Below are 57671 nucleotides of genomic sequence, written 5' to 3'. Positions count from 1 at the left end.
TGTAGCATCCATCTTCTTTTATCTGGTATATGTAGACATATTCTATTCCGGGAACAGTATCCCTGATTGAAGAAAGAAGCTTATTCGTCTTATTATATTCTGAATTATTATATTCTATAGGTTTTTTACCACTGTTCAGATACCAGTTTATAGAATCGGCATTTACCACCTCTGATGCGAGTTTTGCGGCATTTTTAACATTGGTTCTGTACTCGCTTTTAAGATTTGAATAATAGAGTCTTAAGCCTGTGATCCCCATGATGACAGCAATAGCAAATGAATCTACTACAAGCATGGTGGTTATTTTTCTCTGGAGGGATTTTCTGTTTCGAATATTTTCTCTCTTTATTTTTTCTCTTTCTTCAACAGAAAGCGGCTTTTGTCTCCATCCACCTTCAAACGCTGCCTCTCTGTAACTTTCAGGAATTATTTTCACAATAGACAGCGCAATAAAAATAGTTACGGATTTATCCAATATATTAAGCAGCAAATTTATGACAAAGGTGCAAAAAACATAATTGATTCCAAGCTGCTCATTGATAAACGCAGCCATCTCGACAACTTCCACAAACTGAGGCTCACCAAGAAGAATCCACTGTAATGCCATTCCGACGATACCGGCGGCAAACGATACAGCGAATACAAATACGAAGAAATTCATTTTTTTCTGTTGCCTCATTTTATATGAATATAATGAGGCAATCTGCGCTATCATTACGTTTATTATCATGTAGTAGATTGCCGTGGGATTAAACAGCATACACACCACATTCGTAAGTACTGCAGTAACAATTCCCGGATAAATTCCGCAAAGAACAGACACTGCCACAGTACCTATGGTATCAAAATAAAGCGGCAGCTTAAAAACATTCATTATAAAGGCAATGATGATATTGAGCAGAGCGCCGGCTATAACATATACCGGAATGCCAATTTTTTCAAAACACATTGTCCTGATATCAGATAGTTTTATCCTAGTCAATTTAAACTTCAATACCAGTTACCTCCGAATAGCGCAAAATGTCCAAGGCTGTTCTGAATTAACCGAACCCCTTGGACATTATAATACATTTTCGCATATATGTTGTCTATTTAATGTCAAAATAGGCTTTCCTTTTTATTTTTATTTTCTATCTTTTACAATAGGCTCAATCTGAGATACCAGATTATCGATGTGCTCGAAAACACTACTCTTTGTCGTACCGAGCGAATTAACTCTTTCAAGCTGGTTAACGAGTGCATCATATTTATTATTGATATCAGTGAAGCTGTTGCCGATTCTTCCAAGTTCATCAGAAGCCGCATCTGCAGTATCAGCAATTTCCTGCTGAACTACATTCGCTCCGTTAGCACTTTCTATGATCTCATCAAATGTTGCATTTGTCTCATCAACCTCCTGGATGCTTCGATCCATTGCTGCTATGGAATTCTGCATGCTCAGAGATAATTTCTCACTCTCCTGCCCTGCTGCGTCAATAGAAGCATTTACCTGGCTGATCATCACCTTGATTTCATCTGCCAGTTCTCTTACCTCTGTAGCAACAACCGCAAAACCTTTTCCCGCAGCACCTGCTCTTGCAGCTTCGATTGATGCGTTAAGTGCAAGGAGGTTTGTCTGGGTAGCGATACCGATGATTTTTTTCATGTAATCGGATATCTGATCAACTGCACTCTTAAAGTTCTCAAACCCTTGGGTCATCTCATCAAAGCTTGCACGGACTTCATTTGAAGAATCCTTAAGCTCTGACACTTTATTCTGGGCATTCTGAACACTGTTGAGGATATTCACCTTAACATCCTGGAATTTTCCAGCGCTTTCGTTTACAGCCGCAAACATTTCATTAAAAGCATCCATTTCATTTCTAAGCTGTGTATTACTGCTGATAACATTTTCCACTGCCTCGCCCATATCATGGATTTCTGTAAGCGAGGATACCTCATTTCTTACCAGCTCCTTCTGAAATGTCTTCACAGAATCAGCAATATAAATAAGGGCTTCCCTTTTTTCTGCATCAAAAGCTTCTTTAGAAGGCTCATTGCTCTGAGCTTCAGCCGGTTCCGTCTTTTTCTTAAAAATATCTGTAAGCATTGCTATCTCCCTCTCATCTTTAAACAAATGTTTATCTGGCTAAGACCACTGTTATTCAAAAACAACACATGTCATCGTCTGATTAACAAATTGAGTGTTATAATGCTCTCCAAATCCGATAAGTCCGCAGGATGTTCCAAGCTGAGCTATTTTACCAAGATATGTATCCATTTCTCCTCTTCCTGAGAGTACCAGATATCTGAATATACAATTGACAGAATAAATGCCGGAAATCCTTGAAAAATCATTCCTGATCTTATCTATAGTATGCTGCGCAACTTCCATCGGATCGCGCATTTCGAGAAGTGTGAGAATATCTGAGTCATTAATCTGTCTGTAAAGAATAAGTCCGCTTCCTGACACATCCTTTACTGAGCAGATACAAACATCATTACCTACCATCTTTCCAAGAGGATTCTGGAAAGTCTGGTCCATTATTTCCTTGTCAGTTCTTGCACCGGTGAGATCCATATAAACCTGCTTAGCAGATCTGCCGTTCAGCTCACCCAGAAAATATTTAGCCTTATCAGTCTTGGATGCTATAAGCTGTCTATTATCTTTGGGTTCGTAAATATTTTCTTTATAAGTCTTAACGCGGCCGCCCTCATTTTTAATGACAGCGTAAACCATAGCATCCTCATAGATTTTACCATTTACAGAGGCTTTTCCTGCATCACCTGTAGCCCCCATTACCTGGAGGTTAAACTTATCTACAAGTCTTCTTAATGTTGTAAGTACCGCTGCATCATTTCCTGTACAAAAATCAATGATTGCGGTATTCTCTTTTCCGGGCTTGATATCCTCAATATCCTGCTCGATTCTTTTAATATGACGTGCAGGCATGGAAGAAACAGTCTCAAGAACACCTGTCTTTACCTTAACTCCTTCAGTGAATGCAGTAATGTTAACTCCTTTTTCCTGGATCGTAGAATCATACCCCATACCTATACAACCAATACTGGGCACTCCGGGAAAACGCTTTTCAATCTCTGCAACATTTGCATCGAAGTGATCAGCATCACTTGTGAAAATTATGAGTTGGGGATTTGAAAGACCTTTAATTGCATCAGCTACATTTGCCGATGAATTTTTTCCTTTATACATTTTCATAATGCATTTCTCCTACTTTTTTAGAAAAAATCAGTTAAACTCTGTATTAATCATGATACCATTCAATCATGAGGGTATACAATTATGTAAAAACTATATTTAATTAAAAAATCTCTTAAAATTTCATAAATTACTATTTCCAAATATGATAAAATTAATCTGATTTATAGAACATTGAATTTCTTGAACGCTTTTTTCCTCAATATGTTCGGAAAGTCATTGAAAACTATCTGACCGGGAGGATAATCTGACAGTTACCATGAATAATCGAAGTGAAAATGCATTTGGATTTCTTAGATATTATGCTGCTTTCTGTGTGATGTATCTTCATTTTACAGGTCACGTACAGGGCAATCTTCCTGAATATGCAGGTGAACTTGGTATCCTGAGATCAATAGTGGATTTTTTTCAGCCCACAGTTATAATGTTCGCCATAAGTGGTTTTCTTATTTCTGCATCTTTAGAACGTTCCGGATATGACGCTAAAACATTTATCAAAAAGCGTTTTTTCAGACTTTATCCCGACCTTTGGCTTAGCATGCTAATCTATCTGGGTGTGTTCTATTTGATAATTCCCAAAAAATTTGACAGTTCAATCTTCAAATGGCTGCTTACACAAGGGGTAGGCTTTGCAAGTACCCCATCCTGCTTTAAGAAATTCGGTACAGGAAGCATCAACGGTCCGCTATGGTATATAACGGTACTGTTACAGCTCTATATTATTGTTTTTCTCTTTAAAAAGCTGACCAGAGAAAAGCGGAATTTTTATTTGTATGCAGCATTATCCTGCGTTCTTGCTGCTTCAAATATATTTTTTTACTTTATTCAGAGCAGCGCAGGGGATACTATTGCAAAACTGATCGAACGCTTTTTCCTTCCTTATGCTATCTGGTTCTTTGTAGGAGTTTTCTTTCAGACCTTCAAATTACATGAAAAAGAATGGAGAACAAAAGCATTTATCGCCCTCCTGATACTTCACTGCTTTTTTAGAATAAGCGGTATTTTGAATATAGGCTACTACACAGGAATCATCACGGGGATAAGTACCGCGTGCCTTACAATCCTTGCAGCCTTTATCATTAAACCAATAAAAAATGATTCTACTCTCAAAGGCTATACAAGAAAGAATGTCGCTTGCGACATTCTCGCGCCGAGCGCGGTTGCTGAAGGCAACATATTCCTATCACGCGAGTGCGCATCCATAGCGGAGCGCTTTTTATCATATAGGAAATCCAACGGAATTTCCTATATGATAAAAAAGACAGACCTGTCCTATGGAATGTACCTCTATCACTGGCTTTTTCTGAATATTATTATTCATTACAAGCTATATCTGAGATTCCACTGGATAGTCTGCCTTATTATGTTCACAGTCGGAACTATTCTGTTTTCTTTTGTTTTCAGGTACTCATTACTGAAGCAAATACCTGTATTTCGGAAAAACTAAGGTTTTAGTTTTATTCAGGCAAAATGCATCTGAATCTGTTATTTATGATCTCGCCTACAGGGCTGTTTCTTCTTACAAAATCAATGACAAGGTCGGGCATTTCCTCAGGATAAGTGCGAATTGTCCTGCAGGCTCCTATACATTCATATCCGCCTGTTCCCGTTGCTCTGTAGTTACTGGTAACAAGAGTATACTTTTCGTCATCAATGATGTCGGTTCCATCAAGCTTTTTCAAAGTAACAACTCTTTCTCCCACAGGCTTTGTCAGGTCAAATTCATACCACAAGCCTGCATAGAAGTCATAGTTGTAATGCTCAACCTTGGGTTTTAAAAATACATCGGAGATTCTTACTTCATTTGTATTTTCGTCAATCTCAAAATATTCAGCACATCTCTCAAGCGCCATCCTTAAGACAGCTCCCGTAACCTCTTTGACCTCCTCAGTATTTGCAAACTGATATATACCAAGGACATCTCTAACCGTGATCTCTTTATGTAGACCAAGCGGATCATTTGCAAGACTTGTACAGGAAAAATCTGCTCCTGTAAGCTCCAATTGCACCTGATTGAAAATCGAAGCCACTTTACTTCCGTATAATGCTGCCTGAAGTTTATCCTCCGGAGCAATCTCACTTTCAAGACATCCTATGGGCTCATCAAGCCAGGTCTGAAGCTGCAGATTCATTGATTCCATAAATGAATGAGCCTTAAGTATCTCATCATATGCTTCACCCGCCTTCTCTACAGGTATAAGCTTTGATTCAACCTGCCAGCCCTTATGGGTTGAATTCTTAGACTCTGACATTTGAGCTGTAGGATTTTCCATTTGCAGGCTGCCTTCTGCCTGATTACCTGCTGCCTTCTTATCCTCTGCATCGTTATACTTTTGTATATCCAGCACACAGTACTTCATACCATTTGCCGGAGGCTGAACACCATAGGATTTATTAACCATAGTTCCTTCAACAGCCATGTGCTGATGTCCTGTCAGTAGAATATCAAAGTCAAGCTCTCTGGCTATTTTGCATGCCTGATTTTCCTCTGTCTCAGAAAGCTTATTGCCTGTATTTAAGTCCTCTTCAAAGCCGCCATGATATATGCAGACTGTTATATCTGATTTATCCCTTATGATATCAAGCTCGGCTTTTAGAGCTTCCACAGGATCTGTAATCTTTAACTCTGTCAGGTTTTTCTCCTGCTCCCAGACATTTACATAACCTGTAACTGCACCTGTTATTCCTACTCTCGTTCCATCCTCAAGTACATGAATAGCATGCTTTTTAATTCCAAGCTCTCCGCGCAGGTCCTCGACATTCGCACAGATAAGCTCCGCTTTCATAGCTTTGGTATAATCCAGAATCGCATCATAGCCAAAATTAAAATCATGATTGCCCAAGGTGTAGTACTGTAATCCCATGGCGTTAAAACCCTCTGCCATAGGATTAAAATCATAGCTGTCGCGGTTACTAAGATAATACGATAACAGCGGTGTTCCCTGAAGGCTGTCACCTCCGTCAATTAAAAGAGTATTGCCATCCACCTTATCTTTTATCTGAGCTGCAATATAAAACAGACCAGAATTTTCTTCTTTATTTGTCGAATAGTTTATTGGGAATACATGACCGTGCGTGTCTGATGTGAAAACAATTTTCATTTCTAAATCCTCAAATCCCCCACTGCAAGCAGCGGGGGAGTCATATCTGAATATTTTTAACCTCTTGTAAGTTTTAATCTGATTCTTGTAGAAATATACTCGATTATCAGAATAAGTATGATAAGTCCTGCAAGTATTGCTCCTGCTTCATTCCAGCGATAAGCGTTCATAGCAAAGATAAGAGGCGCACCAAAGCCTCCGGCACCAACCATACCAAGGATGGTAGCATCTCTCATATTTATATCAAATCTGTAAATTGCTGTTGATGCAAAGTTAGGAAGCAGCTGAGGAAGTATTCCAAAGCGGATCTTCTGCCACATATTAAAGCCTGATGCGTCAAGTGCCTCGATAACATGCGTATCAATATCCTCTATAGCTTCGATGTACATCTTACTTATCATTCCCACAGAACATACACCCATTGTCAAAAGACCTGCAAAAGCTCCGGGTCCTGTAACTCTTATGAACATAAGACCATATACAAAAGCAGGCACAGTTCTCACTGCCATGATAATCATTCTTCCTGCAAAGGCAATTGGCTTAGGTGTAAGGTTTGATGCTGAAATAAACGCAAGAGGAATTGAAAGGATAGCACCTACAATTGTTCCCAGAAAAGCTATACATATTGTTTCAAGCATCAGATACGGAACGCCCTGAGTGGTGAAGTCAAAAAGAAATGACAGGTCAGGTTGAAAAATTCCCAGAAGTACGTTAAGGGCTATCTGTCCACCATCCTGTGTAGTACCTGCTGTTTCAACAGCACTTCCGCTCCATACCATGAGTCCCACAAAGATAATTCCGATGGCAAGATTATACATCCAATCCTTGGGGCGTTTTTCATATGCTTCTAAAATTCTATTGTTCATAATCCCATCCCCTTTATACAAGCTTCTTACGAAGCATTCTGCTGATTGACTCGATAACAAATACTGCCACAAAGAGAGCTATAAGCATCATTCCAACACTTGAGTACTCTCTCCATGATATCTTCTCGTTAAGGATAAGTCCGATACCACCTGCTCCTACGTAACCAAGAACAGCTGCATATCTCACATTACCCTCAAAGTTGAAAAGGCAGTTTGAGAGGAAAAAGGGAAGAACCTGAGGAACTATGGCAGAGATAAATGCTCTTGCCTTGGTAGCTCCCATAGCTTCCATAGCTTCGAAAGCTCCCATGTCTACAGTCTCAATCTCTTCATATGTAAGTTTTCCGATATATGCAAATGAAAAAACTGCAATCGCAAATGTACCTGCAAGTGTACCAAGTCCAAATACAAGAGTTGCCACAAGTGCAGTTACCAGTGTAGGCAGAGTTCTAATAAGCGAAAACATAACTCTGACAATTGATACAATCACCTTATTAGGGCAGACATTTGTACTTGCCAGCATTGCAAACGGAACTGAGAGAAGTGCTCCTACTACTGAACCCAAAAGTGACATTTTAATAGTATCAAATAAGGGCCCCCAGACTTTTCCCATAAAGTCTGCATTTGGAGGAAACATCTCACCGACTATAACAAAAAACTGCCCGATACGCTGGGTTAATACTTTCATATCAAAACCGGTGATTTTTACTGACAGCGCACTCATCAGTATAATAAAAATAAAATAGATAGGCGCACGTGATGCCTTTTTCTCTACTGAGTTGCCGTTAGGCAGTGTATATACTTTTGGTTTAAAAATCTTATCGTATACGCTCACTTCAGATCACCTCATTTCATTATGATCATTTGCATCAAGAACATTTCCTTCATCATCCACTTTGCCGTTATAAATCGTAGCAAGCACGTCCTTATCCACATTTTCAGCAGGGCCGTCATAGACGATTTTTCCTTCTCTTATTCCAACGACTCTTGTGGCATATTTAAGAGCAAGATCCACGTGATGTATATTGATAAGAATTGAAATATTCATCTCCTCGTTGATTCTCTTAAAGTCATCCATTACCTGCTTGGCAGTTACAGGGTCAAGCGCGGCAACAGGCTCATCTGCAAGGATAATCTGAGGATTCTGGGCGAGAGTTCTTGCAAGAGCTACTCTCTGCTGCTGTCCACCTGAGAGCTGATCTGCACGAACAAATGCCTTTCTTAAAATTCCCACTTTATCAAGGCATTCAAGCGCCTTCATCTTTTCTTCCCTGGTATAGATTCCAAACAATGCTCTAAACCAGGGCATATCAGGAACAAAAGAAGTCAGAACATTGTTAATTACTGTTGTTCTGGTGATCAGATTGAATGACTGGAAGATCATTCCGATTTTTCTGCGAAATCTTCTGAGCTGTTTTCCGGACAAGCTCATCACATCAACACCATCCACCGTGAGTTTACCGCTTGTCACATCGTGCATCCTGTTGATGGTACGAATGAGTGTGGATTTACCTGCACCTGAAAGTCCGATAATTGCTACAAATTCTCCCTGTTCAATAGTAAGATCAATATGTTTTAATCCTTCAAAACCATTGGGATATTTTTTTCCTACATCTTCAAACTTGATCATTATTCCTCTCCTGAATCTAAAACACTGTCCATTAATAATTTCAATATCCTAAAATAAGAATTTCTTAAATCAGAACAAAGAGTCGCTCGCGACTCTTTGCGCGCTGGTGCGCGCAAGCTTTAGCTTGCAAAATTCATCTGCGCACCAGTCGCATCCTTAGCGGAGCGCTTTTTATTCAATAGGAAATCCGAAGGAATTTCCTATTGAAAAAATAGGGGAGGTTAATAACCTCCCCATATAAAACCATTATCACAACAAATTCGTGATTCCCCAAAACAAATCCTGCTCTCATGATCATGAATCAGAACAAGATCCTCCGTACGCGAAATCATCGCACTAAGTGATAACTTTAGTTCATTGATTTGATGAGCTCCTGAGCAGCTCTCTCTGAATCATAATCAGCAGCATTAGCTTCTACATAACCATTGTGGTTGTAGATTGAAATAACTTCCTTACCTGCATCTGAATTACCAATGTTAATGAATGCCTTGGAAAGAGCAGCCTTGAAAGCATCGTCCATAACAGGAGATGTCTTGCTTACACTGATTGTATCATTATAAATACCATCTGTAACACCGATTACTGATGTCTCATCCCAGATGCTGGCTTCTCTGCCATATTCTGTTGTCCACTTCTCCTCATTGTCACGTCTTGCATCTGCATAGCAGCAAAGAACGTCGATCTGGCCTGAAGCAAGTCTTGCGAAAGCATTACCATATGAGTCAGACTGTACAGCGTGTGAAAGGTCTGTTACATGCTTCTCATAGTTTGCCTGAAGCCAAAGTGAAGGATAAATATATCCAGCTGAAGATGAAGAGTTCATTACGCTCCAGTTAAGTCCGTCAAGATCTTCCCATGTAAGCTCTTCGCCGGCATCAACCTTAGCTGCAACTGCCTTACCAGCCTCTGAAGGTCCTGTAATAATAAGTGCACGATAGAATGTTACCTGATCCTCTGTAGGCTCTGTGGGCTTGTTGTCATTCCAGTCCTTTGCATTAGGGCTCTCGATTGAAAGGCCATCCCTTGTAGCTGTAAGAAGAACATCACAACCATCATCGTAAAGTACATAAGTACCACCGGGGATAAGACCTATATCAATTGTTCCTGCTGAAAGGCCTTCACCAACTGCTTCATAGCTTGTACCAACTGTGATGTCAACTTCGCCAACCTCATAGCCAAGAGTAGCGAGCTCATCTGTAAGAAGCTGCTTAAGAGGTTCTGTAGCAGTAACAATCTCATCGGGCTCACGTGAAGGTACAAAACCGATTGTAAGCTTATCAATCTTTACTGTCTCAGCAGCGTCTGCGCTCTCTTCTGTTGCATCAGCAGCGTCTGCGCTCTCTTCTGTTGCATCAGCAGACTCTGTTGCCTCTGTTGCCTCTGTTGTTGTCTCAGCTGCAGTTTCTGCAGTCTTGCTTCCGCAGCCTGCAAGCATTGATACTACAGATGCTCCGGCGATCATCATTGCAAATAATCTCTTCATAATTCCTCCTAAAATTAAAAGTTTTTTGAGCATTTACGTACTCTACTCAAAAAAAAGCCCATGTAGAAAACTACGCTACATGAGCTCCTTACAATAACACTCAAATTATATTTAAGTTGATTGCGGTTGTCAATGAACTGAAGTAATAATAATTTTAAGATTTTCTTAAGTTTCCATTTTACATAATAAAGTTCTGCTCTCGTTTCACATAGCAAAACTAAGTAGTACTTATTATTTTTCTGAAACTTCCCGCGTTGCAACCACATCCACTCCTGTTCCGGCTACATTTTTCACAATAACATCACCTATATGTACCGGTGCCTTTACACATGCATTATCTATTTCCTTCATGCATTCGAATATTTTATCCTTTGGTATATTGGATTTGGTTTTCACTGATACCCGGGGCTTATCTCCCCCCAGTATTACAGCAGTACTTGTCACCGTGCGCTCAGGATGAGTCACTTCATTTCTTGCATATTTATCTCCGATGGCACAGGTGTTTCCTTTTACGGAAATTACCTGTCCCTCATCAAGTTCTACTGTTATCTGGCATCCCATAGGACAGCCGATACATGTAAGTTCTCTCTTCTCCATGGCTTCTCCTTTTTCTTACTCTGCTTCTATCTTTATAGTAACCTTCTTAGGATTGGCTTCCTTTAGCTTAGTCTTTTGGAGGATTACCTGCTCCATTTCACCGGGAGCCATGATACGCTTTTTATTGTGCATCACTCTCTCATCATCGAAGTAGACACTTACATAAGAGTTCTTATAGACAGCTCCCACTCGGAATCTCACTGTCAGAAGATCGTCCATCCTGTCAGGATTGATTGTTGAGGGAACCGTATATCTTGCGCCCTCTGTAGCGAAAAGCTCAATGATGCTTCCGCCCTCCTTCTCTCCCTCTTTTACAAACTTCGCAGCATTTTCGCCTGCTCTTGTTGCCTCCTCGGAAACATAATCCACAAGATCATGAACGTGAAGCACATTACCACAGGCAAATACTCCGGGAATATTGGTCTCAAGAGATTCATTTACCACAGGTCCGCTTGTTACCGGATTCATCTCTACGCCTGCATTTCTCGAAAGCTCATTCTCCGGAATAAGTCCGCAGGAAAGAAGTAATGTATCGCAGGTGTAACGCTCTTCTGTTCCCGGTATGGGCTTCATGTTTTTATCTACCTCAGCAATCGTAACTGCCGTAAGATGCTCTTTTCCTTCAATATCAACAACGGTATGAGAAAGCTTAAGCGGAATTCCAAAATCATCCAGGCACTGAACGATATTTCTCTTAAGTCCGCCTGAATAAGGCATGAGCTCGGCCACAACCTTAACCTTTGCTCCTTCTAGTGTCATACGCCTTGCCATTATAAGTCCGATGTCACCTGATCCCAGAATCACTACTTCACGCCCGGGCATATAACCTTCCATATTAACAAGACGCTGTGCCGTTCCTGCTGAGAAAATCCCCGCAGGCCTGTATCCCGGAATGTTGAGAGCTCCCCTTGGACGCTCCCTGCAGCCCATGGCAAGAATTACTGCCCCGGCTTTTATCTGATACATCCCATCTTCGCGACTCATGGCTGTAACTATGCGATCTGATGATATATCCATAACCATTGTATTTAGCTTATATTCTATTTTTTCATTGAGTACCTGGTCTATAAAACGCTGTGCATATTCAGGACCTGTGAGTTCTTCCTTAAAGGTATGAAGTCCAAATCCGTTGTGAATACACTGATTCAGAATTCCGCCAAGTTCTTTATCTCTTTCAAGAATTAGTATTTTTTCTACTCCGGCTTTTCTGGCAGAGATAGCTGCCGCAAGACCTGCAGGGCCTCCGCCCACGATCACAATATCATATGATGTCATCACTGCTCTCCTCCCTTCTGGTGTTTGGTACGCTCCACGACTATGTTGGAATGGCCGCCGCTCTTTGTTATCTCCTCATAGGAAAGTCCAAGCTCCCTATGAAGTATCTCCATGGTACGGGGAGAACAAAAGCCTGCCTGACATCTTCCCATTCCCGCTCTGGTTCGTCTCTTAACACCATCGAGAGATCTTGCTCCGAGAGGTCTGTGAATGGCATCGAGGATCTCGCCCTCAGAAATTGATTCGCAGCGGCAGATGATATTGCCGTATGCGGGATTTTTTTTAATAAGTTCATTCCTTTCTTCTATAGAAAGTCCTGATGGATCCACAACATCTTTTCTTGTAGCTATCCAGTTCTCTTTAGCTTTAAGCTGCATCATGTCCCTTAACATATTTCCAACCATTTCGCCGATTGCAGGGCTGGCTGTAAGCCCGGGGGATTCTATACCTGCTACATCTATAAAGTGATCTGCGCCTTTTACCTCTTTGATTATAAAATCATGACACACTTCATGAGCTCTAAGTCCCGCAAAGGATGTAATAACCTTTTTAATAGGGAGATTCTTTACATGATCGCTGGCCTTGGTAATAAGGTCATTTATCCCCTCAGCAGTTGTATTGGTTCCTTCGGGATCATCGATATCCACAGCAGTAGGTCCCACAATAAGATTTCCATGGACTGTAGGAGAAACCAATACGCCTTTTCCAAACTTTGAGGGCTGCGGGAAAACTGTGTGAGTTACATGATTTCCAACCTCTTTATCCAAAAGACAGTATTCACCGCGGCGTGGAATGATCTTTATCTTATCATCATCCATACTTACCATATTGTGTATGGTATCCGCATATACTCCTGCCGCATTAACCACGTATTTTGTAATGTATTCACCGTTATTGGTGCGAATATGCCATAAGCCATCTTCATGCTTTTTAATATTCTCAACCTTTGTATTGAATCTGAAATCAACGCCGTTCTCATTGGCATTTTCCGCCATTGCTATGCAAAGTCTGAAGGGGCAGATAATTCCTCCGGTAGGTGCATAGAGCGCTCCCTCTGTACTGTCTGATAGATTAGGTTCCATTTCAAGAGCTTCACTGCGGCTAAGTATTCTCATATCCTTTACTCCGTTAGCCACACCTCTGTCATAGAGCTTTTGAAGCTCCGGCAATGTTTCTTTATAAATGCAAACGACCATAGAACCGTTTCTTTTAAAAGGTATATCAAGGTCCCTGCATAGTTCATCCATCATCTCATTGCCGCGGACGTTTAATTTCGCCATCAGTGTATCTGTATGTGCATCAAAACCTGCATGCACTATAGCTGAATTAGCCTTTGATGTTCCTTCGCAAACATCCTCACATTTTTCAAGTACACAAAAGTTTCCTTCATAGCGCGAAAGCTCTCTGGCAACCGCACTACCCGACACTCCTGCGCCTATGACTATGACATCATATACCATATCTTTTTCACCTCTGTCCTTTTTATTGTTATCCTGAAACAAACGATTATATATTTAGCAACTATATTCCTCTCGCGCGAGTGCGCATCCATAGCGGAGCGTTTTTTATGATATAGGAATTTCGGAGAAATTTCCTCGTATCATAAAAAAGGAGTAGTCTAATAAACGCATCTCATCATGCGTTACTATACATACTCCCATTCTCAGCGTATCAATTATTAAGTTAAACGGTGGTTCTTGCCCATCCTCTGGTAGCCGCTACAGCCTGATTCCAGCCCTTCAGCGCCTTTGTTCTTTCAGTATCCGGCATCTGAGGTTTAAATTCTCTGTCTACAGCCCAGTTCTTAATCACATCTTCCTTACTTGTCCAATACCCCACCGCAAGGCCTGCCAGATATGCGGCACCTATAGCTGTAGTCTCAACACAGCTCGGACGAAGTACATTGGTATCGATGATATCTGACTGGAACTGCATCAGGAAATTATTCATCGATGCTCCGCCATCAACCTTCAGTGCTGTAAGATGCTTACCCGAATCAAGTTCCATACAGTGAAGTACGTCATAGCTCTGGTAAGCCAGTGATTCAAGCGTTGCGCGAATAATATGATATTTATTGACACCTCGTGTAAGTCCTGTGATGGCTCCTCTTGCATATGGATCCCAATATGGAGCTCCAAGTCCTGTAAATGCCGGGACTACATAGCATCCATTTGTATCCTTTACTCTTGTGGCAAAATATTCTGAATCCGGTGATGAATCAACAATTTTCAGTTCATCCCTAAGCCACTGGATAGCTGCACCTGCTACAAAAACCGAGCCTTCAAGGGCGTATGTAACTTTATCATCAATGCCCCACGCAATTGTGGTTATAAGATCATTCTTAGAATATATCGGCTTATCTCCTGTATTCATAAGGATAAATGAGCCTGTTCCGTAAGTATTTTTAGCTTCTCCCTCCTTAAAACAGGTCTGTCCGAATAGTGCAGCCTGCTGATCACCTGCTGCTCCTGCTATTCTTATAGGGCCTCCAAAGAACTCCGGATCTGACTCGCCATATATACAGCTTGATGGCTTAACTTCAGGAAGCATACTCTTTGGAACTTCAAGTATCTGACAAAGCTCGTCGTCCCATTCGAGAGTATTGATATTGTAAAGAAGTGTCCTGGATGCGTTTGAATAATCTGTTACATGAACCTTCCCCTTTGTCAGCTTATAGATAAGCCAGGTATCAACAGTTCCGAAGCAAAGCTCTCCTTTCTCTGCTCTCTCTCTTACTCCCTCAACATTTTCAAGAATCCATCTAATCTTGGTTCCTGAAAAATAGGGATCGAATTTAAGTCCTGTCTTTTGCTGGAACTTCTCAACTATTCCCGGAATCTTGCCCTTCATCTGCTCCGCGTAATCCGCAGTACGGCGGCACTGCCATACAATTGCAGGATATACAGGCTGTCCTGTTGCTCTGTCCCAGACAATTACAGTCTCGCGCTGATTGGTTATTCCAATTGCAGCGATATCATCTGAAGTTGCTCCTATCTTTTTCATAGCTTCACGAGCTACAGAAAGCTGTGTCTGCCAGATTTCATTAGCATCATGCTCAACCCAGCCAGGCTGCGGAAAAAACTGTGTAAATTCCTTCTGCGCCACTGAACACATCTCACCTTTCTCGTTAAACAGGATGCATCTGTTACTGGTTGTTCCTGCATCCAAAGCCATTACATACTTTGCCATTACATTGTTCTCCTTAAAACTTTTTATAAGCTCTGCATTACTATTCTTTGTACAGGTCCGTCCTGATTCTGAAGCTGTCTGTTCGTTACAGTTCCCACACATCCCTGTTGGTTGAGGAAACTGCCATAGCTCCACTCTGCAAAGCATTCATAACATCATCCCGATCTGAAATAAGTCCTCCTGCAATCACAGGAACCCTGCTTATTGCATTTACCTTTTTAATAATCTTCGATACTACAACTCCCGGCAAAATCTCGATTACATCCGGAAGTGTCATACCATATCCCGCCTGTTTTTCTATATTCACAAGCGCCATGCTGTCTATTACAAAATATCTAAGTACTGTGTATAATCCAAGCTCTTTTGCATGCTGGATAAGATTCCCCTTGGTGGTTATGATTCCGTCTGCCCTGGTGTTATTTTTAATAAAATCAAGGCACACCTCTCTGGTATTGTTAAGGCCTGTCACAAGATCCACATGGACCACTGCCATCCGCCCTGCCTCCTTAACCCTTTTTACGATATCACCAATCGTGCAAATATCACCATACAGAATAAAGATAATCCCCACCTCTGTTTTTAGCGCCGCAGACAGTCCATTATCGTCCTTAACCGCTGCTATTATCGGGTTTTCTTCGATTTTATCTATAAAATCTCTATGCATCAAAAATCATCCTTGCAATAATAATTAAACTAAATATAGTCAATATCCAGGCATAAAAAAAGAACATGTCTAACAAACAGGCGTCAACCTGATAATTTGATAAGCCACATTCTCTAATCTCACTGGCATTCATTAACTTTACTAAACTACTTTAACGCATTTTGACTATTTTTTCAATATTTTTTACAAAAAAGGTGGCGAATTTAATGCCTTTTTGAAAAAAACATCCAAAAAACACTTTTTAAAATTCCCCATTTATTTTCAAATATCATCCCGGGGAGAAATGCCTGCTTTACAAACATTAGCCAAAACAAACATTTTCTCCCTGGGATAATAAAAGCTTTTATATTATTTACTGTTTGCCATCATTGCAAGGCTTCTTGCAATAGAATCGAAGGTATCAGACTGATTGGATGACTGTCCGTCTGCTATCATTGCCAATGTATGGGAAATATCATTAAGCGACATTACTATATTTTCCATAGTAGCCTTTGTGATCTCAGCCTCATTTCCTTTTTTTACAATCTGGTCAAACTTTAATGATCTTTGCTGCTGTAATCCGGTTACTTCAGATAATCTGCTCATAATTGTACCCCTTTCAAAAGAAATAATATGTTACTTATTACTATAATCTAATACCCTGTTAAAAATCTCTTAAATATCTATTACCATTTGTTTATAAAGCCCTCAAATGCCTTATTCTACTATCTGTCCATAGAATAAGATTTCTTTATTTTTTCCTGATGTGGTTATCAGATATTTGAAAGGTTCGTTAGCTATGAATTCCTTAGGTATTACCTCATCCTCCAAAGGCGCAGCACCTAATACTGCCATTGCAGTTGCAGCTGCTGCCTCCAGACCATTCTCGTCTGTTGTAATCTTGGTTTTCTGGATCACATCTGAAATGTAAAATCCCTTATCCATAGTCATTGCAGTAAAGTCGGCATTCTTTGAAAATGCACTGACCACGCCTCTTTTCTTCAGGAACTTTATAAGCTCGCCCTGATTCAATGAGGTCTCGGTGTCAAATTTAGGAAGCTTAATATGTACGTGCTCAGTAGAAGCCTGCTCCAGCTTATCCTGAATACCTGTTATATCTCCTATTGCAAAAATAGCTTCTACCCTGCCGTTCATAGGAAGCACTACAAGTTTTACAGAATCATCCTCATAGAACTTGAAGGTATCCGTCTTTTCCATAAATACCTTTTTAATGTTGCATTCATCAAATGCCTTGAAGTCCCCTTCCTCGGTATGATATTCATCAAAGGTCTTCACCCAGGTCGCCTTAAGATAAAGCGTATTAATAAGCATTATGTCCTTATCTGACAGATCGTTACTGATCTTGGGGATAAGACCATTTGTTCCTTCTTTAACCCAGCTGTTTACTTCACCGGTGATTTTGTCCGGGACAACATCCTTTGCCTCGGCACCAAAGAAAGCCTTAACATACTTCTTATATTTTCCGGATATGTTTCCAGGCATTTTTCTGTTATGCCACACTGAATTCAAGAGCTTAAAGGTCAAAAGCCCACTTGTCGTATCCGGTGCATTTATAAGACCTTTATACCAGAGATTCATTTGCTTCTCATCTTCAAAGCCTGCTGCCGCAAGAAGTTCCTTCCTGGTACTTGAACCGGCGCCTGCTACTGCCATGGCGATGACTGCCCTTAAGGATGCCGGTGATACCATATAATTCTCAATATCATATCCAGAGGATTCCAGGAACTGAATAAGTGACTTGTCAAACTCACTCATGGCTTTGACCTTCGAGTTATCTGTGTCGTCATCATCATAATCCTCTGCATCAGATTCCGTATCTTCATCGTCAGCAGCTTCTTCATCATCTGCTTCCAATGCAGCAGCTTTTGCCTCAGTCACACTCTCTGCTTTATCTTCAGAAGTCACTTCATTATCCACTTCACCTGAATCCGTTGAGTCCAAAGCCGCTTCTTCCGATTCATCCTCTCTCTCCGGTATTTCTTCCTGTTCATCAGAAGATTCTGAAGCTTCCTCGATATACTCTATATTATCATTTCTGGATTTTATAACCATAAACGATATCAGAAGCAAAAGACACGCAACTGCAATTATAATTATCAGTATCATATCTCCCATCCTCTATCCTCTCATATTAACTGCTTTTCCTCATACACTCCTTTGCGAGAAGCCATGCCATAACATGAACACTCTGCTGAAATCCGCCTTTTTCTATGAGTTTTTCTATGTAATCCGGGGTGTTTATCTCAATATTTAAAAACTCAGTTTCATCAAGATTTTGTCCTGTCACTTTTCTGCAGTCAGTAGCCAGAAAAACATATGCATAATTATCGGCAATTGTAGCGTTTGACGGAATTTTGATAAGATATGTCCATTTTCCTGCCTCATATCCTGTCTCCTCTGAAAGTTCCCTTTTTGCGGCTTTCAGGGCTTCCTCGGCATTCTCTTTTCCGTCACCGTATTCCTTTCCATCACTTCTCTCTATTCCGCCTGCGGGAAATTCCGTTGTAACTTCGCGGATTCCCTGTCTGTACTGGCGAACACAGATAAGATTGCCATTTTCATCAAAGGGAACTATTACCACATAATCGCGTCTGCTGTAACTGTAATAGGGTTCAAAGATCGTACCGTCCGGAAATCTGAAAGCAGACTTTCGAAAATCAATCCATTCATCTTGTACTAAATGCTCTGTTGAAACCTCCTCCCAGGCTAAATCGTCTCTATTTTTCTCCAGGTTACTTTTATTCTGATCCATAATGTTCCTTTTCTTATATGTTATTTTGATGAAAAGCCGGTTTTCCTAAGAAGGAAACAAAATCTGACTTTACCGAGGTGATAAAAACCACACCTCCTTACAATATTCTCTGAGGTTTAAAATCCAGGTAATCACCGGAAACCAGGCTGTAATTTATGCCATCCACTTTTCCAAGAAGGCTGTCATGAAATCTCTCTTTTCCGTGACAGTGGGCATACACAACCTGGGTGACACCATACGCCTTGGCAATAAGTGTAAATCTGCTGCTTCTCTCACCTATCTCCGTTGGAGGGTAATGTAAAAACATTACATATTTCTCAAAGCCCTCTGCTCTTGCTGCTTCAAAGGAAGCCTTGAGTCTCTTCGCCTCCCTCTCTATTAGCATATCGGCATGTTCTCTGGTATCATAGCCCTCATAGCAATATCCCTTGGTTCCAACTATTGCCACATCCCCATAGGGATAGAAATTGTTTTGCAGAAAAAAGAGTCTGTCCTTATATAAATCGTTAAGTCTCTGAGTCTTCTTGGCACTCCAGAAATTATCGTGATTGCCTCTTATCAAAACCTTTTTACCGGGAAGCCCCTCGATGAATCTGAGATCCATCTCACAGTTTTCAAGGCCTTTTCCCCAGCTGTGATCTCCAACAAGTACAAGGGTATCCTCATCGGTCATTATTTTATTGCAGTTTTTCTCAATCTTCTTTTCATGATTTTTCCATACCTTGCCAAAAATATCCATTGTCTTCTCAGACTGAAAGGCAAGGTGAAGATCCCCCAATGCGTATAACGCCATCTGATTCGCTCCTCCAAAAATATCATTTATCAGGCTTACTCCTGTCGTATATAGATCCCGCAGGTGTCACAAAACGCATTCTCATACAAGCCTGCTCTATATATGATTAGAAGCCCGGATAGCACCTAAACTACCCGGGCTCATATTTTTACATATTTAATTTATTGATGCAATAAATGTTCCTTCATTGCAGGCAGGAAGATAAACTGAATTAAACATCCTCTTATGCATATAATTATCAGCATCGGAAAGATTGAAATAATCATATACCGTAGGATTCTGATCATCCCAGGTGCAGTCGACATTGTAGTAATTATCTCCCAGTTTAATTATGTTCCATGCGTGCATTTCCCCTGCGGATCCAACACAGAGATATGTAGGGACTCCGAGCCTTTGCATCAGATACTGAAATGCCTTGGCATATCCGGCACAAACGGTATTATCACCCACGATTGCACTGTAAGCACTCTGATCAAGGGGATTATGCTTGTATGTCAGCTTGTCCGCCAGATAATTGTGTATATAAAGTTCCTTCTCATAATTATCGCTTAGACCTGATGCTCCTGCAACTATTGCATTAGCATTTGCCAAAAACTTCTGATTAGCCGTAGGTATATCCGGTATTCTGTCATAATAGCGGAGTCTTAATTTAAGTGCCACGCCGTTATAATCATACTCCTGATAAAAAGTAGTATCCAGCCAGAACAGTTCAGGATGATCAAATACTACGCTAAGAAGCACCATCTGCATCGTGTCCATCGATACCTGTTCAATGGGTCTGAAGGTAGTATTAAGCGCCAGGGTATTTGCATATATCTGTCTGTACAGAGCTTTCCCGGTATCATTTAACATATGATAATAGGGATAAAACTGTGTATCAAAAGTAAGCCCGTCTCCAAGTTGTCCATAATCCGCACTATTAATAGCCTGTTTTGCAAGACCAGGATCCGTAAGCTCAATTATTTCAGGATCAAAGGCTGCATAACTGCTTCTTCCAGCCGGAATCCCGGGTGTATAAGCAGGTGTTTGTTCCTGATTGTCCTGAGCTTTACTAAGCTCCTCAGCCTCTGAGTCTTCGTCCTCATCCTTAACTATAACCTTGATGCCTTTATCGCCGTTTCCTGTAACAGCATTTACAATAGCATTGGCAGTATTTGCCACATCCTCTACCGTGACATCCTGCTCAGCAGGGTTACTGACTTCTGTAGCTTCAAGCTCATTTATGGCATCTGACAGTCCGTTGACCGCGCTCGTTATCATGTCTCCCAGCGCTGTAGACGCATTGCTGCTTCCATCGACATCCACATCTTCAGAATTCTGTTTTCTTCCGTAAATGTAATCCCAATCCGGCACCTCGACATAATACTTTTTTGAATCGTCCTGTACCGGTGCTTCAACCTTATCCTCCGGTCTTATTAATTCATTAATCCACACGCCAATATCGGGATTGATGATACATGCAAGTATCGCAACAACCCCGGCAAAAATAAGCCCCAATATTCCGGATGCAATATTCTGTAATATTTTCATAATCACGTCCCTGTCCCCTCATCACTGAGGTATAACTGTTGTTCTTCCGTTAACAACAAAAGGGAGCACTAAGCCCCCTTCATAATTATTATAAAAAACTATTCTGTTTTTTGATATTAAATTATTCTAAAAAAAATCAAAATTCCGATAAAACATATGGGAATCGGATTCTTCTATACCAGGAAACAGCTTGGAATCAGATTCTGTTCTGTCATCACTTTACCTTCTTATAAAGATAGTACTTAAACTCTGCACCATCCCAGCCATAATCTTCTTTATCTATAAGTTCATAATGCTCGTTTATTGAATCCGGAATGTGATCTCGGGCGATGACATAGTCGATAAGCCCCTCTCTTATGTATCGCTCCTGCTCAAGATATGGATTATTCTCCGGTTCCGTGATATTAAGAGTTTGGGTCTGAAACCATCTGCAGTTTGGTACAATATCACAGAGTGTATAAAGCCCCGCATCAAGGCATCCCACATTTAAAAGTGTAGGATTCTCAGTTTCAAGGACCTTATCCCGAAATCTGTACATAAAATAGTCGTCTCTTTCAACCTTCATAAAAGGTATGTTCATCGAATTGGAATAAATAAACACCACTGAAACAATCATGCTCACTACTAAAAGCCCCGGACCTGCGAGACCTTTGGCAGATTTTTCCTGCTCATCCATCCTGCATAGCTTCACCAAAAGACTCCCTACAAGTGAAAAACCAAGGACCGCGAACACCGAAAGAGGGAGCGAATAGTAAGGAAGCTCTCTTCCTCCTCCAAAAAATCCTAAAAACATAAATACAAAGAGTACCGGAATATTGATTCGCGCCATCAGCATTTGCCCTTTTTCAGCCAGGGTATACAGAATTCCTACTATAATAAATAAAAAGTACTGCCAGTTATCACGGATGAGCCAGTACAGTATTTTTGCCATCTGATATACTCTGCCGGTGACTCCCGGATTTGCACTCTCAACATCTGTGTATACAAATACATTTACATAGACATATCCCCAATACCATTCCTGAAGGCCCCCCTGAACTCCAAAGTAAACAATCCAGGGAACAAATGGCAAAAACATGCCAAGAAGAAATACAAAACAAGCATTTATTCCTCTAATAAGCTCTTTATGTGCAAGGAATGAAAAGAACACCATCATCATCCATGCAAAGAAAAAGCCAAGACCTGTAAATTTGATATTTGCAATCAGTCCCGCAAGCATTCCTCCCAAGAATACATCCTTAAAGGACATGTTTTTTTCCGGATATTCATGCTTAAAATACCGAACAGAAAGGTACAATCCCCACACATAGCAGGGCAGAGATATTTCCTCAGCTGCTCCTCCCCACCAAAAGCTACGGGAGCAGACTATTACAGCAAAAATCATAACAGCCAGGGAAGACGGGATTATTTCACTATTTTTATTTATAAAAAGCTTTATGATTTTATAAAAACCGATTACATCAAGTATCCCCAGAATAATCTCCAGAACAAACACTCCCGCAAAGGTTGTGTGAGACAAAAGGTATGCTAGTCCATACAGAAAATACAGGTACATCCCTTTCTGATCAAAGACATCCCTGTAGGGCATTTTTCCGTTAAAAATAGCCTTACCCATAGAGAAATAGCTGTTTGCATCATCCCAGTTATTCAATGGATATAAGAAAGATGATCTGCTAGCCAGCATAAGACAAAGCAGAACTGATATTGACATATATATATATAATAAAAGCTTTCCTTTTTTTGACATTCTTCTTCTCCGCCAGGTATTTTTTCGCTTCAATTATAAAATATCCACACTAAAGCAACAACCCTGACGGGAGCCAGGTTTTAAACAACCTCCGGTAAAGCAGAATAGAGCCCCGATAAATACTGTGAGAAAGCCTTTTTTATATAAAGATTCCCTTCAAAACAGAAACATCCCGCACTGCGATGAGAAACACAAAACCACTTTGTGATGTTGTGGTCCCAAAGCCGTGCGGGATGCTCGTTACATTTACAGTCTTCCGTCCCTTGAGTCCAAATAAGTTTCCAAAAGATCGCGTTCTGCTAAAAACGAATAGACAATCAGCAGCTCATCTCTGAGTAAGTTTCTGGCCTTTTTCATATTAACCAGTTCATCCCTGATAAGCTTACAGCGCTCAGTTGTATGCATTGCCAATATAACAGCAGTGCTCTGACCTCCCCGCTTGTAGCATAAATCTTTGATTTTGTTGTACTCCATAAATATATATCCTTTCACACAAAACGGTTTATTGTTATATATTGATTTAACATACAATTTTGTGTAATAAAATTAACTATATATTTAATATTTATATATGCATAATAAACAAAAACTTAACAAAGCCTTAAAGCCGCTTATTTACTGATGTTTTGACAATTGTATATGCGTATCTTACTTTCGCGTATGCGCTATGGACAAGCCATTATTTTACGATCATAGCGGTTTCTCTGTCAGCAAATGCCTTTTCATCCTTTGCATGGAGGATATGCTTTCTTTTTATATTTTCCAGAGAAGGAAGGCAAATATTATCCTGAATAGTATCGTTTATTACCAGGCGCGAAAAACCCGCCAGATGGAGCTTGTTGTTAAAGAAAATTTTACCATATTTTTATTTTGTATTGTGCTACCGAGTCCACGCCCTCAATCCTGCAGGCAGCGGCTTTTCCGTCAGACTCTTCACTTAAGTCCGGCCACTCCTGAAGATAAATCTTCTGGTCCTCAAATAGCGGATAAATAACAGCTTTTGCTTCAAAGCTCTCCTCAAGAGATTCTGATGTCTCTGAACCGATAAATCTCTTTAATCCGATTTCCCAATCCTGTCCTGTGTAGAAACTATCTGCAATCAGTTCTCCATCATGTAAAGCATCCAGATCACCGCAGGATAGAAGTTCTCCCCTGTCTCCAGCATAATGAACATGAAGATATACTTCGTCGATGTCTTCATCAATATTTGTCACACTGATCTGATACTCACCTGCTGCCACACCTTCCGTGAGCTTTGTTTCAACAGGGTTGGTTAATTCATCCACATATCTGTAGTCTGCAAAATCCATACTGTCCACCATATAGGTGTCGCTTACATTCTCAGCATCGGCATGAATAAACCCTATCGGAGTCTCGTCAAGATCAGGCCAGACACGGAATGAAACCGTATGACCTGCACCATCCGACGGAATCTCTGCATAAATCTCATAACCATTGGGATTGCCGTTTTCAAGCACTCCTGATCTTCTTCTGTTCGTGGGTACTATCCTGTCAACTACAGCGTGCTCACATATAACAAGATGCTCCGCACCTCTGTCATCCTTGATCTTTACAGCATTTTCAGCTTCATAATCTGAAAGTATCACTATACTGATAAGTCCAAGATCCCCTTCAATCTCAAATGCAGCTGAATCTCTGTCATCAGTATAAAATACGTAAGCATTTTCTCTTCCCTTTTCATCATGAAGTATGCACAGAGGTGTCATATTAGCTCTTTTTAAAACAGCATCCTCACCTATCTGCATATTGAAAGGATAGAAGAAATAATCTCCGTTTTTGATATTTCTCTCTTCATATTCGGCAACAATATTTCCATCAGGATCATATGCCTTGAGGATTTCTTTATCGTGATCAGCCATGTTGCAGCGTCTTACGTAATTATTTACAAAAAGATATCCGCTGAACATCTCTTTACCGTTCACATCTTTTATCGCGCCTCTGACAGCTGTTCTAAGGTCAGTCATATCGTCAGGCTTATCGGGATTTCCCGGCTGTGGTATATATGGCATCTCACAGAGTCCTTCACCAAAATCCCTTGTAAACATCGCAAGTCTTCTGATTCTTCTGTAGGTCTCAGACATCTGGCCGTATTCTTTCAAAGGAGCATTAAAGTCATATGATAAAACCGGAAGGTCATTGGGATAGCCTGTTTCCCTGCTCTCCTGCAAAGTAGTCAGTTTACCCTCCGGATTTGTTCCGCCATGGTACATATAATATCCCAGGAGGTTGGCTCCGCTTCCCATTTTCACAAGGCTCATAGCCTCAGTATCCCTACCGGTGGCAATGCATCTTCTGTGATGTGTAACCTGTAGTCCTCCGCCAAGTTCAGCAGTAAGATATGGGAATTTGTCCATGTCAAAGGTAATGCCAGCGCCGATTCCGTGGTCAGAGCCTATGTTGTGATCATTTCTCTCTCTTGTGAAAATATAATTTCCGCTGGGCTCTATCTCAGTAGTTCTCTGATCCCAGGGTGCTTCACAATATCCCCCCATGACAGGAAGCATTCCGCCGGTAACTGCTCCTCCCCAGCCTGTAGCTGTGTAGATTGGAACATCAAAGCCTATCTCTTTTGCCATGTCACAGAGAGTCCTCATGTGAGCTTCTCCCTCTTCACCGCCAAAACCGCCACAATGTCCATACTCATTTTCAATCTGAACACCGATTATCGGTCCGCCATCTTTCAGAAAAAGCCCCTCTGCCTGCTCATAAATATGCTCATAAAAAATTCTGGCATGCTGAAGATACTCAGGTGCATTACTTCTCACTTCATACCCTTTCTCTTTTGCATCCTTCAAAAGCCAGTCAGGGAATCCTCCATTTCTAGCTTCACCATGAGCCCAGGGCCCAATTCTTAAGATACAGTTAAGGCCTACTCTTTTAACTGTCTGAAGAAATTTTCTTAAATTTCTGTCACCGCTAAAATCAAATTCACCACGAATTTCCTCATGATGAATCCATATTGTATACAGGGATACTATTGATACTCCGCCACTTTTCATCTTGCAAAGCTCTTCTTCCCAGTATCTGTTCCTATATCTTGAAAAGTGCATTTCACCCATAACCGGATAGAAAGGTGTTCCATCCACTGTAAGCGACATAGGTGTATAGGATAGTATATTTTTATTTGTCAGCATAAATGATTGCTCCTTATCAATCACATCTTGTAGAAAATCAAACCGACTCTCCTACAAGACAAGAAGTCATGATGCGATTTATGTAAACATAATCGCTTTATGACCTTTCCCCTGTCATCATATTAAAACTACGAAAGGGGAGCACTTACTTAGTGCTCTCCTTCATAATAACTTCGTAATCTTTAAGTTTTTGCTTCTCAACCTTTTCACCATCGATAAGACTCATAAGCATTCTTGTAGCAACCGCTCCAAGCTTTCTGTCATCAAAGTTCAGAGATGTGACTGGCACAATAGCATTTTCTATCATATGGCTGTTGTAAAACGAAGCCAGCCTTATATCCTCCGGAATACGTATTTTTAAAGTTCTGCAAATACTCATAATATATCCTGCAAGCTGATCGTCCATGCATATCACTCCATCGACCTTCTTGGCAGCAAGATGTTTTACTATTTCCGTAAGCTTCTGCTCATTGCCCTGATTAAGGAAAACCAGAGATTCGTCAACTTTTTTCCCTGCCTGCGCAAAAGCGCTCACAAAACCTTCATACCTTATTCTGGTAATCATATGATTTTGTGAACCGCCTATTAAAGCAAGCTTTGTCTGGCCCTTACCAATAAGAATTGAAGTAAGCTCTCTGCAGGCATCAAAGTGATCATTATCCACAGTGATAATATCATCGTCAAGAGATGCCCCTATAGCCACAAAAGGAATCTGACTCTTCTTAAGGTACTCTGCCGACTTGTCATCAATGAGCGTCCTGGTAAGGATTACTCCGTCAACCTTATGATTTTCGATGATTCTTTTCAGGTTTGTAATCTCATCTCCTGTTACCAGAGTTATAACAATATCATAATTGTAACCGCTTGTTACTTCACTCATACCAACGAGGCATCTTTGAAAGAACGGAAGATCCACAAGTGTGGTATCCCCGGGCCACACTACGCCTATATTGTAGGTCCGTCTTTGTGCAAGGCCCTTAGCGACTACATTAGGTCTGTAATTATTCTGTTCAATGTACTCAAGGACACGGCTTCTTGTGGCTTCTCCAATTCTTCCTTTCCCTGATATTGCACGGGATACGGTAGTCTTGGATACACCAAGAGCCGCCGCGACATCCTCGATAGTTATCTTTTCACCCATAATACCTCTCTGCGTGTTACTATGAGATTTTTGTAAAGTGCTCTGCTCTGGGATTCTCACTAGACTCGTTAATACCTCGTCAAGTGTTCACCCATGGCTCGCACTAAGCTCGTTAAATACCTCGCTAAGTGATCTGCTCTGGGATTCTCACTAGACTCGTTAATACCTCGTCAAGTGTTCACCCATGGCTCGCACTAAGCTCGAAAATACCTCGCTAAGTGCTCTGCTCAACCTTTAACCGCGCCGCCGGTTACACCTTCAACATAATATTTCTGAAGGAACATAAACAATAGTGTTACAGGGATTGCAATAAGTACTCCGCCTGCGCAGAATCGTGTAAAGTATCCCTGATAGTCATTGGTCTTAACCCATCTGAACATAGCAACCGCAACGTTATAGCTCTTGTCATGTCCAAATGCTACGTATGAAGCAAAAATGTAATCATTCCATGGTGCCATGAAAGCAACAAGTGCAGTGTAGATAATAATAGGCTTACTCATAGGAATGGTCATTGTGAAGAATATTCTTGCTCTTGAAGCACCGTCTATTCTTGCAGCTTCATCAAGGGCCTTGGGAATAGTGTCAAAATAACCCTTGCATACATAATATCCCATACCAGAACTTGCAACAGATACAAGGATCAATCCAGGAATAGCACCGGCCTGTGTAAGTCCAAACTGTTTAAGCAAAAAGTAAAGGCAGATCATTGTAAGGAATCCCGGGAACAGTCCAAGTATCAACCAGGATTTCATAAGCAGTGTTCTTCCTGCAAATCTCATTCTTGAAAGTGCATAGCTGACACACAAAATAACTATTGTCTGCAGCGCTGCTACAAAGAAGGCAATTATAACTGTATTTTTGTACCAAAGCAAGAAGTTTGTCTCGCCTGAAAACAAAAATTTATAGTTATCTAATGAAAACTGGTGGGGGATTATGTAACTCTCCATTCCTCCGGATTCAGTTGCAAAAGATCTAAAGCTCTGCAGCACAATTCCTACAAACGGGAACAGCCAGATTATGCTGATCAGTATAAGAAAAATATAAGCAAAGAAATTACCAATTCTCTGTTTGGATTTATATCCGGTTTTAATCATTGGAAGCCCTCCTCATCCTTAACTGACGGAAGTAATCCATATACTCCCAGTGCGAATATAGCAGTAACAATAAATACCATGATACCAATGACTGCTGCCATTCTATAGTTGGAATCATTTACAGTCATTTTATAAAGCCATGTAACCAGAAGGTCGGTTGTACCTGCATTACCGGCATAGCTCATGGTTCCGGGGCCACCTCCTGACAACAGATATATAACGCCGAAGTTATTCAGGTTACCTGTAAACTGAGTGAGAAGGAAAGGTCCTGTTACAAACAGCATGTATGGAAGCGTTATGCTCTTGAACATCTGCCATGCGCTTGCACCGTCTATTCTTGCACTCTCATACAAATCTTCAGGTATATTCATCAAAAGACCTGTAGCAATAAGCATCAGATAGGGAATACCGATCCAAATGTTTACCACTACGATCGTAACTCTCGCAAGCATAGGATTTGACCAAAACGGTATTGCACTTTGAATAAGTCCTACACGTTTAAGAAATCCGTTGATAATTCCATCATTAGCAAACATTTTAGCTACATACAAAAGTGATACAAACTGCGGAACAGCTATTGTCATAACAAGAATTGTTCTCCACAGCTTTTTAAATCTTATTCCCTTTTTATTAATAAGAATCGCTACTGCAAGTCCAAGAAAATAATCTATAAAGGTTGCCAGAAATGCCCAAACAAGCGTCCATGCCAAAACCTTGAAGAATGTGGGTCCAAGTCCCTCGCTTCCAAATGAAACAAGTTCTTTAAAGTTCTGAAGTCCTACCCATGTAAAAAGATTTGCCGGAGCCTGATGGTTATAATCGTAATTCGTGAACGCAATAAAGATCATGAATACGATGGGAAGCAATGTAAAAAGGAATATTCCGGTTACAGGAAGGAAAAGTAATGTTTTATCAAAATTCTTATCAAATAATGATCCAAATGTTTCCAGATTAGTGGGAAGCTTTTTGCCTGCTTTAAGTGTGAGCTCTTCCCTTCTGTTCTCCTCAACATTCAGCCTCCATAATGCAATAATTGCTATCACTGCAAAAATCGAAAGCACACCAAACAGAAGGATAAGGAAACTGTTGTCACCATAAACTGTTTTTCTTTTTACCTTATGTGTTGCTACCGTACCAAGTGTGGTGATTTTTGAAAGATATGTCCAACCAAAGCCTGTCATATACCAGATAAAAATTACCTCTGACAGCATCAAAGCCAGACCTACAAGAATCTGTCCTCTAAGAATAGGACCAAGTCCCATGATTATAAAAGAAAGCTTTGTCCTGATATCCCCCTCTTTAAATGTAAGCCCGATTTTTTTACAGTCATTTCCAAGTGCACTAAAAAAAGTGGCTATGTTATTCTTTTTCTCTTTTTTCGAGCCGTTTGCCATTTCCGGCCTCCCTTCCTATATCATCCTGAATCTAACAAGCTACAGGTGCTCTGTTCAAGCAAGCTCCACTAGATTCGAAAACACCTTACCAAGTGGACTTGCATGACTCGCACTAAGCTCGTGACATACCTCGCTAAGTGCTCTGTTCAAAAAGGGCCCGGGACGAAACAGTTCCCGAGCCCTTTAAGGTAGTATTACTTTTAGTTAAATAATCTTATATAGATTACTTTGCATATGACTCACATGTTGCCTGGAAGTCTTCAAGTGCCTTCCTAACAACATCCTCTGATGCGTCAGCTGCAATCTCACCTGAAATTACAGAATCACCAAGTGATGTAGCAAGACTCCAATAATCTCCAGGATACTGGCCCTGAGGAATAGCAAACTTGAGCTGTTCGCCAAGAGCTGCAAGAGCTTCATCAGCCTTAACTTCGTCTGCAGCCTGAGCCTTAAGGTTTGAAGGGCCCCAACCTACTGCATTGAATCTTGCAAGCTGTACTTCTTCACTTGAAAGGTAATCAGCAAGTGCATCACATACAGCAAGCTTGTTCTCATCTTCCTGAGGCTTTACACCAAGAAGCTTATATCCACCAAAGCCTGAAAGCTGGTAGTTCTTTCCATCTGAACCTGTGAATGTAGGAAGCTTTGCGCAAGCATAATTGTCACCAAACATTTCCTTAGCTGCTTCAGCATCCCATGTTCCATCAACGATTGCGCCGCAATCTGTTGCTGAAGAAACTGAAGAACCATTCTGGAATGCAGGTGAGTTAGCAAGCTCAATTATCTCATTAAGAGCAACTACACCTTCATCACTTGCATATGTAGAATTGCACTTTGTGAAGTTACCATCATTATCTGTATCATATGTAAGTTCAGCACCTGTTCCGAAGAAGAATGCTGTCTGATACCAACCTGAGTTGATTTCGAAATAGAAGTTCTTTCCTGCAGCTGCACACTGCTCAGCAATACCTTCAAGTGTAGAAGGATCTGTTACAACGCTCTTATCATAGTAAAGGAAGTATCCGTTATCAGCAGTAAGAGGATATGCATAAAGTGTGTCACCAACTGTAGCAGCTGTTACTGCACCGGCATCGTTATCTGCCTTAATCTTTTCAGCGTTTGAATCCTCAACAACTTCAAGAGCACCTGCTGAAACAAGACGTGCGATCTGATCCTGAGCGAAACCGAAAATATCAGCTCCTGCCTGTACGTCTGTTATCATGTTTCCGGCTGCATCGCCTTCACCTGTTGCCTCAACAACAGCTGTATAGCCTGAGAACTGAGGGTTCTTCTCAATAAACTTATCAAACTGTTCCTTTGTAAAATCAACTACATTATCAGCAACCCAGATTTTGATCTCTCCAGTACCATAATCTGTGTCATCTGCAGCAGCCTCTTCCTCAGCTGCATCTTCTGTAGTCTCTTCTTCAGCAGTTTCCTCTTCTGCTGCTTCTTCCGTTGTCTCCTCAGCTGCATCTTCTGCAGGAGCTTCTGTGCTCTCAGCAGTATCTGCTGCAGGCTCTGCATTTCCGCCGTTTGATCCACATCCGGCAAGCATTGAAGCGGCCATCGCTGTTGTCAACAATACTGATACCAATTTCTTTTTCATTTTCTTTCCTCCATGTATATACCTTCATAAGAAAAGGTTTGTTGTCCGCGCGCAAGATACCAAATTGCGCAATCGGTTGTTCTGAAAGTAATTGTAATTCTGTACCTTTTTATCGTCAATGGTGATTTTTTAACAAACGTAAAACGTTTTCCTTGGTGAAATTTACTAAATTTGTTTCCGGTAATGTATTGCTTGGTAAAAGCCTTGCGCAAACGGTTGCAACAGCTTAATTAAGCCTTTGGTAACGTTTCCGTTTTATTTTTTCAGTCAGTTAAGTTTTTCGTGCTTTTTAACCAAGTTTATGCGTATTCACTGCTTTCCTTTCAGCTTTCACCATTTCTTTGTAAAAGCAATACGACTCACCCCCGCTTATAGAAACCTGTCCCATTCTGTGCAACAATTCCAATAAGACATAGCTCTACCAAAGCATTCATCACCTCAGAAACTGTCATTTCCATGCCTCTTTCCACCATCTTCTCAAATATTGCCGCTGTTGTCTGAGGATAAAAATCCAGTTCCTTATATATACACTTTTGTGTCTCATTACAATTTAGCAGTTCCGCTTTTTCATTATTTTCAAATACAATGTTTTCGCACATTTCTCCGTTTTTTTCTTCCTCTTTTCCACATTTTTCATCTACTCCCGGTCTGTCGCTATGAATTTTTCTTCTAAGGTACTCCAGTATTTCCTCAGGTCCTGCTGCCATTCCTGCACCTTGTCTTATCAAAGAATTGCATCCATAGCTCAGCGAATCACATATTCTTCCGGGAACTGCAAAAACTTCCCTACCCTGTTCAAGTGCCATATCTACGGTAATAAGAGTCCCGCTTTTTTCTCGTGCCTCAATAACAAGTACAGCATCAGATAATCCACTTATTATCCTGTTTCGTGGTGGAAAATATTGTGGCTTCGGCTGAGTCCCCGGTAAATATTCTGATATAATCCCTCCGCTTTTTATAAGCGAATTATATAAAGCTCTGTTTTCCTCAGGATAACAAACGTCCACACCACTTCCGAGAATCCCGTATGATTCGCCACCTGCATAAATGGCTGCCTGCTGGGATATACCATCTATTCCCCTGGCCATTCCGCTTATTATCTGGATACCTGACAACGCAAGCTTGTCACCAAATAATTTAGCCGCATACTTACCATATTCCGAGCTGTTTCTGGCACCGATTATGGAAACAGAGGGCTTATTTTCATCAGGAAGGTTTCCCAGACAGTAAAGGGCAAATGGCGGGTCCGGAATGTCCTTTAGTCTGCGTGGATATTTGACATCAGAATAGTAATAGAAATCTATTCCCCTTCTGTAAAGATATTCATACTCCCCTTCTAAATCCCAGGTTTTCTGCATTCTTTCAAAAGCTTTATACTGCTTTGAAGTTATAAAATCTCTAAGCTCCTTTTCTGTAGCCTTTGCAATCTTACTGCAGCTTCCAAATTCATCAAGGAGCTTTAGTAAAGTCTTATTTCCCCATCCCGGAATATTGTGCAGCATGTAGGCATATACATTTTCAGTAGTCATGAAACACCTCTTTCCCCGGGAGTATGCATTTCCGATCTGCTCTTTATTCTCTCAGCAAAGCTTCCACCCCTGTCCCTAACTTTGTCAGAAAAACCCGGCTCTGCGCTTGACGCGGATTTTGAAAAATATTTGGAATCCATCATTCTATAGCATGCTGCTTCCGAAATGTGAGCTGTTTCAATTTTTTCACTCCCATCAAGATCAGCTATAGTTCTGGCAATTCTAAGGACCTTATGATATGCTCTGGCAGACAGATCCATTGTCATAAAAATCCTCTCCATCAGCCTCTGCTCCTGATTCCCGAGTTTGCAATACTTCTGGATCTGTGACGGAGTCATCTCCGAATTAAACCTTATGCCATCATTTTTAAAACGCTTTTGCTGTACACTTACAGCTCTCATAACTCTTTTTCTGATCTCTGCGCTTGTCTCATTGCACTGAGTGCCATGATTCAGCTCTGTCACATCTATCTTTGCCGCCTCTATGCATATGTCGATTCTATCCAGTATTGGTCCCGATATTCTGCCAAGATATTTGCTGATTTCAGATTCCGAGCACTTACACTTGTTAAGATCAGGATAATATCCACAGGGGCATGGATTCATAGCTCCCACCAGCAGCAGATCCGCAGGATATGAAAAGTTCCCACCGCTTCTTGCTATATGAACCTCCCGGTCCTCCAGAGGCTGTCTTAAAAGATTTAACGTATTTCTCTTAAACTCAGCCATCTCATCCAGGAACATGACGCCCCTGTGCGACAGAGATATAATCCCGGGGCGCGGTATGCTGCCACCGCCTGCAAGAGCAGCCTCAGTTATCGAATGATGAGGACTCATAAAAGGTCTTCTTGTTATCAGCGTCTCTCCCTTTTTAAGCATCCCCGCCACACTATATATCGATGACACTTCCAGTGCTTCATCTCTCGAAAGAGGGGGCATTATGGAAGGAATTCTTTTTGCCACCATGCTCTTTCCGGAACCCGGAGGGCCGATTATCAGAATATGATGGTAGCCCGCAGCAGCGATTTCCACAGCTCTCTTAACGGCAGATTGTCCGTTTATCTCTGAAAAATCCATACCCCTCAGGTAATTCTCAGTGCTCTCTTCATTGTCAAAAAGTGCATTGACATCCACAACGGTTGGAGCGATCAGATTATCTCTTTCGTCCCTTTCTGTCTTAAGATAAGCCACAACCTCTGAAAGTGAACTTACTCCAATGATTTTCATTCCCTGGACAACTGCGCCTTCTCTGGCATTATCGATTGGAAGAATACAGGTCTTAAATCCTTTACTGTGAGCATGGGCAACCATCGGAAGAATTCCGCTTACCGCCTTTACTTCTCCGTCAAGTCCCAATTCACCTATAACCAGGGTGTCCTTAAGGCTGTCGGAATCTATTTCTCCAATGGCTGTGAGTATTCCTACCGCTACCGGCAAATCCACAGCAATCCCCGCTTTTCTGATATCTGCAGGGGAAAGATTGACAGTTATTCTCATTGGAGGCAGCGCAAATCCGGCATTCTTTAAGGAAACTCTAACCCTCTCCGATGCCTCCCTGACTTCACCGCTGATAAAGCCAACCATGTTGAACATGGGAAGCCCATCAGAGGTGTCCACCTCCACCTGCATCAGATACGGCATTATGCCTTTTACCGCACCTGAAACCACAGTACTAAACATAACAAATACTCCTTTCGTAACGCATACGCGCATAAAAGGACTGCTTCTAAAAATACAAATTAAGGAAAATACGGAGAATCTCCGTAGGAAATTAAACATGCGTCGAAACGCAAAATTCATTATATCGTATCAGAATTATTTTGCAAGAAAATCTTTTTTAGTTGCTTTAGCAGCTTTATCCATCTTGCGCGAGTGCGCATCCATAGCAGAGCGCTTTTTATTTTGTAGGAAATTCATCTGAATTCCCCACAAAATAAACCCCCGGCTACAGGAAATATAAATCCTGCAAAGCCGGGAGTTAAATGTCTTATCTCAATATTTTGTTCTGCATGATATCAGGATCCTGTGCGTACTGGATTGCCTTTTCCCTTGATATCTTTCCGCTTCTGCACAGCTCAATTATCGCTTCATCCATCGTGATCATTCCAAGCTTTCTGTTGGTCTGCATGATAGTTATAAGCTGATGGGTCTTTCCTTCACGTATCATGTTTCTTACCGCAGAATTAACATGTAAAACCTCAAATGCAGCTGCTCTTCTTTCACCATCAGCGGTTGGTATCAGCTGCTGGGATATAACAGCCTCCAATACATTTGCAAGCTGAATTCTGATCTGTTGCTGCTGGTGCGGAGGGAAAACATCAATAATTCGGTCCACCGTACTGGCTGCGCCAATTGTATGCAGCGTCGATAATACAAGGTGTCCCGTCTCAGCTGCAGTTATGGCAGTGCTTATGGTCTCCAGATCTCGCATTTCACCCACAAGAATAACATCCGGATCCTCGCGAAGTGCTGCTCTTAGGGCATTGGCATAATTATCGCTGTCAAGACCAACCTCTCTCTGGTTAACTATCGATTTATTATGCTGATATAAAAACTCTATAGGATCTTCAAGGGTAATTATGTGGGCTTCTCTGTTATTGTTTATCATATCAATAACAGATGCCAGAGTAGTTGATTTTCCGGAACCTGTGGGTCCGGTAACCAGAACCAGCCCCCTCTGCCTCTGATACAGATTCACAACGGATTTGGGAATGCCAAGCGTTTCCGGATCAGGAATCGTCGTCTCCACCAGTCTTATCGCCATAGCGACAGAGCCTCTTTGTTTAAAAACATTTAACCTGAAACGGCCAAGTCCCATCACTGAAAATGACATATCATGCTGTCCGTTAGCTTCAAGAAGTTCCTTCTGCTTCAGGCTCATGATTGCATCTGCTATTTCCTGCGTATCCGCCGGAAGCATACGCTGATATCCCTCAAGCGCTATCAATTTTCCGTTAACACGCATCTTTGGCGGAATACCTACAGTGATGTGAACATCTGAAGCTCCGGCTTCTTTTGCAGTCTTTAGAATATCATCAATTCTGGACATTTTAATCACTCCTGTCTTGCATAGTCTTCTACTCTTATCATGTCGGTATGCAAAAAGGAAGTCAACGAACTGATAATGAAATAAAGATAAAATTTAAGTTAATTACTAAACTCTTTTGCCCTGACTATGAAGTACACAGTTAAAGTTATAGTTCCTGTTATGATCCAGGAAATCGGGTACACACGGAATAACTGTTCAAATGTGTGATGTGTCGGGATATACGTAAATACATAGATCAGTCTGAATACGCAGGTTCCAAATACCGATATCAACGCAGGAGCAAGTGAATGGTTCATTCCTCTCAAAGCTCCTCCGCTTATCTCATAGGATCCAATAAGGAAATGCAGAACAAACGCATTCATGATTCTCTTCATTGCGAAGCTGATAACATCCGCATCTGTTGTGAACAATGTAATAACCTGATATCTGAACAGTACCAGAACAAGTACTATTGCCGCAGAAATTCCTATTCCGCAGAGCATGCAGATCCTGAATACCTTTTTACAACGGTCAAACTTCCTTGCTCCATAGTTCTGACTGGTAAAAGTAACAGCTGACTGAGCAAACGCATTCATGGCACAGTAGGATACAAAATCAAAATTGGCAGCTGCTGTTCCACCGGCAATTGCATCTGCACCAAAGCTGTTTACGGCAGACTGAATAACAACGTTTGACAGTGAAAAAACTGCACCCTGCAATCCGGCAGGAAGACCTATCTGCATCATTCTGATAAGATATCTTCTCTTTATGCTGAGCTTTCTGAAGTCGAGTTTAAATGGCTCCTCTTCATTCATCAGGTAATACAAAATAAGTCCTGCGCTGAACATGTTGGAGAGAACAGTTGCAAGGGCAACACCCACCACATGCATGTGGAATCCAACAACAAATATCAGATTAAGTATGATATTTATTATTCCTGCGATTACCATGGCAAACAGGGGTCTTCTTGAATCCCCTTTACTTCTTAAAATCGCAGAACCGTAGTTGTAGATCATTATGGCAGGCATAGCAAAGAAATAGATTCTAAGATACAGTATTGCCAGGGACATAACGTTTTGCGGCGCCGCCATCAATATCAATATTGGCCTTGTTAAAAAGAAGCCTATGAATATCAGCGCACATCCCGCAACCAGTGAAATAGTTATTACCGTATGGACCGTATCACTTATCTGATCCTTATGCCCGCTTCCTATCTCCATTGCTATTACAGCATTTGCACCCACAGACAATCCCACAAAGAAACTGACTATAAGGGCAATAACTGAAGAATTGCTTCCTACCGCTGCCATAGCCTCGGCAGAAGCAAATCTTCCCACTACTGCCAGATCAGCTGCATTAAAAAGCTGCTGTAATATACTTGAAATTGCAAGCGGAAGTGCAAATATGACAATTTTATCCAAAAGACTTCCGTTCAACATATCATAATTATTGTTAGTTGATCTTACTGTTTTACTTTCCATAATAAATCCTCAAATATCTTGATTTACCTAACCGCAAGCATAGTAAACGTTAAAATATCTCTAGTGTAGCTGTTTAGCCACACTAAGTACTCTACTCAAAAATAAACTTAGCCATGCAGTAATTACTGAGGTCAAGGCCCCTTTCAGTCAGGTAAATATTTTCATTTTCAGTCTCCATAAGACCATCCGACACAAGACCGTCTATTACATCTCCATAGATATTTTCTATGTTTTCACCAAACCTGCTTTTGAATTCCGCCTTTGAAACTCCATTTACCATACGAAGTCCCAAAAACATAAATTCCTCCATTTTGGCCGTCTTATCAAGATTTTCTTCGTCTTCTCTGATTACTGAAATAATCGTTTTTCCGTTACATTTTACTTCGTCATTTAAGTTATTTTTATTAAGTTCATCCCCCGCTGCCTTTACCGGTTCAAAGGCAGAAAGATATTTTTGAAAGTCACCGGTGTTGTGAAATCTTTTATTATCCATAAGAGATGCTGCGCCAAGCCCAAAGCCTATATAATCTCCGCCCTGCCAGTATCTCTTGTTGTGAAGGCACTCTCTGTTATCAAGTGAATAATTGGATATCTCGTAGCGGTGATAACCATTCTGCTTAAGTATTTCCCTGGTCCTGTGGTACATTTCTCTTTCTGTATCTTCATCAGGAAGCGGTAAGATTTTTTTCATGGTGCCACATCTAACATCACTTATATCTCTCTGTGGCTTCCTACAGGAATCGCCATCCATATTATCACTTATGCTTTCCTGTGGCTTCCTACAGGAATCGCCATCCATATCATCGCCGTACATATCATAAAAAGGTGTACCCTCCTCTATGATAAGACTGTATGCCGAAATATGCTCCGGCTTAGGAGAAAGAGAGCAGACATAATTCAGGTTGTTCTCCCAATCTGTAAGGCTCTGCCCGGGAATTGCACTCATGAGATCAACATTTACATTATCAAAACCTGCTGCCCTGGCATTTTTATAGCAATCTTCAAATTGCTTAAGATCATGTATTCTGCCAAGCCGCCTAAGTTCATCATCCTTCGCGGATTGAAGTCCAATGCTGATTCTGTTAATCCCGGTTTCTCTGTATAATTTCAGAGACTCAAAATCTGCTGTTCCGGGATTGCATTCAATGGAAACTTCAGCATCACTTCTGATCTTGTATCTGTTTTTTAATAGTTCCATTGTCTTTACTATAAAATCAGCACTTACAGAAGTGGGGGTTCCGCCTCCAAAAAATATGGATACCACTTCATAGTCACTGCATTCCTCTGTTCCTATCTCAATCTCTTTGCTAAGAGCAGCAAAATAAAGCGCCTGCTGCGCCCTTCCCTCCGGAAAGGAAAGAAAGTCGCAGTAAAGGCACTTTTGTTTACAAAATGGTATATGTATATAAATACCCAGAGTTTTCATATATCACAAATAACTAATCAGTTACCCTCGTCAAGCTTAAGTACACTAAGGAAGGCCTGCTGTGGAATCTCCACGCTACCAATCTGACGCATCTTCTTTTTACCTTCCTTCTGCTTTTCAAGCAGCTTTCTCTTACGGCTGATATCACCGCCATAACACTTGGCAAGCACATCCTTGCGCATAGCTCTTACAGTTTCACGGGCTATGATTTTTCCTCCGATTGCTGCCTGGATAGGTATCTCGAAGAGGTGTCTCGGAATCTCTCCCTTAAGCTTCTCACACATCTTACGGCCTCGGTCATATGCACCATCCTTATGTACAATAAATGAAAGTGCATCAACCTGCTCGTGATTGATCAAAATGTCCAGCTTAACAAGCTCTGACTGCTCATAGCCTTTTATCTCATAATCAAAGGATGCATAACCTCTTGATCTGGATTTCAAAGCGTCAAAGAAATCATAGATTATTTCGTTAAGCGGAAGCTCATACTTAAGTACCGCTCTTGTAGCCTCTATATACTCAGTACTTATATACTTGCCGCGTCTCTCCTGGCAAAGCTGCATTATTGATCCCACATATTCTGTAGTCACCATGATCTCGCCATTTACTATAGGCTCCTCCATGTAATCAATTTCTGCAGGATCAGGAAGATTAGCAGGATTGGTAAGATCAAATACAGTGCCGTCAGTCTTGTGAACCTTGTATACTACGCCGGGAGCTGTTGTTACAAGGTCAAGATTGTACTCTCTTTCCAGTCTCTCCTGGATTACCTCAAGATGTAAAAGTCCCAGAAATCCCGCACGGAATCCGAATCCCAGAGCCTGAGATGTCTCCGGTTCATAGAAAAGTGAAGCATCATTAAGCTGAAGCTTTTCAAGGGCATCGCGAAGCTCCGGATATTTGGCTGTATCCGCAGGATAAAGTCCGCAGTAAACCATAGGCATTACCTTCTTATATCCGGGAAGAGCCTCTTCACAAGGATCATCAGCGCTGGTAACAGTATCACCAACTCTGGCATCCTGGATATTTTTAATTGAGGCTGTAAAATATCCCACGCTTCCCGCCACAAGCTCATCGCAGGGTATAAATTGTCCGGGGCCAAAATATCCGACCTCAACAACCTCCCAGGATGCTCCTGACGCCATACATTTCGCGGTCATTCCCTTTTTGAGAACACCATCTCTTACTCTTACAAATACGATAACTCCGCGATAAGAATCATATACTGAATCAAAAATAAGCGCCTTAAGCGGCTTAGAAGAATCTCCGGTTGGAGCCGGGATTCTGTGAACTACAGATTCAAGCACATCCTCAATTCCAGTTCCGAGTTTTGCTGAAACAAGCGGAGCGTCATGAGCCTCAATGCCTATAACATCCTCTATTTCTTCCTTGACTTCATCCGGTCTTGCACTTGGAAGATCAATTTTATTGATTACCGGAAAAACATCCAGGTCATGGTCCAGGGCAAGATACACATTGGCAAGAGTCTGAGCCTCAACTCCCTGAGTAGCATCAACGACAAGAATTGCACCGTCACAAGCTGCAAGGCTTCTTGAAACCTCATAGCCAAAGTCAACGTGACCGGGTGTATCTATCATATTGAATACATACTCTTCTCCGTCTTTTGCCTTATAAATCATTCGCACAGCCTGAGATTTGATGGTAATACCTCTCTCACGCTCTATGTCCATGTTATCCAGCACCTGATTCTGCATCTCTCTGCTGGTAAGAACTCCCGTAGTCTCTATCATACGGTCAGCCAGTGTAGACTTTCCATGGTCAATATGCGCTACTATGCAAAAATTCCTAACTTTACTCTGATCAAATTCTGACATAATACTCCAAATTCCATTCTGATAATTGTCAAAAGCCATTATATGGCAGACTTCCTGCATGTACTTTCCTATTTGCATTCTAGAAGTCACGTGTTATCATAACATAATTACTGTGTTATTCACAATGGCATTACTGATAACACGCCACCTAATTTTTTAAATCACTTGACATTGCAACAACAAATGTATAAAATATCATGGTGTATGTGGCATTGACTGTCCGTGTCCGGTTTCATAGCCATATAACTTAGATGACAATTAAAACTTTTAGTAATATTTATGGAGGAAGTTATGGCTAATATCAAATCTGCCAAGAAGAGAATTCTTACAAATCAGAAAAAGGCTGCTAGAAATCAGGCTATCAAGTCTGCTGTAAAGACAGAGATCAAGAAGGTTAGAACAGCTGTTGAGGCTGGTAACAAGGAAGAGGCTGCTAAGGCACTTCTTGCTGCTACATCAGCAATCGATAAGGCTGAGTCAAAGGGCGTATTCAAGAAGAATACAGCTTCAAGAAAAGTTTCTCGTCTTGCTCAGGCTGTTAACAAGATTCAGTAATTTAAAATAAATAATATTAAAATACCTCAGATATCTTCTCACCGATATCTGAGGTATTTTTTATTACTTTTGTTTTGTACGGTTTTTGTTTTTCTGAAGAAAAACAACAACCTAAACATTAGGATTTGAAAAATCTATAACAGGATTTTTGGGCTCTGATGTATGCTCAAGCTCAACAACATTAAGCAGCGCTCCTACTCCCTCATACTCAGGAACAAGGGCTTTTCTTACTTCAGCCGTGATATTTATCCATTCTTTTTCCTTAAGCTCTGAAGCCTTGTCATATTCACACTTAAATCCCAAAAATTGCATATCCTCTGCACAACAGGTCATAGCCATTCTTCCCGGAACAAATGCATTGTCCGCCATATCAAAAGGCTTTGCGACCATAGCTGTAAATTTAACTTTCTTACCATCATAGCGATCTACATGCTCAAGGGCATCAAGATAAAACATGCCATATCCAAAGTTATTAAGTTCAATTGGATCCTGATTAAGATCAAATGGCAGGTCCTCATCAAGAGTAACATCAACTTCTCCATTCATGTCCTCAAAAATAATATCTGCCTTCTGATTGATAGCCTTAACATTTCTCTTGAAGGTAGCAAGATCCTCGATTCCATCACATCTGTTGAACAGAATAAGTTCTGAATTTCTAAGTTGTTCTGAAAGCAATGATTTCATATTAGTGAAATACAGCTCAAAGCTTGATGCATCAATTATTGTAATCTGCTGCTCAAGTCTCCAGGCCTTCGGAATACGGAAATTCTTAAAATTCCACATGCCATTATATTCAATAAGCACTCTTTCAGGATCGTATTTTGCTTCAAGAGCCATAAGAGTTGCAGGAGTAAAATCCTCTTCATCTTCTATTTTTTCTAAAATGGTATTTGTAGCAGCAAGGAATTTCTCATCATATTCATTCTCACCGTCTTCACATACGATAAGCAGAGTTTCACCTTTGGTCTTAAAGTATGGCTGCTGCAGTGTATACTTAAAGAAATCTGTCTTGCCACTGTCAAGAAATCCATTTATTACATATACTGGTTTCATTTTCTTTTCTCTTTTCCTTCCAAACATTAAATCTAAGCAGACTCCTTCCAAATGTCCAAATCCCCCGCTGATAAAGCGGGGGATATTAGATTTATCATCGAAACAATACTACTCTTATACAGTTTTTCTACGGAACAATTTTTCAAGATTGTCCTGATTGAGCTCAGCGCCTATTACACAGAATTTACCTGTAACATCAGCTGCACCATCTCTCACAACAGGTTCACCGGGAACATAGTCAAATTCAATCCATCCGCCGTTCTCATTGGGAACCATTCCTTTTGCACGAAGTACAACACCGAAGTTCTCCTCTTCTTCGAGTCTTGAAAGCATTGCTTCAATCTCTTCCTTGTTATACTTAGCAGGAGTTTCCATTCCCCAGCTGGTGAAAATATCATCAGCATCGTGGTGGTGATGGTGATGCTCGTGATCATGGTCATGATGATGCTCATGCTCATGCTCGTGCTCATCATGATCGTGATGATGCTCATGCTCGTGTTCATGCTCATCATGATCGTGATGATGCTCATGCTCGTGCTCATGCTCATCATGATCGTGATGATGCTCATGCTCGTGATCGTGCTCATCATGATCGTGATGGTGCTCATGCTCGTGCTCATGCTCATCATGATCGTGATGATGCTCATGCTCGTGATCGTGCTCATCATGGTCGTGATGGTGTTCATGGTCATGTTCATCCTCGTCATGATCATGCTTATGTGCTCTGTAAACAGTTACGCCTTCTTCATCAGTAAATTTCTCTGAACCATGATCGTGATGATGATGATGCTCATCAGCCTTCTGTGCAAGAACTTCCTTTAAGAGCTCAGCCTCAAGGTCATGATTGCCCTCGAAGGTATCAAGTATTTCCTTACCATCAAGCTGATCCAAAGGTGTTGTGATGATTGTAGCCTTAGGATTATGCTGACGGATAAGTTCTACAGCAGCCTCAATCTTAGCAGAATCTGCCTTATCTGTTCTTGTAAGAAGAATGGTTCCTGCATTTTCAATCTGGTTTGTAAAAAATTCGCCAAAGTTTTTGATGTAAATCTTAGCCTTGCTGACATCAACAACTGTTACTGCGCTGTTCATGGAAAGCTCATCCTCACCATCAGCTACATTCTGGATAGCGCGCATAACATCTGAAAGCTTACCTACGCCTGAAGGCTCAATCAGAATTCTCTCAGGAGAATATGTATCCATTACTTCCTTAAGGGATGTTCCAAAATCTCCCACAAGAGAACAGCAGATACATCCTGAATTCATCTCTCTGATATCAATGCCTGACTCCTTTAAGAAGCCACCATCAATTCCGATTTCGCCAAATTCATTTTCGATAAGTACTGTTTTAGTACCTGCAAGCGCTTCCTTCAGAAGTTTTTTTATAAGTGTCGTCTTCCCTGCGCCAAGGAAGCCGGATATAATGTCAATCTTTGTCATCTTAATCACACTCCGTTCTTTCTATTAAAATGTGCACAAACTTCTATATCGTACAAGGCATATTTTATAGCCAGCCACAATTAGATGTCAAGATTTTCAGTTAGCCTTAGCTATTATAACAACCAGTATCAGCGCAAATATTTCTACAGTTTAGGGCAATATATCATTATCAAAGTCCAAGTCACCAATATTAAATTTGACAGTTTCCATATTTTCACCGCTGCTAACCTCAGATTGAGTTTCACCGGCATCAGCTTCCGGATTATTCTCTTCTTTTCGAGTCCCGGGAACATCTGCATTTATATCCAAATTATTTTCTTCAGCCGGGGTTCCGGAGTCTACCATTTTTAAATCAGCACTATCCCCATCTCCGGTAGTCCCTGAGTCTGCAGCATTTACATCAACATTTTCCTCACTATGCACAACCTCAGATTCATTGGTATTACCGTCGCTCACAGCTTCATCATTTTTAATATTATCCTCAGGTTCACTATTTTGTTCTTCGCACTGATTATCATTTTGTTCAGGTATCAAACCCTCAAATGGATCATAATTATCTTCCTCTGAGTATTCATAGTCAATATCTGCCTCAGAGTCGCTATAGCCGTCCATGTCAAAATCAAACAGGCTCTTATCAATTTCTCTGTCACCTGCTACTGCTATTTTGGATAATAAGACATTAGGATTGATATTGTACTTTTTGGGATAAGTTATGGTCATTTTGGTAATCTGACCACTTGTATAACCGCAGTTCGGAATCCAATACTCCGGTGTTTTATCTGTTTTATTGCATATAAGTACCTTCTCATTTTTTTCAATGACGTTAGTACCCTTTTGCTGTGCCTCACCTATAGTCCTTGCCGTATGCGTGTGTCCATTTAAGGATTGTAATTGTTTGTGACATTCACAGCATTCTATTTCATCTCCATACTTAGGATTTGTAGTGATAACATCTGACTTTCCTCCTGCATTTAATACTCTGACCTTCGGTGTGTATATAAATACCACTTTATCGTTGTAACATGCCAGTGTATGTTTATGATTGACGGCTACAGTAAAACAGCCACCTGAATGATTGCAGGTCTCGGCTTTAATAGTATTTTTTCCATCAGTATGATTATGATATTCACATGATTTAGTCCCTGCTTTTATAACTGCTGCAGGAATAAGATTTATCTTCCCGATTAATGAGCTGATAGTTGCATCCTTTGGAGCATTGTAGCCACCAAGATCGGACAGTATGGATGCCAGTTTACTACGATTACTGCCCGATGATTGAAAAACCTGGTCAAGCCTTGAAGCAAGCTGTTTCATCTGTTTTTCATTATTTTCCAGCTTGCTTTTCATTTCAGAAAGACTTTTGTTCATGCTTGCGACATCGGCGCTTACAGTATCAACATTTCTGACAATTGTAGTAATCCTGCCATCTGTTCCGCTCTGGCTTCTTTTGATTTCATCGATTTTTGAATTCGTTCCAGCCTGAGCATTCCTTACTTCATCAATCTTTGAGTCTGTGCCGCTCTGAGCATTCTTAACATCATCTATCTTTGAGTTTGTACCATCCTGTGCATTGCGAACATCCTGAATTTTGCTGTCTGTCCCTTCCTGCGCTACGCGGACTTCATCAATTTTTCCATTTGTACCATACTGGTTTTCCCGAACTTCATCCACCTTTGAATTTGTTTCATTCTGAGTATCGTGGACTTTATCAACTTTATCATTCGTGACATTCTGAGTTTCCCGAACATCATCAACTTTTAAATTAGTTTCATTAAGGTTTTCGTTGACCTTATCAATCTTATCATTTGTAACATCCTGAACCTCGCGGATATTATCGACCTTTGAATTGGTCTCATCCTGGGTCCCGCGAATGCCATCCACCTTTGAATTTGTTTCATCCTGGGCTTTTCTGACTTCATCAACTTTGGAATTTGTTACATTCTGAGTTCCTCTGACATCATCTATCTTGTTGTTTGTTGTATCCTGAGTTCCACGAACATCATCAATCTTGTTGTTTGTTGTATCCTGTGTTCCTCGGACATCATCGATTTTGTTGTTGGTTGTATCCTGTGTTCCTCGGACATCATCGATTTTGTTGTTGGTTGTATCCTGTGTTCCTCGGACATCATCAATTTTGCTGTTTGTCACGTTCTGGGTTCCGCGAACATCATCCACCTTACTATTAGTAGTTTCCTGAACATCACGGACTTTGTTTATGTTATTGTCCACATCTCCTACTCTGTCCATTACCTTGCTAACAGATTCCCTGACTTTCTTTACATTGTCATTGGTTTTACCTACATCCTTTGATACGTCTGAAAGCATGTTGATATATGTGGCCTGAGTTATTTTGAGATCATTTTCAAGCTTGGTTAAGTTTTCCTTTGTGTCAACCTTCTCAAGTGACTTTATTATTGTCTGAAGTGATTCAGTTGTCTTCTTTTCAGTATCTGTATTATTAGTTTTAATATCTCTAATCTGCTCAATAATTCCGGAAGCGTTTGAGCCTGATTTATCGCAGCTCTTTTTGATATCATCCAGTGCATTTGTTATCTGGGCAAAACTTTCCTTATCCTTATTGGCATCAGTATTTCCGCCCTTATCCATGCTTTCCTTTAATTTTTTAACCTGTTCGCTTGTGGAAGATATTTCCGAATGGATGAGTTTAAGATCTTTATCAAGGCCGTTTATACTTTCAACAACCTTTGATGAGTCAGTACTTGTTTCCTTTTCCGTCTTAGTATGAGTGTCTTTTTCTACTGACAGAGTCTTTTCTCTTTCAAGAGTCTTTTCAGTCAGCTCCTTCTGCTCATTTTGAACAGTCTGAATCTCCTGTACAAGATTGCTGCTCTCTGTCACAACTTTATCCAGTTTTTCAAGATAATCTTCTATCTCTTTTAACTGTGAGCTTGCTTTTTTCTGTACCCCGAGAGAGTCCCTTCTGACCTCCTGCTTGGCAGCATCAGCGCTGATAGCCGGTGTTGTCACATAGACGAATGCTCCACATAATAGAGTTGTTGCTATAACGCCTGATGCCAACACAAGGGTATCGTGACGCTTGAGCTTCTTCAATAGCTCTTTCATCGAGTTACTTTGTTTAATTGGTCTCATAAAAAATAAAAACCGCCTTTCATAAAAATAATCTGGTAAAAAAAATGGAATTCGTCTCGGAGAAACTCCGGACTGCTATCGGCTGATTGCCGACAAGCAAGGAATATATCACACCTGACTTTTCTTATCAAGTGATTTTTTTCAAATTAAGAATTTCTTAAGTTTTCGTGTCGCCCTTGACAATATTTTTTACATTGTTAAAATTGCTATGTATGAGCAGGACAAATGATCGCGGCCGCAAGTCCCGTAAGGGCGCGGGTGAGGAAAGTCCGGGCTTCGTAGGGCAGGATACCGGATAACGTCCGGCGGAGGTGACTCCCGGGAAAGTGCAACAGAAAACAACCGCTCTTTATGAGTAAGGGTGAAAAGGCGGTGTAAGAGACCACCGTGCAGATGGTAACATCTGTAGCCATGTAAACCCTATCCGAAGCAAGACCAAAAAGAAAACTATGGGCCGGCCCGGTCCGTTTTCAGGTGGGTCGCTTGAGGCTGTCGGTAACGGCAGTCCTAGATAGATGATCATTCTCGACATAACCCGGCTTACAGGCCTGCTCATACATAAAAAACAAAATCATGGTCATTTAGGGTCTTGTTCCTGATAATACGAGTTGCCCTGCTATATACAGATCATGCAGTACATAGACATGTAGAATTCACACAGTGCATATTCATAATGTTTATAAAAAGCAATCTTTAATAATCTTAAAATGCATACCAATAATAAGACATCAATAAAAATAATTTATACTACAGGCATTACATTAATCGTAATGTTTATTTTTTTTCTTATATACCCTCTTTCTGCCTGCGCCAACGGTCCTATGCCAAGCGAAATTGCAGAAGACATGATATCCATCGGAGCTTTCACAGCGCCACTTACTGTTCCCTCATCTGATACTGACAGCGATATAATAGCTACCGCCCTAAACCAGCGCCCCAGCATTGTTCAAGTCCAGGTTGGCAAAGAATACGGAAGCGGCAATATTCTTTCCATAAACAAAGACCAGATACTGATCATCACAGCAGGGCATGTGGTTAAAAACTGGGATTCAACCGACAATCATTTTGTAATTTTCTACAATGGAAAAATTGCTGATGCAACTCTTATTACATCAGATGAAACCTACGATGCAGCCATACTCAGCGTTAATACATCATCTATTGATCCCTATAACCTCATAAATCTTCGTGCAGTGAATATTAACCCTGATGTAATGCCCTCTTTTGACAAGATTAAGGGCGAAACCATAATCGCACTTGACTCAGACCATCAGGTCAATGCAAAAGAAAAGCAGCACTATGACTATTATGGAAGTAACACAGGAATAGGCATAAAATATGTATATGGCCCCGTAATAAACCCAAACATTATGGTTTCAGACTACGGCTACAAGATGATATATGTGAGATGCGACGCCCACCACGGCATGTCCGGAGGCGGTGTATTTGACCTAAGCGGCAATTATTTAGGCATCCTTGTAGGCGGAACCAATAAAGGTGAAACAGTAGCTGTAAGACTCTCAGATATTGAAGCTCTTATACAATAATGTGGCTGTTTTCTAAATACATACACTTTTTTAAGATATAAATGTGCTATTTAGCTGGATCTGTGCTGCGCATATGAAGATGTGCCGATTTCGTAGTTTCTTTTTGAAAAATCTGTGCTGCGCATATGAAGATGTGCTCTTTTCGCAGCTCATTTTGAAAAATCTGTGCTGCGCATATGAAGATGTGCTCTTTTCGCAGCTCATTTTGAAAAATCTGTGCTGCGCATATGAAGATGTGCCGATTTCGCAGCTCATTTTATAGAACAGCCCAGCAAAAAGATATCCGTTTGAAACTGTGAAGTTCTCAAGCGGATATCTTTATATCTGGGCGAAAAAAAAGAACTGTTCTAATGAAACAGTTCCTTTTTGTTTTGCATATTTAGCGGCAAGATCAAACCTTGAAGCAGCTGCCACCTACGAACTCTCTTGTAATGGAATTCTTGGGAAGTGCCTGTGAATCAACAGCCACAAAGTAGTCGAGAAATTTCAACAAACGTTTTGCCTCAAAATACTCCGGCTCATCTTTTCTGATGGCAAAAAGCAGAGGCTCCGCATATTGCTTCAAAACCGCCAGTTCATAAATCTGCGCTGAATTGAACATCTCATCTGCACTCTCCTGATAAGGGAAAATATTAAGGTGCTCGCCTCTGCGCACAGAATCCCACATGGCTATGGTATACTTTGCAGATGCACCTCTGGTTCTGGCATCGCGTACAATTCTTCTGATAAGTCGTCCATCTGTGGTCGGAATTCTGTTATGGGCATCTACGCTAAGAGTAGTCAATGCGCTGATATATATTTTGAATTTTGACTCTGCCGGAAGTGCATAACTCATCTTCTCATTAAGTCCGTGAATTCCCTCGATTACAAGAACATCCTCGTCCCCAAGCTGAAGGAAATCACCATTCATCTCTCGCTTACCGGTAACAAAATTGAAGGTTGGCATCTCAACTCTTTTCCCGTCTAGAAGATCCACCATATCCTCATTAAACTTCTCCACATCGAGAGCCTCAAGACATTCGAAATTATAGCTTCCATCCTCATTTAAAGGTGTATCTTCCCTGTTAACAAAATAGTTATCAAGGCTTATGGGATGCGGATTTAATCCATAGGTCCTCATCTGAATTGAAAGTCTGTTGGCAAATGAAGTCTTTCCTGATGAGCTGGGTCCGGCAATCATTACAAACTTAACGCCCTTGCGCTCGTAAATTTTCTGCGCTATCTCGCCTATACGCCTCTCCTGAAGTGCTTCCTGAACCAGCATGAGATCATTAAATTCGCCTCTGCAGATAGCATCATTCAGATCACCTACAGTATCTATTCCCATCATCTGACCCCATTTAGTGGAGCGAACCATTTCATTAAAGAGCTTTTCCCTTGGTTCACTTTCAGTTATCTCATCCGGATGCCGCCTGGAAGGCAGGTGCAAAAGCAAACCCTCATGATATTTTTCTACCTTGAACCATTTTACATAAGAGGTATTAGGCAGCATATATCCATAGAAGTAATCGTTGAATTCATCCAGCTTGTAGACATTAACTTCTGAGCTTCTGCGATAGCGAAGCAGCCTTACCTTATCATCCATTCCCTCTTTTGTAAAAATATCAACAGCATCAGCAAGAGGATATCCCTTCTTGGAAATTGGCAAAGCATCATCTACCATATCCTGCATTCGTTTATTCACTTCCTCAGCGAAGGTTTCAGTAACCTTGAAATCACCTCTGATATTACAGTAAATCGCATTGCCAATCTTATATTCAACTTTGGTAAATGCAGGGTGTTTTTTTCCTGAAACATCACGAACCGCCTTAATAAGCATCATGAGCGCAGTTCTGGTGTAGGTATTATTACCAATCTCATCCGATGTGGTTATGAATTTCAGATTCTCATCCCGATCCACTTTTTTCATAAGTTCGCGGATCCTTGAGCCATAAACCACCGCAACAATCTGGTTATCATACCTGTCCTGATAATCCCTTGCTATTTCTTCGAAGGTTGTTCCCTTCTCATACTCTCTTTCTTCTCCCTCTATAACAAGCTTTGGCATAACTCACCCTCCATATGGATTTAATTTACCCATGATTGCAGGTACTCACTTTTGCCCACAAGAAGTCATAGATTCCTGTTTTTCTTGCTGCAAAAAGTCATGACTTTTTGTGGGCAAAAGCGGAAATCGCCCACAAAAATCCTGCCTTCGGCAGGACACGCCCCTCGCTTCGCGAGGACCTGGTCCAATACGATTCCCGTTTTTCTGAGGAAAAACAGGAATCTATAGATTCTTATTTTTTTCTTGCTCTAGTGAATGACATACAAACTCAGGGCAATTATAATATCGTTTATTTTATTTATAATATCATTTATCCTCTCAGTATGCTCATTTTCAGATAATTTTAATAAAATACCCTCACAGATACTCTTTTCATGCTCAAGATATCTGCGAAGTGTTTCATCCCTTTTAAGAAGGAGACAGGGACCGAATCTGTCACATATCCTTGTGGCAGTTTCTAAAAGCAAGTCCGCGTTGTAAGAACGGATCAGTTCTTCAGTGGCGCTTTTATAGGACACATTTTCTCCATCATCGCTGACATTCACAGAGATTGCTACATAATACTTGCCATCTTCAAAAACTTCAGCCTCCTTTGTTATGAAAAATCTTTCGCGTCTCAAGTATTCCCTGAAAAGTCTGAGGTCAGACTGAGGCTGCAGAACCATCTGCTTAATGCCCTTTTTGCGGGGCTGCCCATCTTCCAGAATCCTTTTCATGAGAAGTCCGCCCATTCCTGCTATAACAACAGCATCGGTTTCTCCTTCAGAAAGCTTTTCCATTCCGTTTGAAAGCCTCGTCTCGATCAGGTCTGCGAGACCATTCTCCTTTATGTGATCTCTTGCCCTGTCAAGCGGTCCTTTGTTTATGTCCATGGCTATGGCTCTTTTGCATATGCCTGAATTAATAAGATAAATCGGAACGAATCCATGATCCGTCCCGATATCGCATACGCAGTCGGAGCTCTTAACGAGCCCCGCAACTGCGTTTAATCTATCTGATAAAATAACATTTTTCATAATTTAGTCCAGATAATCCTTAAGTTTTCTACTGCGGCTGGGATGACGAAGCTTACGGAGCGCCTTAGCTTCAATCTGTCTTATACGCTCACGGGTAACGTTGAATTCTTTACCAACTTCCTCAAGAGTTCTTGCTCTGCCGTCATCGAGACCAAAACGAAGTCGCAGTACCTTCTGCTCACGTTCTGTAAGAGTTCCAAGAACTTCAACCAGCTGCTCTTTCAAAAGAGTGAATGCTGCAGCATCTGCAGGTACAGGAACATTATCATCCTGTATGAAATCACCAAGATGTGAATCTTCCTCTTCACCGATAGGTGTTTCAAGTGAAACAGGCTCCTGAGATATCTTCAGAATCTCTCTTACTCTTTCTACAGGTATGCCCATCTCCTTTGCAATCTCTTCGGGAGTGGGTTCACGACCAAGCTCCTGCAGCAACTGTCTGCTGATACGGATGAGCTTGTTGATGGTCTCAACCATATGTACAGGAATACGGATTGTTCTTGCCTGATCTGCAATGGCACGTGTGATTGCCTGACGAATCCACCATGTTGCATAAGTAGAGAACTTAAATCCTTTACGGAAGTCGAACTTTTCAACAGCCTTAATAAGACCAAGGTTACCTTCCTGGATAAGATCAAGGAAAAGCATTCCTCGTCCTACATATCTTTTGGCAATACTTACAACAAGTCGGAGGTTAGCCTCAGCAAGACGCTTCTTTGCTTCATTACCATAAAAAGAAGCATTTTTAAGCTGTCTCTCATCATAATCTTTTACTCTTTCGTAAGCATCCTGCTCCTCTTCCTTGACATCAACCTTATCTGCACCGCCGGCTTCCATGATGCGCTCAGCCATCATTCCGTCTTCCATCTGCTGAGCAAGATCAATTTCCTGGTCAGCTGTAAGAAGCGGAACCTTACCGATTTCTTTGAGGTACATACGTACAGGATCCTCAATGCTTATACCATCTGGAACGGAAAGATCGATATTTTCCATATCAACCTCATCCTCATCGCCGAGAACAACACCGTCATCATCCGGAATATCAACATCAACGTCCTCTTCCATTCTGATGATATCAATGCCTGCAGCCTCAAGCTGTTCAAGCACCTTATCAAGGTTCTCCTCATCAAGGTTCAGATCTCTCAGGAAATCGCTGATTTCGTTGTAATCGAGTGTATTCTGTTTCTTTTTACCAAGTGCAAGAAGCTCTCTTATTTTCTGAAGGAACTTTTCTCTTGTCTCTTCGTCAAGATCTGAAGAAGAACCCGGAGCCTTGGATGCGCTGTCTTCCTTCTTTGCAGAAGTCTTCTTAGCAGACTCTTCCTTTTTAGCTGTGGTCTTCTTTGCAGTAGTAGTCTTTGCAGTAGTAGTCTTTGCAGCAGCCTTCTTCTCTTCCTTCAGATCATCATCAGCCAGCTTGATAACTATCTTTTTCTTGGTTTCCTTTTTTACAGTCTCTTTCTTTACAGCTGTTTTCTTTTCTGCAGCCTTAGCCGCAGGCTTCTTAACTGTTTCCTTATCTGTTTCCTTGCTTGTTGTCTTCTTTTCTGCCACTTTATTTACTTCCTTTCTTACGTATCCAAAATGATCTTTGCTCTCGACAGTTCCTCAAGTGCCCGTTTCCCATCAAGTGTAAAATTCCATCTTTCAGGTGCATCCGAAGGCATCATCGAGAGTTTCTTTTCAAAACCTGATTTTTTTATGTCATAGAGAATGTCGTGCATTGCCTTTTCACGTTCATCTTTTGTTTCAACCTTAAATAGGTTAGTATTGAAAAGCTCGGCGACTTCTCTCTGTTCATCTTCATCTGTGAAATGGTTCATCACCTTTGCAGGATCAAAACTGCCATCTGAAAGTCCCTTCCACATCTCATCAGCAATTCCGCGATAAAGCTCATCACTGAAATCCGGAGGTTCTACCCATTTCTTTACAGATGTGAAAACTGCCGGTTCATCAGCAAGCCAGGTTATCAGAAGCCTTTGAGGCTTTCTGGCCGGATCTTCCTTTATTTCCTTTATCGGTTTTCCAGACTTGGGTTTAACTGACTGCTTCACTATTCCGCCGGCTGCTATACCTGCCACCAGCTTATGAAGGTCATCAGCACTTATCATATATCTTTGAGCAACTGCTTCTAAGTAATTCTCTCTTTCGACAGCTTCGGTAAATTCGCAGAGCTTTTTACCTATAAATCTGTGGAATTCAGTCTTTTCAGCAGGGTCACTCATGTCGAATTCCTTCTCTTTTACTGCTATTTCAAAGAAAAACGGATTCTCTGCCTTCTTAATTCTCTCCTCAAAGGCTTCCCGCCCCTCATTTTTAATGAATTCATCGGGATCCTTATAGGGCTTAAGATTCAAGACCTTACCTTTAAGACCTGCCTCCTTAAGTATCTCAATACCTCGAAGCGCTGCACTTGTTCCCGCACCGTCACTGTCATAGGACAGGATGACCAGATCTGTATATCTTTTCAGAAGGCTCGCCTGCTGCGATGTAAAGGCTGTTCCAAGGGATGCCACAGCCATTCCAAAACCGGCCTGATGCATCGCAATGACATCCATATATCCTTCGCAGATTATTATATAGCCTGCCCTTGCATTCTTTGCATAATTAAGTCCGAAAAGATTTCTGCTCTTATCAAAAATCATGGTCTCAGGGGAATTGAGGTACTTGGGTTTTCCATCCCCCATAACTCTGCCACCGAATCCGATAACCTTTGAATTGGCATCCAGTATCGGAAACATTACTCTGTTCCAGAACTTATCATGCAGTCCGTACTTTTCATCAAAGGATGCAAGCCCCGCATCAATAATCAGCGAATCTGCATATCCCTTGCTTTTCAGATATCTGACAAGGTCATCACTTGTGACATTTGAATATCCTAGTCCGAACTTTCTTATGGTCTCATCGGAAAGCGCCCTTTCTTTAAAGTACTTAAGACCTTTTTCACCGGCAGGAGTTTTGAGCTGATAAACATAGTATTTTGCAGCCTCTTTATTTATCTCCAGCAGTGTCTGGCGCTTATCTCTCATCTTTTTCGCCTGAGGCGATTCATCTTCTTCCGGGAGCTTTACTCCTGCCCTGTCAGCCAGGTTTTTAACAGCTTCGCCGAAAGTCAAATTGTCGTATTTCATCAAAAATGAAAAGACATTACCACCCACTCTGCATCCAAAACAGTAGAACATCTGCTTGTTTGGGGAGACACTAAAGGATGGTGACTTTTCATTATGAAAGGGGCACAGTCCCACATAGTTTGCACCTGTCCGCTTCAGGTTGACATACTGTCCAATGACATCAACTATGTCATTGCGGGATCTGACCTCCTCAATGATTTCATCTGAGTATCTCATTTTATATTCCTACTTCTAGTTATAGAACATCCCAGCTCTTCGGCACGAAATATTCATGGAATCTGGCAATAGCAAATCTGTCTGTCATCGAGCTTATAAAATCACAAACGAGCCGCTCTTTTGGCTGAGTATCACTTAGCCGCTTTAAGTACTCCGGCAAAAGCTCATCATGATCCATATAGTACTGATACAGTATCTGGATCAGATTCTCCGCTTTTCCCTCCTGACTCTTAGCCACAGGATTGGTGTACACATTTTCAAACATAAAAGTCCTTAGATTAAAAAGTGCCTCCTCAACCTCTCCTGACATCAGTATGTCATTATGTCCTAAGCTGGCTTCTACAATGTCGTGAATAAACGTATTTAGCCATTCTCCATTGGTATGGCCTATTACTTTGGTAATTTTATCCGGGACATCCGATTCTTTAAGAATTCCCCCACGAATTGCATCATCCATGTCGTGATGAATATAAGCTATTTTATCAGAGAGCCTTACAACCTTACCCTCCAGAGTAATCGGAATAAGTTCCAGCTCATGATTCAGAATTCCGTCTCTTACTTCAAAAGTAAGATTAAGACCTCTTCCGTCCTTCTCAAGAAATTCCACTGTCCTCAGACTCTGCTCGTTGTGCTTGAAGCCATAAGGACATATTGCATTAAGAGCCCTCTCTCCTGCATGTCCAAAGGGTGTGTGTCCAAGGTCATGCCCAAAGGCTATCGCTTCCGCAAGGTCTTCATTCAGCTTAAGAGCTCTGGCTATAGTCCTGGCATTCTGAGCAACCTCCAGAGTATGGGTCATCCTGGTTCTGTAATGATCACCGTCCGGGGTAAGAAAAACCTGTGTTTTATCCTTAAGACGTCTGAAGGATTTTGAATATAAAATCCTGTCTCTGTCCCTCTGAAAACAAGGTCTGATGTCGCAGGGTTCCTCCTCGACTTTCCTGCCCTTGGTGTTCATACTAAGAGTTGCATATGGGCTATAATTTAATCTCTCTCTGTTTTCCAGGCTTTCTCGTATTTTCATACAATAAACTCCTCACTTTAACTATATTCTGCACATGGTTGACATTTCCTTTTTTGAAATTAAATTTTTTATTTATGCTTTTTATCATATAGGAAATCCAACGGAATCTCCTATATGATAAAAAAGACTGCCGCAAATGCAGCAGTCTATAGATTACCAGTTTCCGGCCTCATACTGCGCATTTATCCATGCAATAGCCTGTTCAAAGCCTTCCTCTGTAATCTCAAATTTTTCAGAAATTTTCTTACTGTCCTCAGTGTCAAAATAGCTGTAGGGTTCAGGCCACACAGTAGCCATGAGCCTGTCGTCAGGATTCCTCTGGTCAACGGGCGTGAAAAATACATTCTCCAGCGGCTCTCTTGCCAGCCTGTATCTCATGCCCTTATAGCTTCCAAAGAAAGCCTCCCCATATTCATAGTGTCTCAGATTAAAAAATACGTTTTTCTCAATTGCCATTAAATGCAAGTCTCCGGTTTAATATGTAAATTTGCCTGTATCTGTGTGATTTACAACATAATATGCTGTGTTCTCTTCAGGCTTAAGATAAATCTGCAGCTCCTTGATATCTGATATCTTGTGTCCCTCAGATACATACTTCTCACGAATGATCTGAGCAATATCCTCGGTACGAACCTCATAGTCCTTGTACTGGATAAAGAACTCTACTTTTGCATTCTTTTTTGCATTTGACTCTGTAATATCTCTGGTTGCTGCCTTTACAACATCAGCTGCCTTTTCCCCCTGCTCCTTTATCACCTTGGTTGCAGGCTCTGCTCTCTTTTTTACTTCCTTGATCACAGGCTCAGCCTTTTCAATGACATCCTTAAGAACAGGACCGCCTTTTTCCTTAACTTCATCGATCACAGGCTCAGCTTTTTCCTTAGCCATTTCAATGTAAGGCTCCGCCTTTTCCACGTAAGGCTTTGCTGCCTCGGATACATTTTTAGCGATATCCATCAACTTATCTGTAGTCTTTTTTCCTGCCATTTTACATCCTCCTCAATGAAATGTTTTTATCTTACCAACTCCTGTCGGGTGCTGCTATCTTTAGCATCCAAATGCTGCCAGATCAAAATAACAGAATCCATTTATCTGCCGAATGATTTCATGAATTTCGCAAAAGGTCCAACTGCATCCTGAAGATCCTTAATAGCCTGATTCAATCCGTCAAAATCAATTTGTGACATCTTATCAAGAGATTCCATCATCATATCCCGATTATCATTTACGAAAGTACTTATCTCATCACTTGTCTTAGTGACAGAATCAGCCATTTCATTAACCTCTGCAAGAGTTGCCGAGGCATTTGATAATGTCTCTTCACTGCTTCTGGCTGCCGCGTCAATTGCATTTAATGTTGAAGCCGCCTTAGGTACGACAATATATGCCGAAACCAGTACCACGCAAAGAATTCCGATGAGACAAAAAGCACTTATTCTATGATATTTAAGGCTCTTAGATGTATTCTCAGCGATTTTCTTAAGCAATTCTTCGTTATCCATGTAATGATCCCCCTTATCCGGCACGAGTTCTCCTGAATCTGACCTGCATGGTCTGTTAAGTTTATCCTCCACCAGTGCCTGTCCGGAACTCGTTATTACCTAAAATTATACTAATTCATGCTAAAACTTTCAATTTGAAATAGCTATCTGGACCGCGTAAATTTACTGTAGGATTTAATAGGTTAAAGAAACCTTGATATGCCTAAGCATCAGCTGGCATCTATAGATACGGAAATTCTTTATCCGCTCCATTTAAGCTAACATTGATAGATATGTATGTCAAGGACAAGCCAACGGTGCATCCATGCATCCTTGACATACATATCTATCAATGCACTTATGTTATCATGCGGATAAAGGATTCCCTTGGCTTTTCAAGCCGTTACAAAGTCCATATCCCACTATTAAAATACAACTGCTCCTTTGTCTGGAGACTCAGTTTATGATTCATGGCTTCATAGTATTTTCCAACGTTTCCATGTGTATTTTTCTCTGTGCGTATCATAGCTGTT

General features: G+C 41.1%; 45 protein-coding genes and 1 other RNA gene (1 of these 46 running past the window's edge). 4 read left to right on the top strand and 42 right to left on the bottom strand.

Annotation, left to right across the window (positions count from 1 at the left end; all coding sequences use genetic code 11):
- The 3 genes from T501_RS11915 to T501_RS11905 form a co-directional block, all read right to left on the bottom strand.
- A protein-coding gene (locus T501_RS11915) for an HD domain-containing phosphohydrolase (protein WP_242845522.1) crosses the window boundary here: on the bottom strand, positions 1-994 show its start. 1178 nt of this gene lie to the left of the window's left edge; the window shows 994 of its 2172 coding nt (coding positions 1-994); its start codon is at positions 992-994; its stop codon lies beyond the left edge, outside the window.
- Positions 995-1123: 129 nt separating this feature from the next.
- The gene (locus tag T501_RS11910; RefSeq protein ID WP_044915028.1) at positions 1124-2089 is read right to left on the bottom strand and encodes a methyl-accepting chemotaxis protein; all 966 of its coding nucleotides are present in this window, start codon (positions 2087-2089) and stop codon (positions 1124-1126) included.
- Positions 2090-2140: 51 nt separating this feature from the next.
- Positions 2141-3199, bottom strand: a complete 1059-nt coding sequence (locus tag T501_RS11905) for an FIST signal transduction protein (RefSeq protein WP_044915027.1) — start codon at positions 3197-3199, stop codon at positions 2141-2143.
- A gap of 259 nt (positions 3200-3458) precedes the next feature.
- On the opposite strand from T501_RS11905, the gene T501_RS20305 reads away from it, so the two are divergent.
- Positions 3459-4646, top strand: coding sequence for an acyltransferase family protein (locus T501_RS20305; protein WP_050008286.1), 1188 nt, complete (start codon positions 3459-3461; stop codon positions 4644-4646).
- A gap of 10 nt (positions 4647-4656) precedes the next feature.
- Here the strand turns inward: T501_RS20305 and T501_RS11895 are convergent, their stop codons facing one another.
- The 28 genes from T501_RS11895 to lepA form a co-directional block, all read right to left on the bottom strand.
- Complete coding sequence (locus tag T501_RS11895; RefSeq protein ID WP_044915026.1) at positions 4657-6300, bottom strand: bifunctional metallophosphatase/5'-nucleotidase; 1644 nt, start codon at positions 6298-6300, stop codon at positions 4657-4659.
- Between the two features lie 56 nt (positions 6301-6356).
- Positions 6357-7166: a phosphonate ABC transporter, permease protein PhnE gene (phnE, locus tag T501_RS11890; RefSeq protein WP_026510510.1), complete on the bottom strand. Its 810-nt coding sequence runs from the start codon at positions 7164-7166 to the stop codon at positions 6357-6359.
- Between the two features lie 13 nt (positions 7167-7179).
- The gene (gene phnE / locus T501_RS11885; protein WP_044915025.1) at positions 7180-8001 is read right to left on the bottom strand and encodes a phosphonate ABC transporter, permease protein PhnE; all 822 of its coding nucleotides are present in this window, start codon (positions 7999-8001) and stop codon (positions 7180-7182) included.
- Positions 8002-8007: 6 nt separating this feature from the next.
- Positions 8008-8796, bottom strand: coding sequence for a phosphonate ABC transporter ATP-binding protein (gene phnC, locus T501_RS11880; protein WP_044915023.1), 789 nt, complete (start codon positions 8794-8796; stop codon positions 8008-8010).
- Positions 8797-9145: 349 nt separating this feature from the next.
- Positions 9146-10279 (bottom strand): phosphate/phosphite/phosphonate ABC transporter substrate-binding protein, encoded by a 1134-nt coding sequence (locus T501_RS11875; protein WP_044915021.1) that lies wholly within the window; start codon positions 10277-10279, stop codon positions 9146-9148.
- Between the two features lie 231 nt (positions 10280-10510).
- Positions 10511-10876, bottom strand: coding sequence for a DUF1667 domain-containing protein (locus tag T501_RS11870; RefSeq protein WP_026510507.1), 366 nt, complete (start codon positions 10874-10876; stop codon positions 10511-10513).
- 15 nt (positions 10877-10891) lie between these two features.
- Positions 10892-12151 carry an NAD(P)/FAD-dependent oxidoreductase gene (locus T501_RS11865; RefSeq protein WP_044915019.1) on the bottom strand — a complete coding sequence of 420 codons (1260 nt, stop codon included), beginning with the start codon at positions 12149-12151 and terminating at the stop codon, positions 10892-10894.
- Positions 12151-13611, bottom strand: coding sequence for an NAD(P)/FAD-dependent oxidoreductase (locus tag T501_RS11860; RefSeq protein WP_044915045.1), 1461 nt, complete (start codon positions 13609-13611; stop codon positions 12151-12153). Before T501_RS11860 ends, T501_RS11865 begins: the two co-directional genes overlap by 1 nt.
- A 223-nt stretch (positions 13612-13834) precedes the next feature.
- Entirely contained in the window at positions 13835-15340 is a 1506-nt protein-coding gene (gene glpK / locus T501_RS11855; protein ID WP_044915043.1) for a glycerol kinase GlpK, read from the bottom strand.
- A gap of 85 nt (positions 15341-15425) precedes the next feature.
- Positions 15426-16004 (bottom strand): glycerol-3-phosphate responsive antiterminator, encoded by a 579-nt coding sequence (locus T501_RS11850; protein WP_044915017.1) that lies wholly within the window; start codon positions 16002-16004, stop codon positions 15426-15428.
- A gap of 348 nt (positions 16005-16352) precedes the next feature.
- Positions 16353-16589, bottom strand: coding sequence for a hypothetical protein (locus T501_RS11845; protein WP_026510503.1), 237 nt, complete (start codon positions 16587-16589; stop codon positions 16353-16355).
- Positions 16590-16700: 111 nt separating this feature from the next.
- Positions 16701-18110 (bottom strand): serpin family protein, encoded by a 1410-nt coding sequence (locus T501_RS11840; RefSeq protein ID WP_197027956.1) that lies wholly within the window; start codon positions 18108-18110, stop codon positions 16701-16703.
- Positions 18111-18135: 25 nt separating this feature from the next.
- Positions 18136-18756, bottom strand: coding sequence for an NUDIX hydrolase (locus tag T501_RS11835; RefSeq protein ID WP_044915013.1), 621 nt, complete (start codon positions 18754-18756; stop codon positions 18136-18138).
- A gap of 97 nt (positions 18757-18853) precedes the next feature.
- Entirely contained in the window at positions 18854-19549 is a 696-nt protein-coding gene (locus T501_RS11830; RefSeq protein ID WP_044915011.1) for a metallophosphoesterase, read from the bottom strand.
- A 156-nt stretch (positions 19550-19705) separates the two neighbouring features.
- Entirely contained in the window at positions 19706-21079 is a 1374-nt protein-coding gene (locus T501_RS11825; protein ID WP_044915009.1) for a transglutaminase domain-containing protein, read from the bottom strand.
- Positions 21080-21293: 214 nt separating this feature from the next.
- Complete coding sequence (locus tag T501_RS11820; protein WP_044915007.1) at positions 21294-22826, bottom strand: hypothetical protein; 1533 nt, start codon at positions 22824-22826, stop codon at positions 21294-21296.
- Positions 22827-23072: 246 nt separating this feature from the next.
- Complete coding sequence (locus T501_RS11815) at positions 23073-23300, bottom strand: hypothetical protein (protein WP_026510497.1); 228 nt, start codon at positions 23298-23300, stop codon at positions 23073-23075.
- 380 nt (positions 23301-23680) lie between these two features.
- The gene (locus T501_RS11810) at positions 23681-25981 is read right to left on the bottom strand and encodes a beta-galactosidase (protein WP_044915005.1); all 2301 of its coding nucleotides are present in this window, start codon (positions 25979-25981) and stop codon (positions 23681-23683) included.
- Positions 25982-26126: 145 nt separating this feature from the next.
- Positions 26127-27122, bottom strand: a complete 996-nt coding sequence (locus tag T501_RS11805; protein WP_044915003.1) for a LacI family DNA-binding transcriptional regulator — start codon at positions 27120-27122, stop codon at positions 26127-26129.
- A gap of 227 nt (positions 27123-27349) precedes the next feature.
- Entirely contained in the window at positions 27350-28216 is an 867-nt protein-coding gene (locus tag T501_RS11800; protein WP_026510493.1) for a sugar ABC transporter permease, read from the bottom strand.
- Positions 28213-29610 (bottom strand): carbohydrate ABC transporter permease, encoded by a 1398-nt coding sequence (locus tag T501_RS11795; RefSeq protein WP_026510492.1) that lies wholly within the window; start codon positions 29608-29610, stop codon positions 28213-28215. The genes T501_RS11800 and T501_RS11795 overlap by 4 nt, the downstream gene beginning before the upstream one ends.
- Positions 29611-29833: 223 nt before the next feature.
- Entirely contained in the window at positions 29834-31219 is a 1386-nt protein-coding gene (locus T501_RS11790; protein ID WP_044915001.1) for an extracellular solute-binding protein, read from the bottom strand.
- A 359-nt stretch (positions 31220-31578) separates the two neighbouring features.
- Complete coding sequence (gene dprA, locus T501_RS11785; protein WP_050008285.1) at positions 31579-32748, bottom strand: DNA-processing protein DprA; 1170 nt, start codon at positions 32746-32748, stop codon at positions 31579-31581.
- Entirely contained in the window at positions 32745-34427 is a 1683-nt protein-coding gene (locus tag T501_RS11780) for a YifB family Mg chelatase-like AAA ATPase (RefSeq protein ID WP_081843141.1), read from the bottom strand. The genes dprA and T501_RS11780 overlap by 4 nt, the downstream gene beginning before the upstream one ends.
- A 307-nt stretch (positions 34428-34734) precedes the next feature.
- A complete protein-coding gene (locus T501_RS11775; protein WP_026510490.1) occupies positions 34735-35796 on the bottom strand; it encodes a type IV pilus twitching motility protein PilT in 1062 nt (353 codons plus the stop codon).
- Between the two features lie 98 nt (positions 35797-35894).
- Positions 35895-37256, bottom strand: a complete 1362-nt coding sequence (locus T501_RS11770; protein WP_050008284.1) for an MATE family efflux transporter — start codon at positions 37254-37256, stop codon at positions 35895-35897.
- Positions 37257-37347: 91 nt separating this feature from the next.
- Positions 37348-38682, bottom strand: a complete 1335-nt coding sequence (locus T501_RS11765; RefSeq protein ID WP_044914999.1) for a coproporphyrinogen-III oxidase family protein — start codon at positions 38680-38682, stop codon at positions 37348-37350.
- Between the two features lie 17 nt (positions 38683-38699).
- On the bottom strand, positions 38700-40517 hold the full coding sequence (gene lepA / locus T501_RS11760) for a translation elongation factor 4 (RefSeq protein ID WP_026510487.1): 1818 nt from the start codon (positions 40515-40517) through the stop codon (positions 38700-38702).
- Between the two features lie 291 nt (positions 40518-40808).
- Between lepA and rpsT the strand changes: the two genes are divergently transcribed.
- Positions 40809-41072 (top strand): 30S ribosomal protein S20, encoded by a 264-nt coding sequence (gene rpsT, locus T501_RS11755; protein WP_026510486.1) that lies wholly within the window; start codon positions 40809-40811, stop codon positions 41070-41072.
- A 111-nt stretch (positions 41073-41183) separates the two neighbouring features.
- Here rpsT and T501_RS11750 read toward each other — a convergent pair whose 3' ends face one another.
- The 3 genes from T501_RS11750 to T501_RS11740 all read right to left on the bottom strand — a co-directional run bounded on the left by T501_RS11750 (position 41184) and on the right by T501_RS11740 (position 46676).
- On the bottom strand, positions 41184-42125 hold the full coding sequence (locus tag T501_RS11750) for a TIGR03943 family putative permease subunit (protein ID WP_026510485.1): 942 nt from the start codon (positions 42123-42125) through the stop codon (positions 41184-41186).
- A 114-nt stretch (positions 42126-42239) separates the two neighbouring features.
- Entirely contained in the window at positions 42240-43565 is a 1326-nt protein-coding gene (locus T501_RS11745) for a CobW family GTP-binding protein (RefSeq protein ID WP_044914996.1), read from the bottom strand.
- A gap of 150 nt (positions 43566-43715) precedes the next feature.
- Positions 43716-46676, bottom strand: a complete 2961-nt coding sequence (locus T501_RS11740; protein WP_155994846.1) for a hypothetical protein — start codon at positions 46674-46676, stop codon at positions 43716-43718.
- 213 nt (positions 46677-46889) lie between these two features.
- Between T501_RS11740 and rnpB the strand changes: the two genes are divergently transcribed.
- Both rnpB and T501_RS11735 read left to right on the top strand, forming a co-directional pair.
- Positions 46890-47235: RNase P RNA component class A (gene rnpB / locus T501_RS20310), an RNA gene on the top strand.
- A gap of 211 nt (positions 47236-47446) precedes the next feature.
- Positions 47447-48223, top strand: coding sequence for a S1 family peptidase (locus tag T501_RS11735; protein ID WP_044914993.1), 777 nt, complete (start codon positions 47447-47449; stop codon positions 48221-48223).
- A gap of 391 nt (positions 48224-48614) precedes the next feature.
- Here the strand turns inward: T501_RS11735 and T501_RS11730 are convergent, their stop codons facing one another.
- The 8 genes from T501_RS11730 to T501_RS11695 all read right to left on the bottom strand — a co-directional run bounded on the left by T501_RS11730 (position 48615) and on the right by T501_RS11695 (position 57159).
- Positions 48615-50270: a nucleoside kinase gene (locus tag T501_RS11730; protein WP_026510481.1), complete on the bottom strand. Its 1656-nt coding sequence runs from the start codon at positions 50268-50270 to the stop codon at positions 48615-48617.
- Between the two features lie 248 nt (positions 50271-50518).
- Positions 50519-51286, bottom strand: a complete 768-nt coding sequence (locus T501_RS11725; protein ID WP_044914992.1) for a class I SAM-dependent methyltransferase — start codon at positions 51284-51286, stop codon at positions 50519-50521.
- Between the two features lie 3 nt (positions 51287-51289).
- The gene (gene rpoD / locus T501_RS11720; RefSeq protein ID WP_044915037.1) at positions 51290-52501 is read right to left on the bottom strand and encodes an RNA polymerase sigma factor RpoD; all 1212 of its coding nucleotides are present in this window, start codon (positions 52499-52501) and stop codon (positions 51290-51292) included.
- Between the two features lie 356 nt (positions 52502-52857).
- A complete protein-coding gene (gene dnaG, locus T501_RS11715) occupies positions 52858-54633 on the bottom strand; it encodes a DNA primase (protein WP_026510479.1) in 1776 nt (591 codons plus the stop codon).
- 19 nt (positions 54634-54652) lie between these two features.
- The gene (locus T501_RS11710; RefSeq protein ID WP_044914991.1) at positions 54653-55657 is read right to left on the bottom strand and encodes a deoxyguanosinetriphosphate triphosphohydrolase; all 1005 of its coding nucleotides are present in this window, start codon (positions 55655-55657) and stop codon (positions 54653-54655) included.
- Between the two features lie 153 nt (positions 55658-55810).
- On the bottom strand, positions 55811-56113 hold the full coding sequence (locus T501_RS11705) for a hypothetical protein (protein WP_026510477.1): 303 nt from the start codon (positions 56111-56113) through the stop codon (positions 55811-55813).
- A gap of 18 nt (positions 56114-56131) precedes the next feature.
- Positions 56132-56644, bottom strand: a complete 513-nt coding sequence (locus tag T501_RS20300) for a DUF6465 family protein (protein WP_049945768.1) — start codon at positions 56642-56644, stop codon at positions 56132-56134.
- Between the two features lie 101 nt (positions 56645-56745).
- Positions 56746-57159: a hypothetical protein gene (locus T501_RS11695; protein ID WP_026510476.1), complete on the bottom strand. Its 414-nt coding sequence runs from the start codon at positions 57157-57159 to the stop codon at positions 56746-56748.
- Positions 57160-57671 lie beyond the last annotated feature (512 nt).

The organism is Butyrivibrio sp. WCE2006 (assembly GCF_000701985.1).
Lineage (GTDB): Bacteria > Bacillota > Clostridia > Lachnospirales > Lachnospiraceae > Butyrivibrio.
This window is presented reverse-complemented; position numbering and strand designations above follow the sequence as displayed.

What these genes read in the sequence shown, in the direction of transcription:
- T501_RS11910 (WP_044915028.1), bottom strand. Translation starts at nt 2,089, where the DNA reads ATGCTTACAGATATTTTTAAGAAAAAGACGGAACCGGCTGAAGCTCAG.
- T501_RS11905 (WP_044915027.1), bottom strand. Translation starts at nt 3,199, where the DNA reads ATGAAAATGTATAAAGGAAAAAATTCATCGGCAAATGTAGCTGATGCA.
- T501_RS20305 (WP_050008286.1), top strand. Translation starts at nt 3,459, where the DNA reads ATGAATAATCGAAGTGAAAATGCATTTGGATTTCTTAGATATTATGCT.
- T501_RS11895 (WP_044915026.1), bottom strand. Translation starts at nt 6,300, where the DNA reads ATGAAAATTGTTTTCACATCAGACACGCACGGTCATGTATTCCCAATA.
- phnE (WP_026510510.1), bottom strand. Translation starts at nt 7,166, where the DNA reads ATGAACAATAGAATTTTAGAAGCATATGAAAAACGCCCCAAGGATTGG.
- phnC (WP_044915023.1), bottom strand. Translation starts at nt 8,796, where the DNA reads ATGATCAAGTTTGAAGATGTAGGAAAAAAATATCCCAATGGTTTTGAA.
- T501_RS11875 (WP_044915021.1), bottom strand. Translation starts at nt 10,279, where the DNA reads ATGAAGAGATTATTTGCAATGATGATCGCCGGAGCATCTGTAGTATCA.
- T501_RS11870 (WP_026510507.1), bottom strand. Translation starts at nt 10,876, where the DNA reads ATGGAGAAGAGAGAACTTACATGTATCGGCTGTCCTATGGGATGCCAG.
- T501_RS11865 (WP_044915019.1), bottom strand. Translation starts at nt 12,151, where the DNA reads ATGACATCATATGATATTGTGATCGTGGGCGGAGGCCCTGCAGGTCTT.
- T501_RS11860 (WP_044915045.1), bottom strand. Translation starts at nt 13,611, where the DNA reads ATGGTATATGATGTCATAGTCATAGGCGCAGGAGTGTCGGGTAGTGCG.
- glpK (WP_044915043.1), bottom strand. Translation starts at nt 15,340, where the DNA reads ATGGCAAAGTATGTAATGGCTTTGGATGCAGGAACAACCAGTAACAGA.
- T501_RS11850 (WP_044915017.1), bottom strand. Translation starts at nt 16,004, where the DNA reads ATGCATAGAGATTTTATAGATAAAATCGAAGAAAACCCGATAATAGCA.
- T501_RS11845 (WP_026510503.1), bottom strand. Translation starts at nt 16,589, where the DNA reads ATGAGCAGATTATCTGAAGTAACCGGATTACAGCAGCAAAGATCATTA.
- T501_RS11840 (WP_197027956.1), bottom strand. Translation starts at nt 18,110, where the DNA reads ATGATACTGATAATTATAATTGCAGTTGCGTGTCTTTTGCTTCTGATA.
- T501_RS11835 (WP_044915013.1), bottom strand. Translation starts at nt 18,756, where the DNA reads ATGGATCAGAATAAAAGTAACCTGGAGAAAAATAGAGACGATTTAGCC.
- T501_RS11830 (WP_044915011.1), bottom strand. Translation starts at nt 19,549, where the DNA reads ATGGCGTTATACGCATTGGGGGATCTTCACCTTGCCTTTCAGTCTGAG.
- T501_RS11825 (WP_044915009.1), bottom strand. Translation starts at nt 21,079, where the DNA reads ATGAAAATATTACAGAATATTGCATCCGGAATATTGGGGCTTATTTTT.
- T501_RS11820 (WP_044915007.1), bottom strand. Translation starts at nt 22,826, where the DNA reads ATGTCAAAAAAAGGAAAGCTTTTATTATATATATATATGTCAATATCA.
- T501_RS11815 (WP_026510497.1), bottom strand. Translation starts at nt 23,300, where the DNA reads ATGGAGTACAACAAAATCAAAGATTTATGCTACAAGCGGGGAGGTCAG.
- T501_RS11810 (WP_044915005.1), bottom strand. Translation starts at nt 25,981, where the DNA reads ATGCTGACAAATAAAAATATACTATCCTATACACCTATGTCGCTTACA.
- T501_RS11805 (WP_044915003.1), bottom strand. Translation starts at nt 27,122, where the DNA reads ATGGGTGAAAAGATAACTATCGAGGATGTCGCGGCGGCTCTTGGTGTA.
- T501_RS11800 (WP_026510493.1), bottom strand. Translation starts at nt 28,216, where the DNA reads ATGATTAAAACCGGATATAAATCCAAACAGAGAATTGGTAATTTCTTT.
- T501_RS11795 (WP_026510492.1), bottom strand. Translation starts at nt 29,610, where the DNA reads ATGGCAAACGGCTCGAAAAAAGAGAAAAAGAATAACATAGCCACTTTT.
- T501_RS11790 (WP_044915001.1), bottom strand. Translation starts at nt 31,219, where the DNA reads ATGAAAAAGAAATTGGTATCAGTATTGTTGACAACAGCGATGGCCGCT.
- dprA (WP_050008285.1), bottom strand. Translation starts at nt 32,748, where the DNA reads ATGACTACTGAAAATGTATATGCCTACATGCTGCACAATATTCCGGGA.
- T501_RS11780 (WP_081843141.1), bottom strand. Translation starts at nt 34,427, where the DNA reads ATGTTTAGTACTGTGGTTTCAGGTGCGGTAAAAGGCATAATGCCGTAT.
- T501_RS11775 (WP_026510490.1), bottom strand. Translation starts at nt 35,796, where the DNA reads ATGTCCAGAATTGATGATATTCTAAAGACTGCAAAAGAAGCCGGAGCT.
- T501_RS11770 (WP_050008284.1), bottom strand. Translation starts at nt 37,256, where the DNA reads ATGGAAAGTAAAACAGTAAGATCAACTAACAATAATTATGATATGTTG.
- T501_RS11765 (WP_044914999.1), bottom strand. Translation starts at nt 38,682, where the DNA reads ATGAAAACTCTGGGTATTTATATACATATACCATTTTGTAAACAAAAG.
- lepA (WP_026510487.1), bottom strand. Translation starts at nt 40,517, where the DNA reads ATGTCAGAATTTGATCAGAGTAAAGTTAGGAATTTTTGCATAGTAGCG.
- rpsT (WP_026510486.1), top strand. Translation starts at nt 40,809, where the DNA reads ATGGCTAATATCAAATCTGCCAAGAAGAGAATTCTTACAAATCAGAAA.
- T501_RS11750 (WP_026510485.1), bottom strand. Translation starts at nt 42,125, where the DNA reads ATGAAACCAGTATATGTAATAAATGGATTTCTTGACAGTGGCAAGACA.
- T501_RS11745 (WP_044914996.1), bottom strand. Translation starts at nt 43,565, where the DNA reads ATGACAAAGATTGACATTATATCCGGCTTCCTTGGCGCAGGGAAGACG.
- T501_RS11740 (WP_155994846.1), bottom strand. Translation starts at nt 46,676, where the DNA reads ATGAGACCAATTAAACAAAGTAACTCGATGAAAGAGCTATTGAAGAAG.
- T501_RS11735 (WP_044914993.1), top strand. Translation starts at nt 47,447, where the DNA reads ATGTTTATTTTTTTTCTTATATACCCTCTTTCTGCCTGCGCCAACGGT.
- T501_RS11730 (WP_026510481.1), bottom strand. Translation starts at nt 50,270, where the DNA reads ATGCCAAAGCTTGTTATAGAGGGAGAAGAAAGAGAGTATGAGAAGGGA.
- T501_RS11725 (WP_044914992.1), bottom strand. Translation starts at nt 51,286, where the DNA reads ATGAAAAATGTTATTTTATCAGATAGATTAAACGCAGTTGCGGGGCTC.
- dnaG (WP_026510479.1), bottom strand. Translation starts at nt 54,633, where the DNA reads ATGAGATACTCAGATGAAATCATTGAGGAGGTCAGATCCCGCAATGAC.
- T501_RS11710 (WP_044914991.1), bottom strand. Translation starts at nt 55,657, where the DNA reads ATGAAAATACGAGAAAGCCTGGAAAACAGAGAGAGATTAAATTATAGC.
- T501_RS11705 (WP_026510477.1), bottom strand. Translation starts at nt 56,113, where the DNA reads ATGGCAATTGAGAAAAACGTATTTTTTAATCTGAGACACTATGAATAT.
- T501_RS20300 (WP_049945768.1), bottom strand. Translation starts at nt 56,644, where the DNA reads ATGGCAGGAAAAAAGACTACAGATAAGTTGATGGATATCGCTAAAAAT.
- T501_RS11695 (WP_026510476.1), bottom strand. Translation starts at nt 57,159, where the DNA reads ATGGATAACGAAGAATTGCTTAAGAAAATCGCTGAGAATACATCTAAG.